Raw genomic sequence first — 54,336 nt, 5'->3', positions numbered from 1 at the left:
CTGTCCCATAGCGTCCGAAAGTCAACCGTCTACGATTATAAATCCCGCGTGTTTCAGGACGGCCGTATGTCCCTTATACACACGGTTAGAGTGCGTGTGAGGGCGGATACCACCCGTTTAGAGCAGTGTGGTGACGGCGAGAAGGGAGAGCGACCCGACGACGAGGAGCGTCGCGGCGACGACCACAATGGGACGCAGGCCGGCGTCGCGGAGCGCGGCGAGGCGGAGGTCGAACCCGAGACCGGCGAACGCGAGGAGGAAACAGCCCCCCGAAACTGCGTCGAGACCGGAGACGACGGGCGCAGGGAGGACACCGGTCGCGGCGAGCGCGGCGACAGCGAGGAACCCGAGGAGGAAGCCGGGAACGCCGCTTGCGAGCGCGCGGACCGGGCGGTCGGCGTCCGAGTGGACGACCGCGTACGCGACGGCGAGGACGCCGATGGCGGTGTTCCGGACGAGTTTCGTGACGGTCGCCCACTGGCCGGCGACAGAACCATAGGTAAACCCGGCGGCGGTGACGGGGCCGGTGGAGAACATCGCGAGGCCCGCCCAGACGCCGAACTCGCGGGGCGTGAGCGCGAGCAGGTGGCCGAGCGCGGGGAAGACGGCGAGCGTGACGGCGTCGAAGACGAGGACGGTTCCGGCGGCGTACGCGACGCGCTCCTCGGCGGCGTCGATGCTACCGGCGACCGCGGCGACGGCGGAGACGCCGCAGACGCTCGCGCCCGCGGCGAGCAGCGACCCGGACTCCGCGGAGAGCCCGGCGAGTCGCGCGCCGAGTTCGGTGACGAGAACGGAGAGCACGACGGCGGCGGCGACGAGCAGGAGGACGAGCGGGCCGACCGCCGCGAGCGCGCCGAGGCCGAGGGTCGCGCCGAGCGCGACGATACCGGCTTCGAGGAATCTGGCGTGGAGCGCGAGACCGGGCGCGAGGCGGTCGGGCGTGGGGAAGGCGTTCGCGGCGAGCGCGCCGAACGCCACCGCGAGGAGGAGCGGGCTGGCGACGCCGACCGCTCGCGACGCGGCGACGGCGAGCGCGGCGACGAACACGAGGACGAGGAGGCCGGGCGCGCGCCGGCGGACGCGTTCGCGCATCTACCGGGTCGACGGCGGGGTGACGTGAGTGCGTATCGATTCGACACGCCTAACCCACTCGTGGGGGAGTGAGAGGTATGTTCGAGAGTGGCGCGTACGTCGCGGCGGCGCTGGGCGAAGTGAGCGACGAGCAGGTGCAGCCGAACGGCGTCGACCTGACGCTCGCGGGCGTCTACGAGCAGACGACGCCCGGCCGAATCACGACGGACGGGAAGACCGTGGGCGAGCGCCGCGAACGCGACCCGGACGGCGACACCTACCGCCTCGGCCCGGGCGGGTACGTCGTGGAGTACGCGGAGACCGTCCGCATTCCCGAGGAGCACGTCGGGTTCGTCTACCCGCGGTCGAGCCTCCTCCGGAACTCCTGTATGCTCAACACTGCGGTCTGGGACGCCGGCTACGAGGGGAAGGGCGAGGGACTGCTGCAGGTCCACCACGAGGTCGAACTCGACGCGGGGGCGCGAATCGCCCAGCTCGTGCTCGCGGACGCGGAGCACGAGGAAACGTACGACGGGAGTTATCAGGGCGAGCGACTATGAGGCTTCATCCGGCACGGTGATGTCGGTGTCCGTGCCGTACTCGCTGAACGTGATGGTGAGCGTCTGTTCGAGCGTCTGCCCGTCGAGCGTGAGCGTCATGTCGAGCGTTGCCTTCTGGATGCGGTGGGTGTCCACGGCGACGTACTGGGTGACGGAGACGGATTCGACGGACACGTCGCCGCTGACCGAACTCTGGTTCTCCGCGTAGGAGGTGACGCTCTCGGGGTCGGGCTGAACCGAGAGCGCGTACGTCTCCACGCCGTCCACCGTGGACTTGTTCAGCACGGTGATGTCGGCGTCAGTGAGGAACTGGACTTGCCGGTCAGTCGGCGTGCTGGTCCACGTGCCTTCGGGGGCGGGCCGGGTCTGCCAGACGCCCTGCGAGTGGATGTGCGCGGTGTTGTTGACGATGTACGTCTCGGTGGTGGCGGAGTTCGACTGGTCGCCGCGGGTAGCGGTGGCGTCGGTCCGCTGGTACATCCGCTCCGCGGTCTTGTTGACGACGCCGGTGAGGGCGATGTCGGTCTGGATGCTTCCGAGGTCCTGGGTGAGGTCGGCGTCGAACTCGTAGCTCGTGACGGACGCCATCGCGTCGAGCGTGTCGGCCTGAACGGCGTCGGCGGACGCGTTCACGTCGGCGGTGGTGGTGGTCGGCGACGAGTCGGTGATACCGGCGCAGCCGCTGAGCGCGACCAGGCCGGCGAGGAGGACGAGGGCGACAGTGCGGCGGTGCATACACGTAGACGAGAAACGGTCAGCCGCTTGTAGCTTACGCTGGAGTTACTCCGAAACGGGGAGGCGGACGCGGAACACGGCGCCGCCGAGGTCGTCGGCGTCCTCATTGTGCTCGACGGCGTTCGCGAGGAGGTCCTAGAACACGTCCGGGAGGTGGGCGACGCCGAGCGCGCTGATGAGGGCGGCGGACGTGACTCGGCGGAACGGGACGGCCGTTGCGGGAAACAGGGGTATTTCTGTCAACGGGCTGTGGGCCGAACCCGCCTCGGCCCGACGACCTAATTGGCTCGGGGACGAACTCGTACGTGATGCCCGCTGACACCCCCGGAATTCATCACGTCACGTCGCTCGTCGCGGACGCCCAGGAGAGCGTCGACTTCTACACGGACGTGCTGGGGTTGCGCCTCGTGAAGCACACGGTGAACCAGAAGGACATGCTCACCCGGCACCTCTTCTACGGGAACGGAACGGGGGAGCCGGGCACCGTCTACACGTGCTTTCCCTACCCGAACGAGGTGCCCGCGCGTCCCGGGAAGCCGAGCGTTCCGGCGGCGACGTTCACCGTTCCCGCGGAGAGTCTCGACTTCTGGCGCGACCGCCTCGACGACCGCGACATCGAGCACGAAACCCGGGAGCGACTGGACGAGACGGCGCTCCGGTTCGCGGACCCGGCGGGGACGACGCTCGAACTGGTCGAAGCCGAGGCGCCGGTGGAGCCGTGGACCGCGAGCGTTCCCGACGAGCACGCGATTCGCGGATTCCACGGGGTGACCGTGCTTCCCGCGGACCCGTACGCGACCGCGAGCACGCTCGAAACGTTCGGCTTCTCGCTCGACGCCGAGGACGGGGAGCGCGTGCGGTATCGCGCGCCCGGCGACCGCGCGACCGTCGTGGACGTTCTGAACCGGGGCGCCGAGTACGGCCGTGAGGGCGTCGGGTCAATCCAGCACGTCGCGCTCCGCGTCCCCAGCCGGGACGACCTCATGGAGTACCACGACCTCCTGCGCGAGCGCGACCTCCGCGTCTCCCGGGTTCGGGACCGCCGGTACTTCGAGTCGCTGTACGTCCGCGACCCCGGCGGAATCCTCTGGGAGCTCGCGACCGAAACCCCGGGGTTCACGCGCGACGAACCCACGGAGGAACTCGGTGAGTCGTTCGTGCTCCCGGAGTTCTTCGCGGACGACCGCGACCTCATCGAATCCCAGCTCCCCGAGTTGGAGACGTGACCGAACCCCACGCGGACCAGCCGATAGTCGTGTCGGGCGCGCCCCGGGGCGCCGCGGACGCGGGCGTCGTGCTCCTGCACGGCCGCGGCGCCACTGCGCAGGGCGTAACGAACCTCGCGGACCCGCTCTACCGGCACGGCGTGACGTTTTTCGCGCCCGAGGCGGAGCGGAGCCGCTGGTATCCGTACGCGTTCGACCAGCCGCGAGAGCGGAACGAACCGCACGTCTCGGGCGCGCTCGACCGCGTGGACGCCACGCTGGACCGGGCGCGCGAGTCGGGGGTGTCGCCGGAGCGCGTACTGCTGTTCGGGTTCAGTCAGGGCGCCTGTCTCGCCTGCGAGTACGCGGTTCGAAACCCCCGACGGTTCGGCGGCGTCGTCGCGCTCGCCGGCGGCCTGCTCGGCCCACGCGTCAACCCCGACGACTATTCGGGCAGTCTGGACGACACCCCAGTTTTTCTCGGCGTCGGCGCGGACGACGACCGCGTCCCCGTTTCGCGCGTCCGCGACACCGCCGAGGTCTTCGAATCGCTCGACGCGGACGTGACGACGCGGGTCTACGACGGCGTCGGCCACGAGGTGACGGACGACGAGTTCGAGCGCGCGAACGCGCTGCTGGACGGGATTCTCGCCGAATAGAAACGAAGCGGGGTTCGTGTCACCTGACCCCCGGCTTCGACTGAAACCCACACCACGAGAAACCTTAATTGTACTTGTTACAGTGGAGTTTATTCCTCGGTGCGGTCGACAACCATCCGCTGTAACGCGATACGAACCCAATACCCCGCTTCCTCGTTCTCCACGTGGTCGAGCGCGTTCTCCAAACACTCCTCGACACTCTCACCCCCCGAACTAGCCATACGCCCAGTCCCCACGGACGAACGGAAAACAGTACTGGACACACCACACCAAAAAGCCACCCTGATACGCCCCGTATCCCTGAAAAGACGGACACGGCCAACCCTACCGAACAAACGAGTACGACGGGAGTCTCGTGAACGCCAGTGAACGAGACGTAGCAGGACGCGGAGCGTCCTGCAGGACTCCCGGGAGTGAGCGGAGCGAACGAGTGGGAGCCAGCGAGACGCCAGCGCCGTCTCGCGGAGTCGCCCTCGTTTTCGGACGAGCGAAGCGAGTCGTGAAAACGGGCTCAACGGGAACACATAATATCACGTGACAGAACCGGGAAAGGGACGCTTTTCTCTCGGAATTAGCAGTGCGTACGACCCCTCACTCCGGCCCATCGCCGTCGGCGAGCGAGGTGTAGTCGTGGAGGGCATCAAGCGCGTCGGCGACCAGCGACTGGTCGAGCTCCCCCTGCTGATTGTCCAGGTCGCTGTGTTTGATCGTCGCCACGTACCACGGCGAGACGTACGCGTCCTTCCGCGAACCGCCACGTATCCACGCGGCGTCCGGGACGCCGATGCCTTCGGGGTGGTCCTGGGTCGTCATCCCCACGACGATGCACTCGACATCCGCGAACGGACGGGACGCGTCACTGACCACGAGCCACGGCCGATACGCCGGACTGGACTTGTGCGGAGCTGGCCCCCACCAGACCTCGCCCTGACTCACCTCCATCTATGCGTCCTCACTGTCTTCGTCCACGCCGGGCCCCCACTCCTCCGGGTCTTCGGGCCCAAGGCGGTCGGTCACCGCCGTCGCCGTCGTCAGCGCACTGAGCGTTTTCTCGACGTCCGCTCCCTCGGCAATCGCCCAGTAGTCGCCGCGGTGCCGGACCAATCCGCGGTCTTCGAGCCGAGAGAGCACGACGCCGACGCTCCCCCGGGCGACATCGGTCGCCTCGTGGATCTCCTTCGGCGTGTACGCTCGGTCGGGCGACGACCCGAGGAACCCGAGGATCGTCTCGGCGTTCGTCCGGCCGCCCGCCCGGAGGTCCGCGGTCGAACCCTCCTCGAAGAGCTCAATGTCGATTGGCACACCCACCCCTATGTAATCGAATGTAATAGGAGTAACGGGAAGGTCGAATGCATGAGCGACTCCACGGATTCCCCGACTGGACCCCCTCCCGGAACTCTGCGGAGAGAACTATCGGCCATGGATCACCGTGAACCGCCGCATCCCCCCACAGTACCCGTAGCTCGTAGGCCGGTCCGGTGCTGGGGCTGCTTGCGGGAGTGCAAAAGCGGTGGTCGTCGATGCAGCGACAGCACTCGCGGAAGTCGTTCGCCCCGCACTGCTCCGCGATACCCCGGAGGGGGCGGGTGCGAACGCGGTCGTGGAACGAAACAGTGACCGTGCGTTTCCCACCCGTCTCCGGATGCGTGTACTTCAGAACCCCCGCTCGCTACGCTATTCGTTCTCGCGTCGCTCGAACAGAATAGCGGGCTCGACGGGAGTCTCGTGAACGCCAGCGAACGAGACGTAGCAGGACGCGGAGCGTTCTGCAAGTCGCTCCCATCTTGCGTTGAAGTCGTGAGAACGGGCTCGACGGGACTCCCGCGAGTGAGCGGAGCGAACGAGCGGGAGCCAGCGAGACGCCGGCGGCGTCTCGCGGAGTCGCCCCGTTTTTCGGCGAACTTCGTTCGCCGTAAAAACGGGCTCGACGGGCCTTCGGTTCTGACGTTGCTGCTGCCGTGGGGATTATCGTTCTCAGTCATGGAGAGGGAAACCGCGCATCGTCGGGACGTTCTTCTTCTCACTCCAGCAGTCGAAGCACAGCTCGAGGCGTTCGTACTCCAACTCCGCGCCGCACTCATCGCAGTCAGTCATCGAGCAATGCCTCCGTCATCGCGTCCCGGATGTGTTCGCCGTTCAGCTGCCAGACCAACGCGCCGGCCTCCGTGTCGGCCCACGACGGCGCGGGCGCGAGGTCGTACGCAGTGTCCTGTACAGCAGGCCAGTCGATAGCGTCAGCCGCAGCCATTAGGCACCGCCTCCAAGGAACTTCCAGCGACGATCTGCCTTCTCCCGCTTGGACGCGCGGTCGTAGTGCTTATCCAGCACGTCCTCGCTCGCGTCGAGGCGGTCGGAAACGACGCCGCGCGGCACGCCGTCGTTCCGATAGCGAGTAACGCGCGCCTTCCGCACGTCGTGCGGGGACCGCGCGCTCGGGCAGCTACTCGCGCCGTCCGCCGTCGCCCACTCACACGTGTCGGGTTCCTCGCCGTGCGGGCAGACGATGCCGACCTGACACGGCCGGGTCCAGCGATAGAACGTCTGCCGAATCGACGACGACGACACCCGCCCGTACCTGGTAGTCACGAGCGGCCGCCGGCCGTGATCGTCCTCGACGTCTTCCCGCGGACCGTCGATGTAGTCCTGGAGCGTCTTCGCCACCGACCGACTGATCCGATTGTTCCGCTCGCCGTCCTCGTCGTTCTTCAGCGGCGTATCAGTACCCGGGCGATGCACGTAGTCGAGACGGGGCGTCTCTCCGTCGAGTTCCACGTCACGGAGATCGAGCGCGCGCACGCCGCCGCTCCGCGCACCGGTATGCCAAATCAGCGTCCAAATCACGTGCTCCCTCGAGGCGTATTCGTACTGCCCGAGGTAGTCCAGAATCGGCGGCACGCGCTCGGGTTCTATCGTCGAATCACTCACCTCCTCGTGGTTCGACAACGACGGGAGCGCCACCCGTTCGAACAGGTCCTCCTCGACCGCCTCGATCTGTCCACAGAATCGGAGGAACGAGCGCAGCGTCGCGAGCGCGCCGTGAATCGTCTTCGGCGCAAGCTCCTCATCCTGCCCGCGACTGTAGCCGCCGTTTCGCCGCCAGATTCTGAACTGGTAGAGGTCACGACCATCGAGTTCGTTCATACTGTCGATGCCGCCGTGCTCCCGCGCCCACTCGACGAACGCACGCAGATGACTCTCGTGAGACACCTGCGTCCAGTCCGCCGAATCGAACTCCATCGACTCCAGATGAAGTTCAACAGCCTCCGACGGCGAAATCGGGTTCAGATCATCGCTCATACCCAGGCCAAACAGAGCCGTGTAGATAAATCTACGGTACGTAGCTTAGGCTACACGGTGGTTATTTTGCACCTGTTCGAGTATTCCTTGTGAAGGAGGTATGAAAGTAGGGATGATGCGGAAATCTGGGAGTTGGCAGAGTGTTTGGGATGACAGAATCCTAGAATACCTCCGAGAGAAGGGGCCAGCAGGAGCGACGACGATGAAGAAAAGTGACTACTTCGACATCTCCCGAGGGCAAATATCTGACCGATTGGGAAAACTCAGAGACCACCACTTGGTTCAGGAGATCGAGAACGGCGTATATCGGATTACTGACCGTGGAGAAGCATATCTTGACGAAGAATACGACGCAGCCAGCGGCGCATACATAGCTGAGTCTTCGGAAAACAGCGATGTCCGTGCCAGCGAGAAGGATTCGATATAGATGATACGAAGAACTGGACGATGGCAACGAGTCTGGGACGACCGAATTCTCGAATACCTCGACGAGCACGACATCGGGGCGGCATCAAGTATAGCAAAATCGCTACCGGAGGAGACTCCGAGGCACCTACTGGGAGAACGTCTAAGAACGCTGGCGCAGGCAGGATACGTAGAGCCAGGACCGGCACGGCACACCTACGAACTGACGACGTGGGGGAAACAATACCTGGAAGGCCGCGCCCGCGCAGACTGCATAGTTCCTGAACCGAACCCAGCCCGACCGGGCTATCTACTTCAATAACTTGTATCGATTCGAACCTGACGAAATCGACAGCGAACGAGCAGACCACCAAGCACTCCTTCAGGGGACGAAAGGCGACGACCGAGACGCGAAGCGAGTCGGGAACCTCGGAGAAATCGCGTTCGAGCGATTCTGTCGCGAGTATCTACCGGCGGAGATGTGGACGTGGATGAACGAGGAAGCGATTCGGCGGTGTAACCCGGAAAGCTTCTCGAAGTACGACTTCGAGGTGTTCGGCTTCGAGGTGGACGTGAAGACCTCCCGCGACATCTCCGCGTTCACACCCGAAGCACTCGCGGAGAACGACGACGAGGACGACATTATCGTGATGGTGTGGCATCGCGACAACGAGGACGCGCTAATCCTGCTCGGCTGGGAGTGGGTGGACACCATCACGACGAAGATCGAGATGGAGGAGAAGTACACGGGCGAGACGCCCGCGAAGCTCGAACCCATCGCCGCGAGTCCGATGAACGAACTCATCGACCTCGGCCCGAACACCGCGCACCTGAACCAGATGCCGGAAAATCCGTTCTCACCGGGCGACCGCGTGAAGAAGAAGGAGGGGCATCGAGGAGATCCCGCTGTGGTCATCGAGGTACTGCCACCGGAGACGGAGGCGAGCATCTACGGGAACACGATGGAGGAGGAAGCGGTGAACGTCGCGTTCCCCGACCACCTCGACGGCGGGCCGGGCGACTGGGAGACGATTCACGCGGCGAAACTGGCGTCGTACTGCGACGACCAAGACATCAAGCTGTACACGTACAAGCACTCGAATTTGAGATTCGCCGAGGAGTAGAGGAGCAGAGGCGGCCGTCACCCCCCATTGAGGGGGGATTCGGCCGCCCGTCCGACCGCCCGGAACGACGCCGGGACGGGACAGCATCAGTCACGAGACGGCCTAACGAACCTAATGTACTACATAGAGTTTAGCCGCCAAACAACTGGTGAGCGACAGCATCGGGTTCGTACTCCGTATCGGCTTCGGGGAGGTTCCCAAGGTCGCGAACCGTCTCCGCATCCTCACCGACACCAGACCGGAGTTCAGCAGCGTACTCCTCGACGTGCCCGTCCTCGTCCAACACGCGCTTACAGTGCAGTTGCACCGAGTCCGGCATCTCGCGGAGGTGTTTCGCGACACCCATGCCATCCTCGCGATGCGCGAGGAACAGCATCACCGCGTGGCGCTTCGCAGCAAGCCGGGTGATTTCTCCCATCCGCTCGCGTACCTGATGGGACTGCGACGTACCTTCCGCGTGGTCGAGCGACGCGTCGTCGACGAGCACGAGCTTCCGCCGCTCCGGCTGCTCCTCGAGGACGTCTTCGAGGTCGTCGATAGACTCGACTTCCCGGTAGTCGTCGAGCCACCGCGCCGAAATCTTCTCAGCAGGGACGTTCCCGACGACGAGGAGATCATCGACGAATCGCTCAGTCAGGTCAACACCGAGGAACCCGACGTTCGTCTTGCCGTTGTTCGTCCCGCCGGTCAGCACGATGATGCGACCGACGTACCGCAGCACCTTCCAGAACTCCGCGAGGCTCTTCACGTATCCCGTGTCGAGGTCGTTGTCCGTAATGCCCGTCTCGAACGCGACTTGCGACGCATTCCCGGCGGCAATCGCCTTCGTCGCACGTTTCGAGCCGGTAATCGCAATCGCGTCACGGGCGCGCGCCGTCGACGCGAACGCACCGTCTTTCCCGGACTTCTCCCACGCACGGGCACGCCACGAGAGGTTTCGAGCGAGTTCAGACGGGACACGACCCGTCCACTCAGGCAACTCTACTTCGTCCTCTGTACGCAGCGCCTCTCTCAGTTTGGCAGGGTCGAGGTCACTCATCAGTATCACCGTCGTCGTCGCGAGCGAGGTCGCTCGCGTTCTCGATTACGTCATCCTCGAGGGACTCACCGTCCCCGTCGTCGACGCCATCCTCTTCCTGGAAGGCATCAGCTTCGTCGGGGCGTTCAGCACCGAGCGAGTCGAGCATCTGACTGATACCCTGTCCGTTCGGCAGGGTCAGCTCGTCGTACGTCGCGTCCGACTCCGCGACCAGCGACTCCGCCATCCGGCGGACCTGCGCGCGGAACGTGCGCTCGAGTTCCCCGAGCTTCACGAGTTCCTCTTCCTGCTCCTCCCATATCTGGGAGACGTAGAACAGCATGTTATCCATCTCATGCGGACTCATCACCGAGCGCGTCGTCCCGATCGCCTCGAGGGCCTCACGGTCGAACATCAACACGAGGTGCAGCGGCGGGGACGTACCGAGACTCACAGAATCGCCCCACAACATTTCCAGTTCCTCGAACTCACCAGGGTCGAGCCACTTCAGCCCGAACTTCGGCGGGTGATGCCGCGGATCGAAGTACACGATACCGTGCTGCTCCGGGGCACGAGACCGCCAAATAGCGACGGGAACCGCGATAAGCGTCGCGACGCCCTGCGAGACGAAGAACGACAGCAGCATCACGGGCAACCACGCCGGAATCGACGGCAGGCCGACCGTCGCAGCGACGACTATCAGACCGCCGAGCGCGAGCACGCCGAGCATCGCGACGGCGAGCAGCCACCAGCGCCAGCGGTACAAGACACCGCCCTCAGAGTCGTGCACCGCAGGCAGGTTCTCTGGGTTCTCGTTGCTCATACGATATCCTCCCGCTGTTTCAAGCGACTACTGATGAAGCTGAACAGGAAGGTCGTTGAGGCGACACCACCCGTCGAACCGGCAAGCGCGACGAACCACATCGCACCCGAAGGGACGAGTCCGGGGCCGACACCGCCAGCACCGGGTTCAACCGCGTTCGACCACGCGAACTGATGTTCCACATCGAGCGAGATCGTAATCGTCTGGTCGCCATCACGCACCGACGCCGGCACCTTCACAAGCACCGCCTGCTGCGGTGGCACCGTCCAGGAGACACCAGACACACGACCGTGCCCGGACGTGACGATATCGTTCGAGTCCGTCGCACCGAGCGTCATCGGCACCTGCTTCGCGTTCTGCACCGTCACGAGCGCGTAGCCCTCGCTCTGCCACTCCACATTGTGCACGGTCACGCCCTCGATAATCGTCTCGTCAACGCTCCCGAGCGCGCTCCCGTCCTCGAGCGCAACGATGCCGTAGCCCGTGCTCCGGTAATCGTTCGCGCCCGACGCCGGCCCGCTCGTCGTCGTGTTCGTGTCGACGGGCAGCTCCTGTGCAGCCGCAGGCGCACCAAACGCGGGGAGCGCGACAGCAACAACTGCGAGTACGAGTATGAATTGACGCATAAAAAAGGGGTTTAGAGTCGACTCCAGAGCGCGATTATGATGGGCAGCAGGATCGGCCCGACAAGCAGGACAAGTCCGAATCCTGCGATGCCGATACCGATCAGACCGTACGGGAGATCGGGGACTACCGCCCCGAGGTCGGGCGTGAACGCGTTCGTCACGTCGTTCACGAACTGCTGGAACCACGACGCCGGATCAGGGCCGCCGCCACCGCCGCCGTTGGCGTCTTCTTCATTCCCGTCGTTGTCCTTGTCCATCTGCTCCATCAACTCCTTATACAACTCGTTATTCTTCTGCACCTGCTCGAGAATCGCCGAGACGTTCGTCTCACTCGGATCATTCTCATGCTGGTCGGCTTCCTCGACTTCCTCGCCGTCAGCGTTCGTGATGGACGTTATCGTAATGTCGCCAGACGACACGACGGCGCGCTTCGCGACCGTCGTCGACTGATACGTCCCGTTCACCCAGCTCCCAGAGGAGTCCTGGTACAGGATGTGGACCGGGTACTGCAGATCACTACTGCTCGACCCGACCGAGTACGTCTTACTGTTCTGCCAGGTGCCGTTCGGCGGCTGGCTCTCCGTGGAGATCCAGCCCGAGTATGTCGTCGTGCTGTTGAGCGTCTGCCCGTCAACGGTCGACCCGGCGAGCACATCAACCTGCACGGTCGACGACACGTTACTGAGACTGTACCCAAGCTGCTGCATGATCGCCGCCAACCACGCCTGACTCCCACGGTCAGAGGTCTCCATCGTGTGTTGGAGATACCACTGCGACGTGCGATACGTCGCCGCCGACTGATTCCCAGACTCCATCTGCGCGAACATCTTCGACAGCAATCCGCTCGAGGAGTCACCGAGCACATCCATCACCGAGTTATCAACCGCCTCAAGCTCCTGATGTCGGCTCGCGAACTCGTTGGTGTACTCGCCCATCACCTGCACTCTCTCCTCGAGTGTTGCTAACTGCGTGTTACCCGAGTTGATGGCGCTGGACGACTCGCTCCACGTGTCGATCTCGGTTTGCGAGGAGAGCGTGGTGAGGAGTTGCCCACCGCCGCGGATTTCGAGGCCGCCGTCGGTCTCGGTGACGCTGACGGAGTAGACGCTGCCACCACCCACGTCCTGCCCGTCAACCGTCACGTAGCCGTCACGGGTGTAGATTTCCACACCGTTCACGGTGATACCAACTCCGGTCGCACTCCCGAGGCCCCACGAGATGCGACCAACCGACTGGTTCACATCGTAGACGGTGCCCGCCGTGATGCTGGTACGGGTGGATACGGTGTTCCACTCGGTTTTCATTTCGGCGATGTTGATGACAGTGCTCCACCCACCGCTCTCCGGGTCGAACACCTGCACGAGCACGTCATCCTGCCGGGGGTCGAGGGTGTGGAAGGTGGTATTGTTCTCAAGCGCACCCGACACCTTGAACGGGGCCGGCACGGCAATCTTCTCGCCAGACGCGAGCGTGATGTTCGACGAGCCACCAGCACCAACCTGCGTGCGAGGCGACGTAATCGGCATCACGTTGTATCCCCACTCCGGCTGCCCACTCTCGTTGATGTGGCCAACGCGGATATTGTCACCAACACCGCCGTCAACGGCCTGCGTTTTGAGGTTCGCGAGCGCGTTCATCTGACTGGTGTAATACTGCCAGAGCGCGTACTGCTGGTCCGCAACACGGTCATGCGCGACCGCTTTCGCGTCGAAGATCGCAGCGATCTCATCGCTCCCGTTGTACACAGCATTCGTGAACTCCGTCCGCGCGTCACCGATCGCGGGATTCTGCAACCGCTGCGCGTAGTTATCCCACTGCCCGAAGTACTGCTGGGTGTACGCCTTGTCCTCGAGCGCGAGCGCCGCAATCCGGCGCGCCGTCTCAGATTCGGTATCACCGTCAACCGTATTGCCGTCCATATAGCACGGATTCACGCCAGGCTGAGTGACGCCATCACTGTACGCGGACGTGCCGCCATAGTTCGAGAACAGGCCGGCAATCGCACCAAACACGTTCTCCGAACTCCCGCACGTCGTCACCTCGTTACTCGACGCCGCAGCCGGTGCCGACGCGAAGCCGACACCGCCGAGCACGGTCGAGACGACGACGAGCGCAGCCAACAGCGATGCAAAACGTTTCTCCAACGTGATCACCGTGCGAGAATCGCACCAACGACCATCATCAGTCCAAAGAACGTGATGCGGCCGTAGATGCCGAACGCGTGAACAATCTCCTGCACAGGCGACAGGGCACTATACGCGACCATCGCAGCCGTGACGACCGCCACGTACCCCTTCTCGGCGTCGTGGTAGTAGCGGAAGTCACGCGTGTTGCTCGAGGCGAACGCAACCGCGAAGAACGCGAGCGTCGCACCGAGCGGATAGTACCGATGCTGCGTCAGGAACGACACCACCGGGTCCAGCAGACCCGCCATGATGAGCGACGACAGCCCGAACGCCAGCATCAGCGCCGCACTCCCGATGTTCACCACCGAGAACGACTTTTGCAACGACGAGAAATTATTTCGTGCCATTGGTCTACTCCGTGCGGACCTCGTAGCGGATGCCTTCGCCACGCTCAGTTTCGTACGTTTCTCCAGTGTTCTTGATGCCAACCACGTCGCCGCGGCCGACGTTCGCCTGGTCGATCTGGCGGTCGACCGAGGCGTTACCCCACATCAGCTTCTCCTCGCCGGGGCCGAGACTAAGCCGGTAGACGCGACTGTTGTACTCCCCGCAATCCTCCCGGATTTTGCGGAGTTCACCGACGACGGACTCGCCGTCTTCGAGGTCGAGCCAGTCGTCCGAGTCGTCGCCGAGATCGTCTTCATCGTAGTCTCCCTCCACGGGACTCAATGCAGCGAAACCGCCCGAATCGTCTTGGTCAGATGCCATGACATTCCACTATACTAGACCAATAGACTAGGTGGTTGAGATGGTTCGGTGAAAGTGAAACCGAGCACACTACGCACGGGCGTCCTCGATGAGTTCGAGGCCGGCCTCGAAGTGTTCGGGCGCAAGCCCAGCTTGTGCCAGCACACCAAGCGGGTCGAGCGTCGTGTTCACCGCGAGGGTTCGCACGCGCTCGAGCGCTTCATCGAGTTCCTTCTGCTCGGCAAACGACCGCTCCCGGACAACCGGGTCCGGGTGCAACAGCGCGACCCACTGCTCCACGGGCAGCGTCCCGAGCGTCCAGTCGTCAACAACGTTCGCGAGCCGCAACTCGCAGCCGCAACTGCACTCGTCCGGCGTCCCGTCACGCCACGGGTCGAGACCACGCGCGAGCACGTCACACTCACACAGCACGTATGTCGCCGGGTCGTTCAAGAACTGCGCGACCTCACCGCGTGTTTTCGGGAGGGTCGGAAGCATCAACGGGCGCATATCGACACCACCGCCGCTAGCGGGGCGTTCCTCACCGTCAGATTCGATAATCGCGTCCATCCGCCAAGACGGCGGCCGCTCTACCGATTCCATGACCGTTCGGACGCCCAAATGTGGGTCGACAGCCGTTTTCCGTTCCGCTGCTTCCGTCGCGGACGGCCACCGGTCACCGACCGACTTGTCGAGCCAGTCCTCGTCGTCCTCCTCGAGGCCGTCCACGTCCCCGGCTCCATCAGCAACGGGCACTTGCGTATCGTGGTCGCGGCGTGCAGCGGTCAGCGTCTCATAGTGTTGCGGTATCTGCCAGGGGCTTCCGCAGCAGCCACACTCGTAGTCGACGCCACGACGGGACGAGCGCACGATGCGCTCGCCATGGCCGAGCGCCTGCGTAGCGCGGTCGGACTCAGCGCGTTGCTTACACGCGTCCGCGGCAATCGCGCTGTTCGCGGTCATCGACCGGGTCGCCTTCTGACTCATCGTGCTCCATTGCGTCGCCGCCCACGCGATGTACGCGGGAGGCCGTTCGAGAAAGTCCTCCTCAGCGCTGCTGATGTACTCTGCCGCATAGGCACTCCACGACTGCACGTCGTCCTCACCGTCCCACTGGTCGTCACCGGCAACACGCCGTACAGAGATCGAATCGTCGCCGTGTCCGCCCTCGCCTGCGAGGTCGCAAACGTCGACGTGCTTCTCGACGACCGACCGGAGCTTGTCCTCGAGGACGGTCGTGCAGTCTCCAGCCCCGATCGGGGCAGCGTCGAGCAGCACCATCACGTGATGGTGACCGTATCCGTGGTTCAGACCACCGCCGGGGTGTGGTTCACCCTGCTTGTGGTACACCCAGTCCTCAACACCAAGCGCATCCAGCTTATCGTAGAGCCGTTGGTAAACGCCGGTACTCCACGAGTCAGCTATAGCACGGTCGTGGTCGGCAGGGCCGACGCGTTCATCATCGGGTTTCGACGAGGCGGAGAGTGTGAGAATCACGCTGTGCGGGTTCTCGTACTCACCGCTCGCCTCCACCCCAGTCGGACGTTCACCGCCGACAGTTTCGCGTTCGATGGCCTTGAGGCGAGCAATTTCGCGGGCGCAGTAACTCGGTTGCCACGAGTTTTCGAGTTCGATCTCGAACTCGGCATACTCAGCGTCGCCTTCGTAGCCGCGTGCGAGTCGCCCTCGACGTCCGCGAGCGCGTTCGTACCACGCGAGCATCGACGCAATACCATCGAGCCACGTCGCAGCGTACCGTTCTGATACCTCCGTCACAGTTACCGAGTTCTCCATCGGACGCAGGGGTTCCGTTTGGGACTCCGTAATAACCTCTTCCGTGACTTCTCCGCGGAGAGCCATCTCGTTCGACTCAGATAGCGGCACGAGAAGGCGCGAACCGAACTCGTCCCAGACCTCTGCGAGGCGGTGTGCCGGGTGCGGTAGCTCCCGGTCCGGGTCGATCTCGATATCATCGAGACTCGCATTCTTAATCGCGCGTTTCAGCGCCCGAGACGCATTTCTTGAGTTAGTCTGGTTGGCGGGCCGAGACCGCACCGCAGGGGGTTCGGACGTACTCACAGCACCACCTCAGCAACAGCTACACGCACAGCCGCTCCGTTCCGGAACGAGGACGGTCGCCTTCGGCTCCCTGTGTTCCGGGCGCGTCGGCGCCGGTCGCTACGCTCCCGGCGTCGCCGTGCCGGGCTTTCACCCATCCTCCACTCCGCTACCGAGCACTCAGACGGGAACCCGCATCCCCGCCGTTGGCGGTGGGCAGGTCCGGTCACGCTTCGACGAGAGCAACGCGCGTCGCCCAGCGGAGATCGGGCTCGATCTGGTCAACCGGCTCACCGCGCTCGAGCACGGGAACCGAGTGACAGCCACGGCACTCGCGGTACCGAGTGCAGCTGGCAGTGACCGGATTGAAACAGACCTCCTGACAGGAGTGGCAATGATACAGCAGCCACGAAGCAAAATCCGCCACTACGAACCACCCCGGTTTGCGAACGTCAGGGCACGACAGCGCGGGGGCGCGTTCCGTAGCCTGTTTGTGTCGTTATTTGACGGTAGATAGAGACCGCGGACGCGGCCGTTCTGGCCCGCTACGCTACGCTGAGGGGCGTTTTGGGTTTGTATCCAGACCGGGCCGCTCTCGTACGGGCTCGACGGGATTTGAACCCGCGGCATCTTGGTCCGGAACCAAGTGCTCTGTCCACTGAGCTACGAGCCCTCGTGTTCGCTAGCGGTGTTGCGGCTTTAACGCTTCTGGAATGGGTAGGTCGAAGGGGACGCGGGGAGGAAGGGAGATATGGAGGTCGTTCACGGCCGGGAGGTGTACGGGGTCGCGGTTGGGCCGGAGACGCGGTGTGTGCACTACGAGTCCGACGTGGACGTCATCGCGATCCGGTTCGCGTGCTGCGGGGAGTACTATCCGTGCTATGAGTGTCACGAGGCGGTGGCGGACCACGAGGCCGCGGTGTGGGAGGACGCGTCGGCGCGCGCGGTGCTCTGCGGCGTGTGTGGAGCGGAGTTGACGGTGGGGGAGTACCTCGAGTGCGAGAACACGTGTCCCGACTGTGGGGCGTCGTTCAATCCCGGGTGTCACCGGCACTACGACCGTTATTTTTCGCCGAGCGTGCGCTAGGCGTCGGAGGCGGAGTCGGGGCTGGGGCCGGACCCGGGACCGGACCCCGGACCGTCGTCGATGACGGTTTTCTTCCAGGTGCCGCGGAGGAACCACGCGACGCCGACGATTGCGCCGAGGACGTTCCCGCACATCATCCCGAGCCAGATACCGGTCGCGCCCATGTCGAGGACGAACACGAGGAGGTAGACGGTGACGACGCGGCCGAGCCAGAGCGTCACCATCGAGATGACCATCGCGGTCTTGGTGCTGCCGGCGCCGCGGAACGCGCCGAGGACGACCTGGAGCACGCCGATGAACACGAACTCGATTGCGCGGATGCGGACGTACTCGCTCCCGAACGCGATGGTGGCGGCGGCGTTCTCGACGCCGGGTTCGATGAAGACGGCGACGATGGGGCGAGGGAAGAGCGCGGCGACGACCGCGATGCAGAACAGGACGGCTGCAGCGACTTTCGCGGCGAGCCAGACGGCGCGTTCGGCGCGTTCGACCTGGTTCGCGCCGAGGTTCTGGCCGACCATCGTGTTCGTCGCGCGACCGAGCCCCATCGCGGGGAGGAAGACGAGGCTGACGAGGCGGTTCCCGAGGCCGAACGCGGCGACGACGGCGGGGCCGAAGGACGCGACCATCGCGGTCAGCGAAATCATCGCGAGCGCGCTCGTGGACTGCTCGGCCGCGCTCGGCGTGCCGACGCGCACGATTTTCGACACGAACCCAAGGTCGGGGTAGAAGTCAGCGAGTGCGACGTTCGGCCCGGCATCCGTGAAGAAGAGGACGTACGCGCCCATGATAGCGGCGACGAACCGCGCGAAAATCGTGGCGACGGCCGCGCCGACGATACCCATCTCGGGGAACACCCACCAGCCGAAGATGAGGAAGGGGTCGAGGACGACGTTGATGGCGACGCTGACGAACATCACGCGCATCGGCGTGCGAGTGTTCCCATAGCCCCGCATCAGGCTCGAGAACACGAAGAACCCGAAGAGCGCGGGCATCCCGAGGAAGAACACCTCCATGTAGTCCGCGGCGAGCGGGATGACGACCGCGGCGGTCTCGGCGTCCGCGGGAAGCAGGGAGAGCATGTCCCGCGTGATGAAGTGGCCGATAACGCCGAAGACGGCGGCGAGCGAGCAGACGAATCCCATCGTCTGCGCGGCGACCTTCCCCGCGGACCCCTCGCTCTTCGCGCCCGTGTACTGCGCGACGAGAATCGAGCCGGCGGTGGTGAACCCGCCGCCCACCGAGATGAGGAAGAAGATGAGGGGGAAGGCGAGGCTGAGGGCGGCGACGGCGTTCGACGACAACCGACCGAGCCAGAAGGTGTCGGCGAGGTTGTACGCCACCTGGAGGAGTTGAATGACGACCATCGGCCAGGCGAGCGCCAGCATCGGCCGAATCAGGTCGCCTTCCGTGATACTACTCTCAACGCGGGGCTCTGACACTACCCGAGACTAGCTACGAATCGAAATGAGCGCTTCGACTTCAGCGCCGCGACGTCATGTCCAGCCGAACCGCGTACACGAACAGCGCCGCGCCGAGAACGCCGAGCGAGAGCGACAGCAGGCCGAGTGGAGCGGTCGCGTCGAAGAACAGCTGGCGCGCGAACACGTACGTCGTGCCGTCCCGCACGACACCGATCTGTTCGCCGAGACCGACCGCGCCGTACCCCGGAACCGGTTCGACGCTCGCGTACACGAACCGCTCGCCCGCGATGGCGGCGTCCACGGCCGCGCGGTCGGCCGCGGGAAGCGCGCCGTAGTCGTACACCTCGACGACGCTCCGCATCGCGTCCACGCCCGTCCCCGCGAGGAAGAACTCGTAATGGAGCGCGCCGATACCCGCGACGAACGCCGCCAACAGCACGAACACGGAGACGAAGAAGACCGCGACCGGACGGCGCACGCGCGGGAGGAACCGAGCCATACCTCGCGAAGACCCAGCGGGACGATAAGCGTGCGGGTCGGCGAACGTTTTGGTGGCGGCGAACGAACCCAGGGTATGGACCGAGAACGCATCCAGACCGTGTCCGTCCTCGTCTACGACGGCTTCGACGAACTGGACGCCATCGCGCCCTACGAGGTGTTCGCGAACGCCGGCCTCGACGCCCGCGTCGTCAGCCCGCACGGTGAGCCGGTCGTGGAAGCCAGCCACGGCCTCCGCGTCGAAACCAACCCCGACCACGCCGACCCCGACCTCGTGCTCGCGCCCGGCGGCGGCTGGAACGACCGCGACAGCCCTGGCGCGTGGACCGAATACGAGGACGGCACCATCCCCCGGTACCTCGCCGACGCCCACGAGAACGACGCGACCGTCGCCGGCGTCTGCACCGGCGGCATGCTCCTCGCCAAAGCCGGCCTCCTCCACGACCGCCCCGCGACCACCCACCACACCGCCACCACTGACCTCGAAGACGCCGGCGCCCGCCTCGCCGACGCCCGCGTCGTCGACTGCGGCGACGTCCTCACCGCCGCCGGCGTCACCTCCGGCCTCGACCTCGCCTTCCAACTCATCGAAACCATCCGCGGCCAAGACGTCGCCGACGACGTGAAATCCGAGATGGAGTACGAACCCCGCGGGAAAACCCTCGTCGCACGCTAACACTCGCTCGCTAAGCCCGTGGCGCTCACTCCGTTCGCGCCACGACGGCTCGCGCCTCACTACCGTTCAGCGCTCGCTAGTCCGTCGCCCTCACTCGCTTCGCTCGTTGCGGGCGACTTCGTGCCGCCCGAACCCGTACCGCAACCGATTCGCGAGGCGTCGGGAGAACCGGCCGTCGCTCCGGGAGTCGAAGCGCTCGGCGAGCGCCTGATAAATGAGCGGAACGGGGACTTCCTGCTGGAGGGCTTCCTGCACCGTCCACGTGCCCGTACTTCCGCCCTCGACGCGGTCCGCCACGTCCCCGAGGTCGTTGCCTTCCTCGCGGAAGGCCTCCTCGCAGAGTTCGAGGAGCCAGCTTCGGATGACCGCGCCGTTGTTCCACGTTCGAGAGACCGTTTCGAGGTCGAGATCGTACCGGCCGTTCGCGAGGAGTTCGAAGCCCTCGCCGTAGGCCTGCATGAGCGCGTACTCGACGCCGTTGTGCACCATCTTCACGTAGTGGCCGCTGCCGGTTTCGCCCATGCGGTCGTGGCCGTCAGGGCCGGTGGCGACGGCGTCGAAGACGGGCGCGAGTTCGTCGTACGCCCACTCCGGGCCGCCGACCATCAGGCTGAACCCGAGTTCCGCGCCCGCGGGGCCGCCCGAGGTGCCGCAGTCGAGGTAGGCGGCGGGACAGAACTCCGCGCGCCGAATCGAGTCCTGGAAGTAGGAGTTCCCGCCGTCCACCACGATGTCCGCCGAGTCGAGGTGGGGTTCGAGGTCGTCGAGCGCGGCGTCCACGGGGTCGCCCGCGGGCACCATCAGCCAGATTCGTTTCTCCTCGCCGAGGGTTTCCGCGAGTTCGTCGATGGAGTGCGCGGGCGTCGCACCGGCGTCCGCCGCCGAGTCGACCGCGTCCTCGTCGATGTCGAACGCGACCACGTCGATGCCCGCGTCGAGACACCGGTCCACCACAATTCGTCCCATCCGTCCGAGACCGAGCACGCCGAGTTCCATACCGGATACCGGGCCTCCGCCCTCTTAGCGGTGGGTGATTAGGTCTCGATGTCGAGTTCCTGCTTCAGGCGGTCGCGGTCGCCCGTCTGCGCGTTCCAGAGCGCCGCGTACACGCCCTCGGCGTCGAGGAGGTCGTCGTGTGTCCCGCGCTCCGCGATTTCGCCGGCCTCCACGACGAGAATCTGGTCGGCGTTCTTCACGGTGGAGAGACGGTGCGCGATGCTGAACGTCGTGCGGTCCTCGCTGAGTTTGTCGAGGCTGCGCTGGATGAGGAACTCCGTCTCCGTGTCCACCGCGGACGTGGCTTCGTCCAGAATCAGTATCTGGGGGTCCTGGAGGACGGTGCGGGCGATGCTGACGCGCTGGCGCTGGCCGCCCGACAGTTTCACGCCGCGTTCCCCGACTCGGGTGTCGTAGCCGTCCGGCATCTCCGTGATGAACTGGTGGGCTTCCGCGGCCTTCGCCGCCTCCACCACGTCCTCGCGGTCGGCGTCGAACTCGCCGTACTTGATGTTCTCCGCGATGGTGCCGTCGAAGAGGAAGGTGTCCTGGCCGACGTAGCCGATGGCGCCCCGTAGGCTTTCGAGCGTCACGTCCCGGATGTCGTGGCCGTCGACGCGAATTTCGCCGTCGTCAACGTCGTACAGCCGCATCAGGAGTTTCAGAATCGTGGACTTCCCCGCGCCCGTCGGCCCGACCAGTGCGGTGGTCTCGCCGGGGTCCGCTTCGAAGCTCACGCCGTCGAGAATCACGTCCTCGTCGGCGAGCGTCTCCGACTCGTCGTCGGGCGCGCCGTACGGGTCGCCCTCGTACCCGAAGGACACGTCGTCGTACTCGACGCGGCCCTCGACGGGCGAAATGTCGACCGCGTCCTCGTCGTCCTGAATGCGGACGGGGATGTCGCGCAGGCCGAACACGCGCTCCGAGGACGCCTTCGCGTTCTCGTACTGGTCGACGATGTTCGAGACTTCGGCGAGCGGCGTGACGAACCGCTGCGTGAGCAGGATGAACGTCACGAACTCGCCCGTGGAGAGCGTGCCGGAGAAGAACAGCGGGGGCCCCTGGAACAGCCAGATGCCGCCGACGACGAACGTCACCGCGAAGGAGAGGCCGGCGAGCAGTTCCATGCCCGGCCGGTAGAGGTAGTTGAGTTTCAGGACGCTCATCGTGTCCTGGAAGAAGCTGTAGGAGGCGTCGCGGACGCGCCCGGTCTCGTAGGATTCGGTGTTCGAGGTCTTCACGAGTTCGACGCCGGAGAGCGCGTTCTCCAGACGAGTGTTGAGGTCGCCGATGCTCTTTCGCTGTGCGACGTACCGCGGTTCGACCTTCCGCATGAACCAGAGCGTGAGAACGACGATGAGCGGAATCGCGGCGAGCGTCACGGTTGCGAGCTGCCAGTTCATCCAGAACATGATGCCGGCGATACCGACGACCATCACCGCGAGCCGCGCGGTGTTCTGGAGGGCGTTGTCGAGGAAGACTTCGAGGTTGCTCGCGTCGTTGTTCAGCACGGACATGACTTCGCCCGTCTGCTTGTCGTCGAAGAACGTCATGTCGAGGCGCTGCATCTTCTCGAAGGAATCGGTGCGGACGGCGTGCATCACGCGGTGCGCGAACAGGTTCGCCGCCACGCCGTACAGCCACGTGAACACCGCCGTCACGAAGAACGCGACGACGATGGCTATCACGGCGAACTGGAACTGTTCGCTGTCTGAGGCGGTCGCGGGCAGCCACGACGTGGGGACGATGGGGAGCGAGAACGCGGAATCGCCCGTGAACACGCTGTCGATAGCCGCACCCAGTAGAAGCGGCGGGAGCAGGCTCGCGGCGCGCGCGACGACGTTCGCCGCCATCCCGCTCGCGAAATACTTCCACTCCGGCACACCGTACTCCGAGAACAACCGATAGAGCGGTCGTTCGACGCGGTCGCGGTACGTGTCGAACACGCTCTCCTCCTCCGGCGTAGACATCTATCCGAACGTCGAGAACCAGGGGGATGAGAGCTGTGGTTGCGGCCAGCCTATCGGTCGAGCGCCCGCCGCGGGAGGATGCGGGGGTCGCCGCCGTCGAAGTCCACCGCGGCGTCCACGCCGAACACGTCCGCGAGCAGTTCCTCCGTCACCACGTCCTCGGGCGGCCCCCAGTCGTACACCTGGCCGTCCCGCAAGGCGACGAGGTAGTCCGCGAACCGCGCGGCCTGCTGGAGGTCGTGCAGGACGACGCAGACGGTCGCGCCGCGCTCCTCGTTGAGTTCGTGAATGACGTCCATCACGCGCAGCTGGTGGTGGAGGTCGAGGTACGTCGTCGGTTCGTCCAGCAGGATGGTGTCGGTCTGCTGGGCGAGCGTCATCGCGATCCACACGAGCTGCTTCTGGCCGCCGCTGAGGTTTCCGAGGTCCTCGTCGCGGAGGTGCGTGATGCCCGTGAGTTCGATGGCGCGCTCGACGGCGTCCTCGTCCTCGCCCGTGCGGCCGTCGAAGAACCCCTTGTGGGGGTAGCGGCCGTGGTGAACAAGGTCCTCGACGGTGATGCCGCCGGGCGCGTTGTTCTCCTGGGAGAGCAGGCCGAGTTCGCGCGCGAACTCCTTGTCGCCGAGTTCCGCGATGTCCTGGCCGTCGAGCGCGATGTCGCCGTCCGCGGGCGCGAGGTGGCGGGCGAGTCCGCGGAGGAGCGTGCTCTTCCCGCTGCCGTTCGGCCCGACGAGAGCAGTTATCTCGCCCTCGGGGACGACGAGCGTGTCGCAGTCGACGACGGGTTCGCCGACGTTCGCGTACCGGAGTTCCAGGTCGCTCGCGCGGAGCTTCGCGTCCGGTGTTTCGCTCGCGGTGCCGTCGGTGGATTCAGTGGATTGGGTGCGTGACATGGTTAGAACTCGCTGACGTTGCCGTTCCGGCGCATCAGGTAGAGGAAGTACGGGCCGCCGATGAGGCCGGTGACGATACCGACCGGGACCTGCACGGGCATCAGCGCGAGGCGCGCGACCACGTCCGCGACGACGACCAGGGCTGGCCCGAGGAATATCGACCCGAGGACGAGCCGTCGGTAGTCGCTGCCGACGACGGTGCGGACGGCGTGCGGGACGACGAGCCCGACGAACCCGACGAGGCCCGCGACGGAGACAGCGGTCGCGGCGGCGAGGATGGCGAGCGTGGACACGCCGAACCGGACGCGTTCGACCGACATCCCGAGCGAGCGCGCGGTGTCCTCGCCCAGGAGGAGGACGTTCAGGTGGCGGGACGCGAGGAAGATAGCGGGAACGACGAACAGCGTGGGGAGCCCGGCGAGCCGGAACTGCTCCCAGTCCACGCCGGTGAGGGAGCCGGTCGTCCACGCGATCGCGGTCTTCACGGCCGCCGTGCTGTCGAGGAAGTAGAACAGGCCGGTCTGGAGGGACTGGAAGATTGTAGCGACGATGACGCCCGCGAGAACGAGGCGGACGGGACTCGTTCCGCCCTGCCAGGCGATGGCGTACACGAGGAAGAACGCGAGAGAGCCGCCGACCGCCGCGGCGAACGGGAGCGCGGAGAACTGAATTCCGACGATGGGGAGGACGACGTACGCGCTGGAGAAGAACACGAGCGTGAGGAGGACGGCGAGTCCCGCGCCACCGCTCACGCCGAGGATGTACGGGCTCGCGAGTTCGTTCCGCGTGACGGCCTGAAACACCGCGCCGGAGACCGCGAGGTTCATGCCGACGAGGATGCCGATGAACACGCGCGGCATCCGGATGTTCCAGACGATTATCTGGGGCGTCGTCATCCACTCGGGGAACTCGTTCCCGAGCAGGGCGGCCGCCCACACGTCGGGATTGAACACGATGCGCGGGTTCGTGACGACCGAGAACGTCTTCGCGACGGTCATGTCGTACGACCCGAACCAGACCTGGACGAAGCCAGCGGCGAGCACGGCGAGGACGCTGCCGGCGACGAGCGTCAGGAGGCGTTTATCGCGCGGCGCGACCAGCGAGTGGTCGGCGGACCCGCGCGTGTTCGTCTCGTTACTCATCGAGCGACCCCCGTCGGTGGGATATCACTCGTCGCCTGGTTCGCGTCATCTACCACAGAAAAGCTTAGGGACGCCTAAATCCGTTGCGGTTAGGCGTTCCCGTTCACGATGTCGGAGACGCGCTGTGGGTCGTAGAGCTGTTCTTCGACATCGTAGAGCTGTTCCGCGGCGCGCTGCGTCACGACGAGGTTCGAAATCGGACCCTGGTAGAGCGGGCCGCCCCGGTACACGTCGCCGTTCTGGACGGCCGTGAGCTGGCTCGCCGTGTTGTCGGACTCCATCGGCGCGACGACGGAGTCCTGGAACTCCGAGGCGGTCATGCTCTCGCGGCCGCGAATCATGAGCGCGTCCGGGTCGACTTCGAGCAGGGTCTCGTAGTCGATGGTGCCGCGACTGGAGAGGAAGTCCTGGACGTTCGCCTCCGCGAGCGCGTCCCGGACGTTCAGGTCGCGCCACTGCTTGTGGCTCGTGCCGCCGCCGACGAGGTACGGGTAGAACGAGGACTCGGAGGCGGGCCAGAGGATAGCGATGCGAGGGCGCTCGGAGTCCGCCGTGGGGACGAAGTCGAGGTTCGACTGGAAGTCGTCGTGCAGGCTCGCGAAGTCCTCGTAACGCTTCTGCTCCTGGAATATCTCCGCGACCTTCTCGAACGCCTCGTACAGCGTGTAGTACCGGTAGTCCTCGTGCCAGGGGTAGGTCTGAGAGAAGATGGAGTTCCCGATGATGGGCGCGACGGCGTTCCGGACCTCGTCGATGTCGGCCTGCTCCCAGCCCTTGTACCGGTTCAGGAGGAAGTGCGGGTCGAACACCTGCACGTCGATGCCGTGTTCCTGTTCGAGCGAGTAGAACAGTTCCTTCGACACGCCGTCCTGGTAGAGCGACGTGGTGTCGCTCTTGTCCGCGGACACGCCGGGAATCTCGTCGTAGTAGTTCGTGTGCCAGCGGTTCTTGAGCCAGAGCGCCTTCGGCTCCTCGACGCCGAGCGCGAGCCCCATGTCGGCGTAACTGCCGTTGTTCGCTATCCACGTTTCGGGGACCTCCTCGAACGTCACGTCCCCCGTGGGCACCATCGACACCGAGTACGGCGTGTCGGACGCGGTCGTCGTCTCCGTCGTGCCTTGCGTCGTCGATTCCGTGGTCGTGGCGTCGGTGGTCGTGGCGGTAGTCGAATCACCACTGCTCTGACAGCCGGCGAGGGCGGCGCCGAGCGCAGCACCGGTCGTGCCGAGGAACTTTCGTCGGTCCATATCCGTTTAGGCCAGCCTAAATGATAAGAAACCACCGGTTTTTCGGCGCCCCTAAACGGCGGGGACGGGAACTTTTAAGCACGCACGACCGCACGATTCGGGTATGCGCGTCGCTCTCTCGGTAGTACGTGGATAACCGCATCGCCGTTTCTGACGCGCGGACCGCCCACGACCGACCAGCGACGACTCTCCAGTCATGACAGACGTTCCAGCGGACTACGACCCCGACGAACTCGAACCGCGCCTCCAAGAGCGATGGCTCGACGAGGAAACCTACGCGTACGACGGCGACGCCGACACCGCGTACGTCATCGACACGCCGCCGCCGTACCCCACGGGCAACCTCCACATCGGCCACGCGCTCGGCTGGAGTTACATGGACTTCGCCGCGCGCTACCACCGCCTCCAGGGCCGCGACGTGCTGTTCCCGCAGGGCTGGGACTGCCACGGCCTCCCGACCGAAGTGAAGGTCGAGGAGAACGAGGACATCCACCGCACGGACGTGTCCCGCCAGGAGTTCCGCGACCTCTGCATCGAGCACACGAACGCGCAAATCGCGTCGATGAAGTCGACGATGCAAGAACTCGGGTTCAGTCAGGACTGGACCCACGAGTTCCGGACGATGGACCCCGAGTACTGGGGGAAGACCCAGCACTCCTTCAGCGAGATGGCGGACCAGGGACTGGTGTACCGGGACGAACACCCCGTGAACTGGTGTCCGCGCTGCGAGACCGCCATCGCCGACGCGGAAGTCGAACCAATCGAACGCGACGGCACCCTCCACTACGTCACCTTCCCCGGGACCGGGAACGACGACGTGGAAATCGCGACCACCCGCCCCGAACTGATGGCGGCGTGCGTCGCGATAGCCGTCCACCCCGACGACGACCGATACGACGGCCGCGAGGACGACACGTTCGAAGTCCCCCTCTTCGGCCACGAGGTCGGACTCATCGAGGACGACGAGGTCGACCCCGACTTCGGGTCCGGCGCCGTCATGATCTGTACGTTCGGGGACAAACAGGACGTGGACTGGTGGGCCGAGTACGACCTCGACCTCCGCGCCGTCTTCACCGAGGACGGCCACCTGAACGAGGACGCCGGGGACTACGCCGGCCTCAGCATCGACGAGGCGAAAGAAGCCATCGCCGACGACCTCGACGCCGAGGGCTACCTGAACGACACCGAACCCACCGAGCAGTCGGTGGGCGCGTGCTGGCGGTGCGACACGCCCATCGAGATTCTCTCGAAGGAACAGTGGTTCGTCGAGGTGGACGAGGACCTCGTGCTCGAGCTCGCGGAGGATGTCGAGTGGATTCCCGAGCACATGCACGACCGCCTCGTGGACTGGGCGGAAGGCATGGAGTGGGACTGGGTCATCAGCCGCCAGCGCGTGTTCGCGACACCGATTCCCGCCTGGGAGTGCGAGGACTGCGGACACTGGCACATCGCGGACGCCGCCGAAACCCCCGTCGACCCCACCGAGGAAGACCCCGCCGTCGGGAGCTGCCCCGAGTGCGGCGCGACGGAGTGGACGGGCGAGACCGACGTGATGGACACGTGGATGGACTCCTCCATCACTCCCCTCCACATCTCGGGGTGGCCCGAGGACATCGACCTCGACGAGTTCGACCCCGTGAGCCTGCGGCCGCAGGGCCACGACATCATCCGGACGTGGGCGTTCTACACGCTCCTCCGAACGGGCGCGCTCACCGACCAGAAGCCGTGGGACGACATCCTCGTGAACGGCATGGTGTTCGGGCCGGACGGGAACAAGATGAGCAAGAGCCGCGGGAACGTCGTCGCGCCCGACGACGCCGTCGACGAGTACTCCGCGGACGCGCTCCGGCAGGCGCTCGCGCTCGGCGGCCAACCCGGGAGCGACGTGCAGTTCCAGTGGAAGGAAGCGAAGTCCGCGAGCCGCTTCCTCACGAAACTCTGGAACATCTTCCAGTTCGCGAGCGGTCACTTCGACGAGGACACGCCGGAGGTCGACGCGCCCGCGTACCGGGACGCCGACGACTGGATACTCTCCAAACTCACCCGGGTCGCGGACGACGTGGAGGCCGAGATGGAGGCGTACCGGTTCGACGCCGCGCTCCGCGAACTCCGCGAGTTCGCGTGGAACGACCTCGCCGACGACTACGTCGAACTCGCGAAGGGCCGCCTCTACAACGGCCGGCCCGGCGAACGCGACGCCGCCCGTCACGCGCTCTACACCACAGTCTCCGCCGTCACGCGGATGCTCGCGCCGTTCAGCCCGCACCTCGCGGAAGAAATCTGGACGTACCTCCCCGGCACCGAGGGCAGCGTCCACAACGCCGAGTGGCCCGACCTCGACCACTACGACGAGAACGCGGAAGCGAAAGGCAACGTCATCGCCGAAACCGCGAGCGACGTGCGCGCGTGGAAGTCCGAGACCGGCCGCCCGCTGAACGCCGAACTCGACCGCATCGACATCTACCTCGAAACCGACGTCGAGGGAGCCATCGACACCTACGACCTCTCCGAAACCGTCAACGCGCCCGTGAAAATCGAGACCGGGCGTCCGAACGTCGAACTCGTCCCCGTCGACGTCGACCCGGACGACTCCCTCATCGGTCCCGAATTCCGAAGCCAGGCCGGCGCCGTCATCCAGGCGCTCCAGGAGGCCGACCCCGCCGTCATCAAAGCCCGGAAGACCGAGGGCGCGATACCGCTCGAACTCGACGACGAAACCGTCGAACTCGACCCCGAGATGGTCGACATCCAGGAGGACTACCGCGCCGAATCCGGCGAAGAAGTCGCCGTCCTCGAAACCGAGTTCGGAACGGTGCTCGTCTACCCCTGAACCTTTTTCCGGGTCGGGGTCGCTGACGCGACCCACTCCCCGCAAAAATCTTCACCAAAAAGGCGGCGCGGCTTCGCCGCGCCGTGCGGAAGCGGAGACGCATCCCGCACCGCATCCGCACCCGTTCCGCGCCACGGTCTCCCGCGCCGCGACCGCCAGGCAGCCGCACTCAACAGCGTACTGTATCGCAATCCACCCCGCATCGACGCCGGCCCGCTGCGCCGCATCGGCGAAAGGTTGGAGGAACTGGACGGTGACGCGATGGACGTGACGCTCGTCGGGTGGCTGATTGCCGTGGGCCTCGTCGCGCTCCCCGTTCTGTTCGGGTACGCGTACTGGCGGTACCGGCGGGGCGACCGGAACCGTAAGGCCCTGCTCGTCGGGGTCGCTGCCGGCGGTGTTGGCTGGGCTGGCCTGCTCCTGCGGGCCGAGGAGCGGTGGCTCGTGACCCCATGGGACGACGTGGTCGCCGTTCTCGCCATCGCCTCGGTCACTATCGGGTTCTACGCGCTCTACCTCGCCTACTGGCGGGGGCTTGGCGCGGACGGATCTGGATAGCCCTCGTCGAACCCGACTGTTTTTCGTGGGACGGTCTCGAGGTGGACGTATGGACGACCGAGTGCGGGAGCACGCGGAGACGCTGGTGGACTGGAGCGCGCGAATCAGCGAGAGTGACGACGTAGTCCTCTCGGTGTCGGAGGACGCGCACGAACTGGGCGTGGCGGTCGCGGAAGCGCTCGGGGAACGTGGTGCGAACGTGCACACGACGTACGGGTCGGCGGAGGTATCGCGGGCGTACTTGCGCGCGCACGACGGCGACTTCGACGAGAACCCGGAGTTCGAGCGCGCGCTCTACGCGCACGCGGACGCCGTGCTCCGACTCGGCGGCGGGCGAAACACCGCGGCGAACGCTGACGTGGACAGCGACACCCGGCAGGCGTACAGCAAGGCCCGCGACGGGATTCGGGAGGCCCGCATGGACACCGACTGGGTGAGCACGGTGCACCCGACGCGGTCGCTCGCCCAGCAGGCGGGGATGAGCTACGAGGCATACCAGGACTTCGTCTACGCCGCGGTGAACCGAGACTGGCAGGAACTCGCGGACGAACAGGCGAAGCTGAAAGACCTGCTCGACGCCGGCGAGGAGGTTCGCATCGTCTCCGAGGAGACGGATTTGACGATGCGGATCGACGACCGGGTGGCGGTGAACTCCTGTGCGAGCGTGGCCTACGATTCGCACAACCTCCCGTCGGGAGAAGTGTTCACGGCGCCGTACGCGACCGAGGGCGAGGTCCTGTTCGACGTGCCGATGACCATCAACGGCAAGCGCGTGCGCGACGTGCACCTCTCGTTCGAGGACGGCGACGTCGTCGAGTATTCGGCGGCGCAGAACGAGGACGTCATTCGGGAGGTCGTGGAGACGGACGAGGGCGCGCGGCGGCTCGGCGAGCTCGGCATCGGGATGAACCGCGGCATCGACCGCGTGACTGATAGCATCCTGTTCGACGAGAAGATGGGGGGAACGGTCCACCTCGCGCTCGGCCGCGCGTACACGTCGAACTTCCCGGAGGACCGGGAGGACGACGCGAACGACTCCGCGGTGCACGTCGACCTCATCACGGACCTCCGAACGGGCGGCCGGCTCGACATCGACGGGGAGACCGTGCAGAAGGACGGCGTGTTCCGCTGGGAGGACGGCTTCGGCGGCTGAGGAGTTGGAACGCCGTGCGGTCCGGTTTTTGGTCCAGATTTTTCTGCCGAGCGGGTCGTGAGCGCAGCGAGCGACCCGAGTCAGAAAAAGGTGGGACGTCGCGTGTTCCGCTGGGAGGACGGCTTCGACGGATAGCGCGTGCTGGTCGGGGCTGGCAGGCGGCGCTACGGTTTCGGGCGCGGCGCGCCGCGCAACCGCAGAGCGCGCCCGGACGACGGTTACGTCACGCCCGGTCTGGCCGCGGCTTCGTATTTGAAGGTTCGGCGAGTGTGGCAGAACCGAGAGACTCGGCATCCAACCGACGCCGACCGCGAACGAAGGGAGCGGGCCGAGCACCGACTAACGCGGCTCGGAGAGCCGCGGCTGGAGGTGTGAGGCTTTTGCCTGCAAGACGCTTCGCGTCTCGCGACTGGTGCAGATTTTCCCAGCGCGAGCCCGCGGCTCGCGCGCAGGAAAAGGTGCGTGAGCTGCGGGGAGTAAGCCCCCTTCTGTTCTTCTCCGGCATTCGGCTGAGCGTCCGCGCGGGTGCCCGAGCTACCGTCGTCGCGCGGACTTGCACCGGCGGGGGTGGCCGTTCCATCGGTCCTCCCGGGTCTGCCCTCTGTGGGTTCACTTCCCCTTCTCGCGTCGGGGGTCGCGCACGTCCTCGGTCGCCGGGAGACGTGTCGTGTCTGTTCCAGTGCCAGCGGTCTCCCGCTCCGGACGTGTGTCCGGCCGCCTGCTCGGGCGGTGGGGGGACTTTCCTCATGCGTGTGCACGGGAGCCGGACTCCCGCTGCCCGTTCGTGTGTGTGGGCGAGCGAGAGTTAAGGCGTTCGGTGCCCGCGCCGGTTTTTTGTGACTGAACACCCCTCACCCCACTTCCCTGACATCGCTAGAAGACGGGTTTTCGTGGGGGACGAGGGGCGAGCGGGGTCTATCACGATTGTGAAGGTGAAGGGAAGGGTTGAAGTTAGAATCACACATATATGTGTTCGTAATGTCCGAGGCCCAGTCAGTCCACCTCTCCTTCGAAGACGGCGCTCGGGCGGTCGAACTCGCACGAGATTCCGTCGAGGCGTTCGTCCGCAACGGGCAGCGAGAGCAGCCGGGCAGTATGCGGGACGCGTTCTACAACCGTACGGGCGCGTTCGTCCGGCTCGAATCGACACGCGGCCGCGGCCGACTCCGGGGGTGTGCGGGGGCACACGATACGGCCCGGGAGCTCGGGAACGGCACGAAGCAGCTCGGTCACGCCATCGTCGACGCCGCCATCAAGGCCGCGAGCGACGACTCCTGTGGGTCCGAGGTCGAGCCCGCGGAGCTCGGAACGACCCGGGTGTCGGTCTGCACAGTCTCCAACCTCCTCCTCACGGACAATCCGGACGAGGACCTCGAACTCGGCACGCACGGCGTCGCCGTGGACGGGGACGGCCAGCACGGCTGGATGTATCCGACGGTGCCCGTGGAGAACAACTGGAGCGTCTACGAATATCTCGACCGCACGTGCCGGAAGGCTGGTCTCGCGCCGGGGGCGTGGGAGGACGACGACGTGATGGTGACGCTGTTCGAGGGGCAGGTGTTCCAGGAGCGCGAACCCGAGGGAAGCGTCGAGCAGTTAACCGACTAGAAGACTCGTTCTACGTCCTCGCGGACGTGTTCTCGTGACTCGTCGAGGTCGAACTGGCGGACGAGGTCGCCGTCCCGAACCAGCGGCTGGAGGAGTGACTGCGCGTCGTCGGGGCCGCGGCCGGCGAGCGCGACCTCGTGCCCGCCGTCGCCGGTTCGGTAGACGTCCTTCTTCCCGGAGAGTTTCCCGCGTTTCGCGCAGGGGTCGCCGTCGCGTTCGACGATGTCGAGCGCGAAGTCGACGGGGTCTGCGTTCGAGACGTAGCCGCCGACGCCAAACCCCTGCACGTGTTCGCGGAGTTCTTCGAGGTCGCTGGGGCCGAGGCCGCCGCTGACGAAGATTCCCACGTCGTCGTGTCCGCGGGCGTCGAGTTCCCAGCGGACTTCTCGAATGATGTGTTCGAAGTTCCCGCGCCGGCTGCCGGTGGTGTCGAGGCGGATGCTGTCGAGGGCGTCCCCGAGCGTGTCGGCGGCGCGGAGGGCTTCGTCCTTCTCGTCGGAGTACGTGTCGACGAGCGCGACCCGCGGCACCTCGGGCGGGACGGCGTCGTCGAACGCCCGCCACGCGTCTTCCTGATGACCTGCGCCGAACGCGATGAGGAGCGCGTGCGGCATCGTTCCGGATGCCTCCCGGCCCAGCACGTCGCCCGCGGCGACGTGACTGAAGCCGTCGAGGCCCGCGAGGAGGGCGGAGCGTTCGACCATCGCGGCGATGCTCGGGTGGACGTGGCGCGCGCCGAAGCTCAGCACCTGAGAGTCCGGAGCGGCACGGCGGACGTCGAGCGCGGCGGTCGCGCAGCCGGAGGCGTGCGAGAGGAAGCCGAGGAGGCTGGTTTCGTATCGCGCGAACTCCCGGTATCGTCCCTCGATGCGCATGACGGGACCGCCGTCGAACAGCGTTCCCTCGGGGAGCGCGTCGACATCGACGGGGAGGCCGGCGAGGAGGTGGGCGGCGTCCTTCACGCCCGCGAGGAGTTCGAACTCGCCGGTGGGGAACTGGTCCGCGGTGACCTCGGCGACGACGGTCGGGTTCTTTCCCGCGTGGTCGAGGGTTTCGAGCGTTCGGTCGAAGTACGCGTCGGTCGCACGGCCGTCGGCGATGGCGTCCGTGGGCACGATGTCGAAGCCGTGGGACTCACTCATACGCGGTTCTCTCGCGCCGCGTCGAAAAAGACTACGACGTGGGGGTGCCGGCGTGCACGTCGTCCAGTTCGCTCGGGCGCGGCGCGTTCACGATGGTGACCGTGTCGCCGGAGACGGAGAGGTGGAAGGCGTCCGCGAACTCGCTCGCGCCGTCCGAGATGGTGTAGACGCCGTTCCCCTGGGATTGTGCGCCCCAGTACGCGAGGAGGTCGCGGTACGTCGCGGCGAACTCGCGAGCGTCCGCGTTCGAGTCCCAGACGGACTTCCAGACGTAGGCGGCTTCGCCGCTATTTTTGTACGCGTAGAGTTTGTCGCCGTCCCAGCCGTCGACGGGCGTCGTCGTGTAGTTGATGGGGTCGGACGAATCGACGTTCCCGGCGTCGTTCCGGTTCAGGAACTCGTTCGGGCTGAGGACGTACGGCCGGGCGGCGGTGTCGTCCATCGAGGACTCGTAGGCGGGGTAGGCGAACATCCCGGTGAGGCCGGCGACGCCGAACTCGGCGTACGGCGCGCCGCTCGGCGGCGTGAGCCGCGTCCAGTCGCCGTCGGAGCGGTCTTCGAGGCTGACCGCGGTGGGTTCGTCCACGCCGTACGTCGCGGGCTGGGCGACCTGCTCCGAGCTCGCGGGCGGGTCGGCGTAGAGGTCGCTCACGGCGTCCCAGCCGCCGGATTCCTCGACGGACGCGACGAACGCGGGGCCGTCGCTGTACGGGAAGTACTGCGTGAAGTAGATGCCGTAGTGCAGGCCGCTCCCGCTCGACCCGTCGTCGCTCCCGCCGCTGTCGCCGGTGGATGCGGGCTGGCTGACGCACTCCCAGTCGTCGCCGCAGTGCCGTTCGTAGCGCTGTGCGACGAGTTCGGCGTCACCCTCGATGAGGCCGAGCGCGGCGCTCCGGGCTTCCAGAGTGGACCCGGAGAAGCCGAGGTCGAAGTTCCGGTACTGGAGCGCGTGCACGAGTTCGTGGCCGAGCGTCGTCTCGGAGAGCACGGGCCTGTCGGTGTCGCTGATGATGACGATGCGGTCCGCGCTCGGACTGTAGTAGCCGGCGACGCTCGACGACGTGGTCTCCGAGGACTGCTCGCTCCCGCTCTGCGTCTCGCCGACGAGGAACAGCGCCTCGTAGCGCACGTCGTCGAACGTCACGCCACTGTTCGACCCGGACCCGCCGCTCCCGCCGCCGGTCTGCTCGCGGTACGTCTCCCGACTGATGACGGAGACGGGCACGTCCTCGTCGAACTCGATACCCCGGATGTGTTCGACGCGCGCCATCGCGCGGTGGACGACCGCGTCCTGCTCGGTCTCGTTCAGGCCGTCGGACGTGGTGACGGGGAGCGATTCGTTGTACCAGTAGCCCTGTTCCCAGCCCAGTCGGTCGGACGCGGGGTCGGCGGGCGCGTCCGCCGACCCGGCGAGCGTCGGGTTGTCGGTCGGCGCGTTCGCACAGCCCGCGAGCGCGAGCAGGCACGCGAGTCCGAGGACGACGGCGAGCCGAGTGTTCACACGACTACTGCGGTCACGAGAAAGAAAAGACTACCGTCGGCGGCGAGTCAGGCGGTCGCGTGCACGTCGTCGAGTTCGTCGACGGTCGGCGCGTTCACGATGGTCACCGTGTTTCCGGACACCTCGATGGAGAACGCGTCCGCGTACTTCCCGTCCGGAATCCGATAGGTGTTCGCGGAGACTTCGGTGGCGCCGAGGTGGTCGAGGACGGCGCGGTACCCCTCGACGAACTCCTGGGCGTCCGCGTTCGAGTCCCAAGCGGACTTCCAGACGTACCCGGTCTCGTTCGTCGTCGCGGAGTCGTCGCGGACGTACGGCACGAGTTTGTCGCCGTCCCAGCCCGCCGTTATCTCGTGGTCGTAGTTGTACGCGTCGAGTTCACCCGAGGCGGAGAAGAAGTCCTGGTAGGGGATGGCGACGTTCCGCACGGCGCCGGCCTCGTTGGACGCGACGTAGCTCTGGTACCAGAGCGCGACGTACATCCCGCCCTCACCAAACTCGGCGTAGTCGACGCTGTTCGGGCCGAGGTCGGGCACGGACCACTCCGCGGTGCTCGTGTCCTCGACCGACACCTCGGTCGGCGCGTCCTCGCCGTACTTCGCGGGATGGATGGTCTGTTCCGTGCTCGCCGGCGGGTTCTCGTACACGGCGTTCACGGCCTCCCAGCCGCCGTCCTCCCGAATCTGCTGGACGAACGGCGGGCCGTCGCTGTACGGCTGGTACGTGACGGCGTACATGCCGACGTGGAGGTCGGACGCGGACCCACCGCCGCCCGAGGACTGCGGCATCAGGCAGTCCCAGTCGTCCTCACAGCGCTGCTCGTAGAGGTAGTCGACGTAGTTCCCGTCGCCCTCGATGATGCCGTCGATGGCGTTGTGGGACTCGGTCGTGGACTGGTCGTAGCGCGTGATGTTGAACCGCTGGTCCTGGAGCGCGTGGAAGAGCTCCTGGGAGAGCGTTACCTCGTTCATCTCGGGGTTCTCGCTGTCCGAGACGATGACGATGCGGTCCTCGCTCGGGCTGTAGTAGCCGCCGACGCTCCCGGCGGTGTTCGAGCGCTGTGCGGCGATGGCGCTCTCGTTCTCGCCCGTCATGAACGCGGCCTCCCACTTCACGTTCTGGTGGAGGCTCGCGTTCCGCGACGGTTCGCCGCCCGACTGCGTCTGGTTCCGGAACTCGGCGCGCGTGATGATGGAGACCGGAACCGTGCTCTCGAACTCCAGCTGACGGACCTGTTCGACGCGCGCCATCGACCGGTTCACGACCGCGTCGAGTTCGCTGTCGTTCAGGCCGTCCGAGCGGTCGACCTGAATCGGTTCGTCGTACCAGAGGCCGCCCTCCCAGCCGAGGCGGTCGGTCTCGGGGTCGGCGTAGTCGTCGTGTCCGCTCGTCGTGTCCGTGCTCGTCGGTGTGGGGGTGGCCGTCCCGGAGGAGAAGGGGCTCTGACAGCCCGCGAGGGCGACCATCGCGACCAGGGCGACGGCGAGTATTCGACGGTCCATACCGACGGAGGGCGCTCGAACAACTAAAACCCCATACACGTCCGGCGCGTAACCGTTTTGTCGGCCGCGGGAGACGCCTCCCGCATGGAGTTCGACCCCGACCGAACCGCGCTGGTCGTCGTGGACATGCAGAACGGGTTCTGCCACCCCGAGGGAAGTCTGTACGCGCCGCCGAGCGGCGACGCCGTCGACCCCGTCGCGAGTCTCGTGGACCGCGCGCACGACGCCGGTGTGCAGGTCGTGTACACGCGGGACGTGCATCCGCCCGGCCAGTTCGACGACACCCACTACTACGACGAGTTCGAGCGCTGGGGCGAACACGTCGTCGAGGACTCCTGGGACGCCGAACTCGTCGCCGAACTCGACGTTCGCCGAGACGACCACGTCGTCGAGAAACACACCTACGATGCCTTCCACGAGACCGAACTCGACGGCTGGCTGAGCGCCCGCGGCGTCGACGACCTCCTCGTCTGCGGCACGCTCGCGAACGTCTGCGTCCTCCACACCGCGTCCTCGGCCGGTCTCCGCGACTACCGGCCCGTCGTCGTCACCGACGCCCTCGGCTACATCGAGGACGACCACAGGGAGTACGCGGTCGAACACGCCGACTGGCTGTTCGGCGAACTCGCGGAGCGCGACGACATCGCGTTTGCGTAACGGAGTTGTTCGCCGATCGCACGCCTAGTCGAGGCGGACTGGGTCGTCGGTCGCGCGGAGCGTCACGGTCACGGTGTCGCCGACCGCGAAGCCGTGGCCGTCGGCGAAAACGAGCTTCGCCCGGAGGCTGTCGCGGCCGCAGAAGAGCGAGAGTCCTGTCGCGGGCCGGTCGTTCGCGCGGACATCGACGCCCGCCCACGTCACGTCACGGCCGTCCGGCGTTCCAAGCGAGGTGTCGAAAAGCGTGAGTGGGGCGGTCCCGGGGGCGAGCGTGCCGCCGTGGCGGTAGTGAGGGATACCGCCGTCGAGCGGTCGGCCGTCGTCGCTCGCGACGGCGGCGAACGCGCCCGGCGATGGGTGAGACGGACTGTCGACCGTGGCGTACGTTCCGCCGGTCTCGACGATTCGGCCGGTGCCGTCCCACGGGACGCCGCGCACGTCGAGGTCGAGTTCGAGTGGGAGGCTGCCGGACGCGCGCACGGGGTCGGCGTCTCGCTCGCGGAACCCGAGGTGGAGGTGGTTGTCGACCCACGGCGCGAAGAAGCCCGAGCGCACCATCTCCCCGAGGGAGTCCCCGACGGCGACTTCGTCGCCGACCGTGACGGCGGGTTCGACGTGGAGGACGCGCGCGAGGAAGTCGCCGGTGTCGAGGACGACGAGGTGGTCGCGGTCGCTCGCGTACGGTTTCGAGGGACAGCGGACGGTGCGGACGTGCGTGACGGTGCCGGCGACGGGGCTCGGGGCGTCGTTCGAGTCGGGGTAGAGGTCGATTGCGCGGCCGGCGTCGTGGGCGGGATAGGGCGAGTTGTAGAGGGAGAATCGGGGGTAGCGTTCGAGGACGGCGGCCGGCAGGCGAACCATACGGGTGAGTTACACCGAGCGCATTTACCCGTGTCGCGCGAAGGACGGGGTATGCGCGTGGTTCGTGGCGCGGCGGACACTCGGGCGGGGGACGGCGAGGTGACGCGGCGGCTCGTGGAACAGGTGGGCGAATCCGGGGAGCCTGCGGTGCGCGTGTGGCGGCCGGACCGGCAGGTGGCGTTCGGGCGGCGGGACGCCCGCACCGACGGCTACGAGGCGGCGCGGGAGGCGGCGCGCGAGCACGGGTTCGCGTCCGTGGAGCGGAGCGTCGGCGGGCGCGCGGTGGCGTACACCGGAACCACCGTCGCGTTCGCGCGCATCGAACCCATCGAGGACATCCGAACCGGTCTCGAAGCGCGCTACGAGTCGATGGTGTCGGACGTGCAGCGGGCGTGCTGGCGGCTCGGCGCGCCCGCGCAGCGCGGCGAACCCCCGGAGTCGTTCTGTCCGGGCGCGTACAGCCTCCAGTACCGGGGGAAACTGGCGGGAGTCGCGCAGCGCGTCACGTTGAACGCCGCGCTCGTCTCGGGCGTGCTGGTGGTCGAGGACCACCGCGAAATCGGGCGCGTACTGGGCGACGTGTACGGCGCGCTCGGCCTGCCGCTCGACCCGCGGTCCGTCGGGAGTCTGGAGCGCGCGGGCGCGACGACCGACCCCGTCGAGGTGCTCTCGGAGCTCGAAACTGCGCTCGCGGGCGAGAACCCTCGAGTGGAGAGCGTCCGTCAGACTTAGGCCGGTACTCGGCGCAGTCGGGGTATGCGCGTGATTCGGGACGCGGCGCTCGCGGACGGCCGCCGGGTGGACGTTCGGCTCGACGGCGGCCGCATCGACGCCGTGGGCGACGACCTGGACGGCGAACTGCTCGCGGACGCGGACGGACGCCTTCTCCTGCCGGGGATGATAGACGTGCACGTTCACTTCCGCCAGCCGGGCGCGAGCCACAAGGAGACGTGGAGTACGGGGAGTCGCTCGGCGGCCGCGGGCGGCGTCACCACCGTGGTGGACCAGCCGAACACGAACCCGCCGACGGTGACGGGCGCGGCGTTCGACGAGAAGGACGAACTCGCGAGCGCGTCCCTCGTGGACTACGGCGTCAACGGCGGCGTCACCGAGAGCTGGGACCCGGACTCGCTGTTCGAGAGGCCGTTGTTCGCGCTGGGCGAGGTGTTCCTCGCGGACTCCACCGGAAACATGGGTATCGACGCGGCGTTGTTCGCGGCGGCGGTGGAGCGCGCGGCCGACGAGGACGTGCCCGTCACCGTGCACGCGGAGGACGCCGACCTATTCTCCGGGGCCGCCCGGGAGCGCTCGGACGCGGACGCGTGGAGCGCGTACCGCACACCGGAGGCGGAGGAAGCGGCGGTGGAGCGCGCGGTCGCGGTCGCGGAGGGGTCGGGCGCGCAGGTGCACATCGCGCACACGAGCACGCCGGAGGGCGTGGACGCGGCGCGCGCGGGCGGCGCGACCTGCGAGGTGACGCCCCACCACCTCTTCCTCTCCCGCGAGGACTTGGACGACCTCGGGACGTTCGGGCGGATGAACCCCCCGCTTCGCTCCGAAGAACGACGAGGAGCGGTGTTCGAGCGGCTCCAGTCGGGTGCGGTGGACGTGGTGGCGACCGACCACGCGCCGCACACCCGCGAGGAGAAGGACGCGGGCATCTGGGACGCGCCCTCGGGCGTTCCGGGCGTCGAGACGGCACTCCCGCTTCTCCTGAACGCCGCGCGGGAGGGCGAGCTGTCCTACGAGCGCGTGCGGGACGTGACGGCCGCGAATCCAGCGAAAATCTTCGACCTCCCCCGGAAGGGACGAATCGAGGCGGGCCGGGACGCGGATCTGGTGCTCGTCGACCCCGCGAACGTGCGGGAGATTCGGGGAGACGACCTGCACTCGAAGTGCGGGTGGACGCCGTTCGAAGGCTTCGCGGGCGTGTTCCCCGAGTGGACGATGGTTCGCGGCGAGTTCGCCTACCGGGATGGGGAGTTCGGGAGCGCGCGCGGCGAGAACGTGCGGCGTCAGACCTCGTAGCCGCCGTCCGAGCGCGTCGACACGTCGTACCACGAGAACGCGCCCGTGTCCTCGACGACCAGCGACACCCAGGAGTCGTCCTTGCCGTAGGGTTCGAACTCCATCGTCCGCGCGTCCTCGCGTTCCGGCGGGTCGCCGTCGACGGTGAAGGAGAGCGTGTACGTCGTCTCCTCGGAGAAGACGCTCGGAACGAACATCTCTTCGCCGGGCCGGAGGGACACCGTCGACTCGACGGTCTGCCGTCCTTGGTCGGAGCCTGCGGTGTCCGTGAGTTCGACGCCGAGCGTGTGCGGGAGCCGGTGGCGGTTCTCGAATCCGAGACTACCAGCCGGAACCGACTCATCTCTCTCCGGGGTTGCGCATCCAGTGAGTAACGCGGTCGCTGTCGCACCGAGTCCGAACAACACGGTCCGACGGTAATGGGAACTCATCGGCGAGAGCGTACGACCACACACCGACCGTACTGTAATAAATTTTCAGTCTATTCGTGAGTGGTACGAGTGGGGTTCGTTTCGTTCCACCGATAGTCGGAACAGCGCGCGACGGAGCGCCCTAGCATGATGTGACGGTAACGCTTTTCGGCGCGGCACGCGCCCGTTCTAGCATGAGCGAGGACGTGACGGACCCGCGGGCGGGTGCGTGGGCGGCGACGGTCGAGGACATGGCGGCGACCGCTGACGCCTACGACGACGCCGGCTGGGACACGTACGAGGTAGAGCCGGGCGACACGACCCTGCTGGCGACCGAGGACGCGGAGCGCGCGGACCTCGACGTGGTCGTCACCGGGTCGGACTACGAGACGATTACGGACCTCATCGAGGACGGCGTCTCCTTCACGGAGTACGAGGTGCTCACCGCGACCGAAGCGGGGACGGTGTACGTCGTGGTCGTGATGGAGGACCCCGACCGCGAGGTCGCGCTGCTGTTCGCGGGGATGTACGGCGAGGACGACGCCGCAGAGGCCGCGGACGCGGCCGCGGAGCGCGGCGAGTTCGTCGTCCACCTCCGCGGACTGGAGGAGGAGCCAGTGGAGTTCGTGTACGAGGACCCCGGATTGTTCGCGGGCGAGGACTAGTACGGACTCCGTTTCGCGTCCCGGTAGTAGTGGATGTACACGACGTGCATGAACGCGGACGCGAGCACCGTGAGCGCGGCGGCGACGAGCGCGCCCGGCGTCAGGGTGAGGGCGGCGTCCCGCGGGTACGCGTCGGCGAGGAAGAGAAAGGCGAGCGCGGGCGGAAGCGTGACGGCGAGGCGGGCGACCGCGAACGCGACCGCGCCGTCGGTGTTCTCGGAGACGAACTCCTTGCTCTCCCGGAGCGCGTTCGCGCCACCCACGTTGTCGACGACGACCGCGGCGGAGACGAACTGCAGGACGAACAGGGCGACCAACACGCCGAAGACGAACGTGATGAGCGCCACCACGTTGAGCACGGGGATGAACGCGAGCACGACGAGCGCGAACGTGGCGGCGACGACGAGCCCGAGGATGGCGAGGTTCGCGCCGAGGAGGTGGAGGACGCGCTCGCCGTACGTCTCGAACGCGGCGGAGAGCGGGACGCGGTCGTCGCGCTCGGCGTCCGCGTACACCAGCGACAGCACGGGTATCGTAAGGAAGGGCGCGACGAACATCGAGAGCAGGGACCCGACGAGGTTCGCGGCCTGCCCGCGAAGGACGAACCGCGGGGCGTTGAGCGCCTGTACGGCGGCGAGGAGGGCGACAACGAGCGCGAACGCGTCGGGGCGGCGCTTCACGAACGATGCGGCGCGACCGAACGCCGTTCCGAGCGACATACAGGCCTGATTTCCGCGAACCCGAAAAAACGGTTGTGGGAGATTAGTCTGCGGTGGTGAGGTCGCCGCCGCAGTGCGGGCACTCCTCGCCGTGGCGGAGTTCGTCGCTCGCCTCCCGGACCTCCCGCATGACGCTGGAGATGCGTTCCTCGGCGTCGAGTTCGTCCTCGACGGAGAGGTCGACACCCTCGACTTCCAGCAGGAAGGTCGCGCCCGCGGTCCGAACCTTGTCCTCGAACGCCGCACGCGCCTGATTCACCGCCTGCGGCGTGTACGTGTCCGTCATGAACGGCACGAGCTCCGGGAGGTTCTCTCCGATCTTCGTCATCTCCACCCCCGTCTCCGTCCGGAAGTCCGCGCAGAGCCGCGCAATGGCTACCATAGAGACCAAATGATAATGTGAAAATACTCCAACTTGTGAAAAATATTTAATGGGGTGGTGCTCTGAGTATAACCTATGGAGTCGAAAATCGAGTTCATACTCGTGACGTTCCTTGGCTTAGTGTTGATAAACTTCGTCGTGTTTGAACACTTCGTCCCGCAGTTCTATGGACTATTTGTTGAGACCCTCGCATCGCTCGTTATCGCAGTTCTTCTTGCTTCTGTTGTTGTCGGATACCGGAGAAACCGAGAACCCAACTCGCAGTAAGGTCGGTTACTGCGGTTGAGTATAGACAGCTCTTACTGCCATTCGAGGTCAATATACGAAAAGTCGAAGAAACCGGGGAATTGGAACCGAGCGTTTTCATTCGTGTGAAGGTCAACGACTGCCGCTGCCGTCGTCGCTGCTGCTGCATTAATCGCAAGCCGAATACCAATCTCGTACGTACCTGAACTCACATCCTTGTACACTGATTCTTCGTAGTTCGCGTGGTCACCCCATCCGTCGACTATACCAAGTCCGACGTGTAGCGCGTGCTCACTCTCCTCACTACCGTTTTTCTCCCTAATGAACACATCTCCATTAATCGACCCACCTCCTAGCGCTGAGGATGCGCTTCCGCGATAGGTTCCGAAACCGGTCGTTTTGAGTAGCCCCGAACCCCCACTGAATTCAACATCACGCCAGATTTCGGCATGAATGTAGGAATCAGCAAGGTACGCAACTTGTAGTGCTGCGTTCGTCTCTTTGTAATCGCAACGGATTGCTGACTTTGCAGCACCTTCCCAAATGGAGGTTCCGTTCTTGTCGGAACCGTCAGTTCCGCCTATCGTGACGTCTTCTCCGATGTCGACGTACTTTTTCCCAGTACCCCCAATCTGGCGCTGGCTAGTGGTATACGTCGAAGGTGCATGTTCGCTGCTTATTAGTCGACGCTGCAGTCGCTGCTCAATCTTGTCCAACTGCCGAATCGTGTATTGATTACCATCGAACCGCGCAAAGAGCATGTCGTGATCGTCGGTGTAGTAGACTAACGGCTTTGTTGTCCCGTCAGCGAATTCGACATCGTCGTAGAAGACCGTCTTATAATCGTCCGCAAATGTTATAGCTTCTGTAGTAACACCGTCTGTCGATTTTTGAACCTCCTCGTTCTCGACCTGTGCATAACGGGCCCCGAGTTCAGGTTGTGCGTGTCGTCCAATAGCACGCTCGAAATCTTGAACCAAGTCTTGGTACGTACCACCGGACCTAGTAGAGTGTTTTGCTGAAGCCACATTAGCTACCGTACCAAACGTAGTCAGTCCTGCTGCCCTCTTGAGTAGGCTACGTCTTTTCATTCCTAAGACACCTCAATCAAGCAACTATACCAGAGCATTATAAAAATTTTTGTTATAGAAGCATTGGACAATAGGCTAAACCATCCAATATCCGAGTGCACTCGCAAGAGTTTTTCCTTATATATGGTATATCTTAAAAATATATTAATATTTTTCGTTTCGCCATAGGTATTAGATGGCGCTCATAACAGGATAGACACAAACAGGATTAATTCAGTATCTCATTCTTCCTCGCGCAGTTCCGAACTCGCCTCCCGGACCTCCCGCATGACGCTGGAGATGCGTTCCTCGGCGTCGAGTTCGTCCTCGACGGAGAGGTCGACACCCTCGACTTCGAGGAGGAATTTGGCGACCTCCGTCGCCTCGTACATCACGTCGTCCAGTTCGTCCGCGGTGAAGAAGTCGCTCATCGCGCCGTAGAGGAACGTCGCGCCCGCGGTCCGAACCTTGTCCTCGAACGCCGCACGCGCCTGGTTCACCGCCTGCGGCGTGTACGTGTCCGTCATGAACGGCACGAGCTCCGGGAGGTTCTCCCCGATCTTCGTCATCTCCACCCCCGTCTCCGTCCGGAAGTCCGCGCAGAGCCGCGCGATCGCCCACTCGCGGGCCGTGATGTACGTTCGGTCGCGGAGGAACTCGTTCACGCGCTCGTACTGCGCGCCGTCCATCTTCGTGAAGCGGTCGTACGTGACCACGTCCTCGGGAACGTCGTCCGCGTCCTCGCCTCCCGTGTCCTCGGGAACGCCGGGCGTGGCGTCCGACTCCGGTTCGTCGTCTCGCGCGTCCCCCCGAGCGGCGCGCTCCCCGGCGGGTTCGGCGTCCTCAGTCATACTCCCGGATAGCGAGTACGGCCGCAAAAGGGTGTCGGGGAGGACGCAACGCTTTACTCCCGAGAGGGAGACGACTCGGACATGAAAGTCCTGCTCGGAATCGGCGGCAGCGAGGACTCCCTGGACGCGCTCTCCAAGACGGCTGAGCGCGCGCGGGAGGCCGGTGACGACCTCACGGTCGCCATCGTGGAGAACCCGGAGAGCGACCGCACGCCGGACGAAATCGAGGACGCGGTCGAACTCGTGCTCGACGAGTACGACATCGACGCGACCGTCCGCCACGTCTCCGGCGACCCCGGGAGTCAGCTCGGGACGATGGCGGAGGCCGAGGACTTCGACCAGCTAGCGCTCGGCGGCGGCGAGCGCAGCCCGATGGGGAAGCTCCGACTCGGCCACATCGCCGAGTTCGTACTCCTGAACGCGCACGTCTCCGTCACCCTCGTCCGATGACCGTCGACAAGTACCCCGACACGGCGTCCGGGCCGTTCCCGTCCCCGCCGTCGTCGTTCGTGGACGGCGACGACCGCGACATCGAGGTGCGGGCGTTCGACGAGGACACGGACTCGCTCACCGAGATGTACGTGGACTTCTCGCAGGAGGACCGCGCGCAGGGCGTGCCACCCGTCGGCGAGGACCGCGTCCGGGACTGGCTGGACACGCTCACCGGGGACGGCCACAACGTCGTCGCGTGGCACGACGACCGCGCGGTCGGGCACGCCACGCTCGTCCCGGACGGTACCGGCGGGTACGAGCTCGCCATCTTCGTCCACCAGGACTACCAGGGCGCGGGCATCGGCACTCGCCTCCTCCGGAACCTCCTCGGGCACGGCGCGGACCAGGGCGTCGAGCGCGTGTGGCTCACCGTCGAACGGTGGAACCGCGCGGCGGTCGCGCTCTACGAGAAGGTCGGGTTCGAGACCGTGGACACGGAGAGCTTCGAGCTCGAAATGGCGATTCGCATCTAGACGGAGAGGACGGGCTGGCTCGCGTACAACAGGACGTACTCGGCCGCTTTTTCGAGGACTGCACCGCCGTTCTCGCCGGTCTCGCGGGGGACGACGAGGAAGTCCGCGTCGAGGTCGTCCGCGGCGTCGAGGATGACGCTCCCCGGGTGCGTCATCTTCCGCGTGGTCGAGAACCCGAGGGCGACGGAGACGTCGAGGGGGACGCGGTCGTCGGCGACCGCGCGGAGGTCCTCGGCGAACGCCTCCGAGTGGTCGGCGACCGCGTCCTCCGACACCTCGCCGGATTCCACGCGGCGCGACACCTGTTCGCCGGCGACGAAGAGCGCGTGGAGCGCGGCGTCGTACTTCTCGGCGACGGCGACCGCGTACTCGGCGGCGTTGACGGACTCCGTCCCGCCGTCCACGGGAACGAGCACGGTGTCCACGTCGAGGGGCATACGCGGACGTGTGTCCCGGGACGGTAAAAAGACTCCGCGCGGGAGCGCGACGCCGACCGCGTGAGGTGGACGCGCCATCATTTATGTCCCGGGGTGCAGAAGACGAGGTATGATAGGGACGGTGGTCATCGCGACGGACGGCTCGGAGAGCGTGGAGCGCGCCGTCGCGGTCGCCTTGGACCTCGCGGAGCGCTTCGACGCGGACGTGCACGCGCTCTACGTCGTGGACGCGGGCGAGGTGGAGAACGCGCCCGTGGACCTCCGGGCGGAACTCCGCGCGGCCCTGACCGAGCGCGGGGAGACGGCGACCGGGCACGTGGTCGAGCGCGCGAACACCGGGGTGACCACGGCGGTCCGGGAGGGCCGGCCGGCGAACGAGATTCGGGCGTACGCCCGCGAGGTGGACGCGGACGTGGTGGCGACCGGGACGCGCGGACGACACGGAGAGAACCGCTTCCTCGTCGGGTCGGTCGCCGAACGCGTCGTTCGGACGTGTCCCGTGCCCGTGCTGACGGTGCGGCAGATGGCGAGCGACGAGTCAGCATAGCGGCGTCCTTTTCACCCGAGGCGTTCTGTCCCGTGTATGAACGACTGGATCATCGACGACGACAACCTCTCCCTGGAGCGGAAATCCCTCCTCCCGGGAACGGGGTTCTTCGTCCCGGACAGCATCGAGGACGAACGCGAGGACCGAGAGATCGAGGCGCGCGCGGAGGACGCGAACGTCATCGTGGTCACCGACCCGGACGCGGACGGGCTCGCGTGCGCCGCCATCATCCGTGAGGTGTACGGCGAGGGCGCGCTCATCCCGACCGGGCCGCACGAGCTCGCGGACGGCATTCGGCGCGCCGCCGAGTACGGCGAAGCGGGCGCGAAGGTCTTCATCTGCGACCTCTGCCCGGACGACTACGCGGACGTGGAGGTCGAACTCGGCCTCCTCACGGAGCACGCGGCGTCCGTGCGGTGGTTCGACCACCACCAGTGGACGGACAGCGCGAAGCAGGGCGTCCGCGACGCCGGTGTCGACCTCGTCGTCGGCGAGTCCGACGAGGAGTGCACGGCGGACGTGGCCGTCCGCAGCATCGAGGAGGACGTGCCGCGCCACCTCATCGAGCTCGCGGCGGTGACGCGAGACCACGACCTCTGGCTGAAAGAAGACCCGCGGAGCGACGACCTCGCGGACTACTCGCACTGGGTGGACAACGAGGAGTACGCGGACACCGTGCAGGAACACGGCCCCGACCTCCCCGAGTCGGCGCAGGAGTACCTTGCGGAGCGCCGCGTCGAGAAGGACGACCTCATCGAACGCGCGGTCAACCGCGCCGAAATGCAGACCGTCAACGGCGTGCAGGTCGGCGTGACGTACGGCCGGTGTTCGCAGAACGAGGTCGCGGACGAACTCCGTGAACAGGGCGCGGACGCCGCCGTCGTCGTGAAGCCGTCGGGGAGTGCGAGCATCCGCGGGAGCGAGGACTTCGAGCGGTGCCACGAGGTCGCGCGCCAGGTGCAGGGCGGCGGTCATCCCCGCGCTGCGGGCTGTAAACCCCACATCTACGACGACATGATGGACTACGCCCACCACTGGACGACGCGGGGCGCGGTCGCGAAACAGAAAATCCTCGACGCGTTCGCCAGCCTCCCCGACGACGAGGAAGGCGTGGACACAGAGCGCTAGACGACCCAGCGGTCCGAGTACGCGGTGCCGCACTCGCAGTACGCGTACGCGTGCATCACGTCACCCTCCGCGTAGAGACCGCCGACCTCCTCGTTCTGCTCCTCGAAGAACGCGAACACGAACTCCGTCTCGTGGTCGCTCTCGGGTTCGTCGGGGTGTTTCGTCGGGCATTCACCGCCCGCGAGGTCGTCCTCGATGTCGCCGTTCGTCCCCATCGCCTGCTGGCTGAACTGCATCGCCTCCATGCCCGTCACTTGCTTGAACACGCTGCGGCCCTTGTCGCCGGGGACGACGAGAACGAGTCCGTCGTCCCTGCGTTCGCCGTACTGTTCCAGCGGCCCGAGGTCGTCCACCATCCCGTCCGAGAGGTAGACGGCGACGTACTCGGGGTGCTCGCCGTCGAGGAACTCCGCGTAGGTACTCATGACTGCTCGTTCGTGGCGGGCGCGAAAAAGCGCGACGACTCGGGTCTACTCGCTCTCCTCGTCCTCGGCCTCGCCGAGGAGCGAGGCCACGGACTCCTCGCCGTACTCCGTGATTTTGACGTTGAGCTGCGCGGTCTCCTCTGAGACCTCGCGGCCGCGAACGCTCACGCGCTTGCGCTCGCCGTCGCGGCTGGGGTTGAAACCGGGGCCGCCCTTGAGCAGGAGGTCGGCGAGCCCGTTCCCGAGAACGTCGGGGCGCATCGGACGGCCGGCGGCGTCGCTGCCGCCAGTCAGTTCGACCGTGTAGCCGGTCAGTCCCACGGCGTCGCCGTCCACTTCGTCGCCGAGTTCCCGACCGAGGAATCGATTTGCGTCCTGTCCGTCAACTTCGAACTGGTGGCTCTCACCCGCCTCGGGGTCGGCCACCACGACATCGAACGTAGCCATACCCGATAGGAGAGGGAGAGGACCCTAAAACCCGTCGAATACGCGTCCCGAGCGTTGAAGGACGCACGGGACGAATCCTATCATGTGAATCGTGACCGCGTGCGGGGTGCGCTCTCCGAGTTCGGGGGAGGTGACGCCGAACGCCGCGCGGTCGCGCGCGCCGCCGGCGACCTCGCGGACAGCGGTCGGTACGAGGCCGCGACGGGCCGCGAACTCACCGCGGCGGAACTGCTCGAGCACCTCCGGGACGCCCCCGAGGAGTCCGTGGCGAGCCGGTGGAACTGGTGGATGGGCAGCCTCGACCTCGCCTACGGTGGGTTCGGGGAGTTTCAGGTTCGGCGGTGGCGGGCGTAGCGACGAACCCAAACAGTCCCGGACGGTACGCGTACCTAATGGACGTACGGTTCCTCGGGGGTGCACGCGAGGTCGGGCGGAGCGCGATACTCGTCAACGACAGCCTCCTCCTCGACTACGGGATGCTCACCGGGAACCCGCCGCAGTTCCCGCTGGACGCGAGCCCGGACGCCGTCGTCGTCTCGCACGGCCACCTCGACCACGTCGGCGCGCTCCCGAGCCTGCTCTCCGGGGACGACCGCCCGCCGATTCACTGGACGCCGCCGACGCGAGACCTCGCGAATACGCTCGCACGGGACACGCTGAAACTCCACGGCGGGACGCTCGCGTGTCCGTTCACGGAGACGGACGTGCACCGGATGAGCGAGGTGTCGGTGACACACGGCTACAGGGAGCCGTTCGAGGCGGCGGGCCACGAGGTGACGTTCTACAACGCCGGCCACATCCCCGGAAGCGCGCACGTCCTCGTGGACGAAGCGGGACGAAGTCGCGCCGGCAGCCGGACGCAGTCCGGTGACGACGGGGAGACGCGACTGCTCTACACGGGCGACTTCCACACCGACGACACCGACGCGGGCGGCGTGGGCGGACAGCGGCTCGTGGCGGGGTCGACCGCGCGTCCGGACGCGGACGCCGTCATCGTCGAGAGCACGTACAGCGACATCCACCACGACCCGCGCGGCGCGGTCGAAGAGCGGTTCGCGGAGCGCGTCGCGCGCACCGTCTGGGAGGGCGGCACTGTCGTCGTGCCCGCGTTCGCCATCGGCCGCACACAGGAGGTGCTCATGGTGTGCGACGCGTACGACATCGACTGCTACGTCGACGGTATGGGGAAAGACGTGACGCGGAGCGTCCTCCAGTACCCCGAGTTCCTCCGGAACGCGGACGCGCTCCGGCGAGCGAAAGGCCACGCGCGATTCGTCACCGGACGACGGGGCCAGAAGAAACGCATCGCCGAACAGAACACGGTCGTCGTCACCACGTCGGGGATGCTCTCCGGCGGCCCCGCGATGACGTACGTCCCCGAAATCGCCGGTCATCCGCGGAACCTCCTCGCGTTCACCGGCCACCAGGTGGAGGGAACGCCGGGGAGAGAACTGCTCGACACGGGGCAAGCGGAACTCGACGGCCGCCGGATGCGGGTGAGCGCGCGCGTCGAACAGTACGACTTCTCGGCGCACGCCGACCGCGACGGACTGCTTGAGTTCCTCGACGACTACCGGGACGCCGCGGTGCTCGTGAACCACGGCGATAGATGCCGGGCGTTCGCGGACGAACTCCGCGAGGACGGCTGGGACGCCCGGGCGCCCGGGCGCGGCGAGACCGTCAGGGTCTGACGCGACGAACAGACGTTTGTACGGACGACGGCTATACCGGGTATGACCGAGACGCCGGACGACCTCCCGCCGACGGACCGCGAATCACCCGTCGGCGAACCCGTCATCCGGGGGGACGAACGCGTCGTCGGCGACCACGCCGCGAACGCGGTCTCCTTCGACCCAGACGACCCCGAACGCGTCGCCGCCGCCGTCGACGCAGTCCGCGGGTTCGCGAACGGCGACCTGGGCGACGACCACCTCGCGATGCTCCGCGGCGCCGCCGCGTGCGCCGCGCTTGTCCGATCCGAGCAGTCCTACAAGGCCGCCGCCGAACGCGCCGGCGATGACGTGACCGTGCCGTTCGTCCGGAAGTGGGCGCGCGTTCACGACCTCCCGCAGCCCGTGCGCCGGCACGTGGCGCTCGGCCACATCCCGCCAACCGCCGCGAAACACATCGCGCGCGTGGGCGGCGACGCACGCTACCGGCTCGCGTGGGCCGTTCTCGACAACGACCTCACCGTCCGCCAGGTCCGCCAGGTCGCGAGCGACGTGAACGACGGCCGCAGCCTCGACGACGCGCTCCGCGACCACGGCGTCACCCCCGGTGAACTCACCCTCACCCTCCCACCGGACGCCTACCGCGACCTCCGCCGTCGCGCCGCCATGACCGACACCGACACCGGAACTATCGTCGCCAACGCCCTCGACGCATACCTCGACGACTAGCCGGATGGTAAACGTTTAACCACGCCAGCACCCAGATGGGGATGAGGGCCGGTAGCTCAGTTCGGCAGAGCGTCTGGCTTTTAACCAGACGGTCGCGTGTTCAAATCGCGCCCGGCCCGCTTCTGCGACGAACAACGGTGAGGAGTGAAGCGGTCAGCGATTTGGACGCGGCGGGTCGCAGCCGAACGAGTCGAGAGCGAAGCGCTCGCTGACAGCCGAAACGCGCTACGGTTCGGCGACGAAGTGAGGTCGTCTCGCCCAGTTCACATCGCTGGCCGGCCCGCGTCTAGGATAGCCGTTGGTGGGACGGACGTGGTGTCGGTGTTCCGGTAGGGCTTTTGTCGTCGAGTTCGAGGTAGCGGGTATGAACCTCGATATCGGTGTTTTCGAGGACGAGCTCGACGTCCTCGGTGTGGTTGTGGGTGTGCTCGTCGCCTTGATGGGTGTCGGGACGCTCGTCGGGATGCCGTGGCAGTACGCGAACAGCGTGGTCGTTACGGCCGGCCAGATACTCGGTGCGCTATCGGCTATCGTCATCGGGCTGGGGTTGGCGTACTTCGTGCACACGACCGCGTAAGTCTCTGTTTTAGCAAGCGCTAACGGGCGGCGGCGCGTACGCCGGTGTATGTCGGTTCGGGTGACCGTGTACTCGCGGGAGGACTGCCACCTCTGCGAGGACGTCGTCGACACTATCGAGTCGGTTCGTGAACGCGTGCGCGTCGACGTGGATGTGGTGGAGGTGGACGTGGACGATGACCCTGAGCTACGAGAGTCGTACGGCGAGCGCGTTCCGTACGTGTTCGTCGACGGCAAGCCCGCGTTCAAGTACCGCGTGGACGCGGACGAACTCGAATCACGACTCCTCGACGTCGACGAAGACGGTGAGAAGACCGATAACAAGTCCGAGTAGTGCGACGGGAATCGCGTACGCGCCGGCGGCACCGCCAAGTGCGGCGGTGAGGAGGAGGAGTCCGAGAAGTTTTGACCCCGCGTCGAGCGCGCGATACGCCCGAGGGGTCAGCGAGACCATCAGTCGTCCTGGCTCGCCGCGTGTTCGGCAGCCGCCTCGCTCGAGTCCTCGACGCTCTTCCGGCGTTTGCGTCGGGAGAGCAGCACGTACACGATAGCTCCCTCGACGAGCGGCACGCCGATTGTCGCGACCTGGAGCGGGAACGTGATTTCGGCCGTCGTAACCGGTGGCGTCGTGAACACGAACGTGAACAAGCCGCCGAGTACCGGAATCGGAGCCGCCCAGTGGACGAGCCCGTTGACGACCGTCGCGACGGTCGCGTTCATCCCGGCCATCGACAGCATCAGTATGAGCGCGATACTGCCGACGCCGACTGCAGTCGGGAACGGCCGGTCGAGCGGGTCGGCCGTGAAGTGGACCTCGTGCTTCGAGTAGTCGATGAACGGCCAGAGCGCGAGCACGGTCGCGATAACACCGGGAACGATAACGCCCGCGACGAACTCACCGACGGCGATGCCGCCGAGCGCGCTCGAAATCGCGTCGTGGAACGGAATGGCGGGAATGATTTTCAGCACGCCGAACACCCACATGAAGTACCAGTCCGGTCCGACGTTCCCCGGTGTCGTCGTCGGGTCGTTCGGCCCCCAGATTGGGAGGCGCTGAACGGGGAAGAACGCTGCGAGCAGGAACAACACCCCGAACGTCATCAGGAACACCACGATGGTCACCATCGCCTGATTCGGGAACAACGGTGTGCCGACGACGTAACCCTGGTCGTCGTCGTCCGGCCCGCTCGCTGTCTCGTGACGCTCGCCCTTCTGTTCCGTGTGCTTCTGTCGGATCAGCAGGAACATGTGCACGGCGATGAGACCGCCGATGACGAGCGGCACGAGGAAGACGTGCATGAAGAACAATCGCGGGATAACCGTCTCCGCGCCCGCGGGCCACGCACTACCGAACACGAGATACTGGAGTTGCTTGCCGATGAACGGGATCGTTCCAGCGATCTCGTACCCGATACCGGTCGCCGTCGCGCTGTACTCGTCGAACGGCAACGCGTACCCCAGGAATCCCTCGAGGATGCCGAGGAAGATGAGCGCGGTGCCGACGAGCCAGTTCAGCTCGCGGGGATTCCGATAGGAGCCCGCGAAGAACACGCGGAGCATGTGGAGCCCCATCGCGGCGACGAAGAGGAACGCCGCCCAGTGATGAACCATCCGTACCGTCATCCCGAACCGCGTGCCGTACGTTATCTGAAGGACGGACGCGAACGCCGCCGGCACCTCCGTGCCCGCGTACGCCGCGACCCGGCCCGTATACTCGACGGGAACGGTGCTCGGCGTGTAAATCAAGCCGAGGAACGTCCCGGTCAACACGAGAATGACGAACGTGAACAGGCTCACCTCACCGAGGAGGAAGGAACCGTACGCGTCCTCCGGGAACGCCTTCCCGAGGAACGTATCCCCGAGGTCCAGGCGGTCGTCGAGCCAGCGGTAGACGCGGCTCGGGTTCTCGTCCTCCGACGCCGTCCCCTCCGCGGGTTGCTGGTCTGTCTCCGTGCTCATATCACTCTCCGCCTCCCGCCCCAATGGGCGCCTCGAAGTGACCGGTCGCCATCAGGAGGTCTCCTTCCTCCGTCACGCCGATCGGGAGCTGGGGGAGCGGCCGCGGTGCCGGACCACCCACGACCTCACACCCGTTCAGGGGGTCGAACACACTCTGATGGCACGGACAGAGGAACTGCTGCCCGTCACGCTGACTCACCTGGCAGCCCGCATGCGTGCACACCTTCGAGTACGCCGCGTACCCCTCGACCGTCCCGTCGACGTTCGTCGGTTCGCTGTACTGGCCGTCCTCGAACCGAACGAGGAGCGTCGCCGTCTGGCCCGCCCCAGTGAGAGCCCCGCCGCCCTCCGCTTCGGGGAACACAGTCATCGAGTCCCCGCTCCCCGCCTGAATCGCGTCTATACCGAGGGGGTTGCCTTCCTGGTCGACGAGACGCGTTCCACTCACGTACATCGTCTCATACGTGAGCGAAGAACCGGCGTCCGTAACAGCCGCGGAATCGAGACCGGTGAGCGCGTTCACCGTGAACGCCCCGATAGCCGCCGACCCGGCGATACCCGCGAAGAGCTTCGCCGCGTTCCGTCGCGTCTCGACGAGCGCATCGCGTTCGCCGACCTGCTCGGGTTCCGGCTCCGGCTCCGACTCCGGTTCCTGTTCCGCATCCGCCGTCGTGGTGTCGTCGTTGGTGGACATTAGTGGTCGCGTTCCTCCGCAACATCGATGCTTGGGATGAAGTACGTGTAGTAGAGCAACACCGTCTCCGCGAGACACACGCACAACAATGCCCCGTAGAATCCGAGGAACTGGTGGCGGGCCGCGCCGAACACTTCGCTCGCGAACAACGCCGCGAAGATAACGGTCGCGAACGTGAACCCGCCG

General features: G+C 66.1%; 61 protein-coding genes, 2 tRNA genes, 1 other RNA gene and 1 pseudogene (2 of these 65 cut by a window edge). 26 read left to right on the top strand and 39 right to left on the bottom strand.

Going from position 1 to position 54,336, the window contains the following annotated elements; all coding sequences use genetic code 11:
- A protein-coding gene (locus tag U3A55_RS12440) for an aconitate hydratase (protein WP_330991823.1) crosses the window boundary here: on the bottom strand, positions 1-9 show its start. Its footprint begins 1,980 nt before the window's first position; 9 of the gene's 1,989 nt are visible here — the first part of the coding sequence; its start codon is at positions 7-9; its stop codon lies beyond the left edge, outside the window.
- Between the two features lie 108 nt (positions 10-117).
- A complete protein-coding gene (locus U3A55_RS12435; RefSeq protein ID WP_330991822.1) occupies positions 118-1,095 on the bottom strand; it encodes a YeiH family protein in 978 nt (325 codons plus the stop codon).
- Positions 1,096-1,172: 77 nt separating this feature from the next.
- Here U3A55_RS12435 and U3A55_RS12430 point away from each other — a divergent pair, with 77 nt between their 5' ends.
- Complete coding sequence (locus tag U3A55_RS12430) at positions 1,173-1,634, top strand: deoxyuridine 5'-triphosphate nucleotidohydrolase (RefSeq protein ID WP_330991821.1); 462 nt, start codon at positions 1,173-1,175, stop codon at positions 1,632-1,634.
- Here U3A55_RS12430 and U3A55_RS12425 read toward each other — a convergent pair.
- Entirely contained in the window at positions 1,629-2,369 is a 741-nt protein-coding gene (locus U3A55_RS12425; RefSeq protein ID WP_330991820.1) for a DUF6612 family protein, read from the bottom strand. The genes U3A55_RS12430 and U3A55_RS12425 overlap by 6 nt on opposite strands.
- Before the next feature lie 308 nt (positions 2,370-2,677).
- Between U3A55_RS12425 and U3A55_RS12420 the strand changes: the two genes are divergently transcribed.
- Complete coding sequence (locus tag U3A55_RS12420) at positions 2,678-3,595, top strand: VOC family protein (protein ID WP_330991819.1); 918 nt, start codon at positions 2,678-2,680, stop codon at positions 3,593-3,595.
- The gene (locus U3A55_RS12415; protein WP_330991818.1) at positions 3,592-4,233 is read left to right on the top strand and encodes an alpha/beta hydrolase; all 642 of its coding nucleotides are present in this window, start codon (positions 3,592-3,594) and stop codon (positions 4,231-4,233) included. Before U3A55_RS12420 ends, U3A55_RS12415 begins: the two co-directional genes overlap by 4 nt.
- 89 nt (positions 4,234-4,322) lie before the next feature.
- Here U3A55_RS12415 and U3A55_RS12410 read toward each other — a convergent pair whose 3' ends face one another.
- From U3A55_RS12410 to U3A55_RS12390, 5 genes are all read right to left on the bottom strand, one after another.
- Complete coding sequence (locus U3A55_RS12410) at positions 4,323-4,454, bottom strand: hypothetical protein (RefSeq protein WP_330991817.1); 132 nt, start codon at positions 4,452-4,454, stop codon at positions 4,323-4,325.
- A gap of 370 nt (positions 4,455-4,824) precedes the next feature.
- Complete coding sequence (locus tag U3A55_RS12405; protein WP_330991816.1) at positions 4,825-5,175, bottom strand: type II toxin-antitoxin system PemK/MazF family toxin; 351 nt, start codon at positions 5,173-5,175, stop codon at positions 4,825-4,827.
- A complete protein-coding gene (locus tag U3A55_RS12400; protein WP_330991815.1) occupies positions 5,176-5,535 on the bottom strand; it encodes a MarR family transcriptional regulator in 360 nt (119 codons plus the stop codon).
- 784 nt (positions 5,536-6,319) lie between these two features.
- Complete coding sequence (locus U3A55_RS12395) at positions 6,320-6,481, bottom strand: hypothetical protein (RefSeq protein ID WP_330991814.1); 162 nt, start codon at positions 6,479-6,481, stop codon at positions 6,320-6,322.
- A complete protein-coding gene (locus tag U3A55_RS12390) occupies positions 6,481-7,530 on the bottom strand; it encodes a tyrosine-type recombinase/integrase (protein ID WP_330991813.1) in 1,050 nt (349 codons plus the stop codon). Before U3A55_RS12390 ends, U3A55_RS12395 begins: the two co-directional genes overlap by 1 nt.
- A 100-nt stretch (positions 7,531-7,630) precedes the next feature.
- On the opposite strand from U3A55_RS12390, the gene U3A55_RS12385 reads away from it, so the two are divergent.
- Together U3A55_RS12385 and U3A55_RS12380 are read left to right on the top strand one after the other, a co-directional pair.
- Positions 7,631-7,957 (top strand): hypothetical protein, encoded by a 327-nt coding sequence (locus tag U3A55_RS12385; protein ID WP_330991812.1) that lies wholly within the window; start codon positions 7,631-7,633, stop codon positions 7,955-7,957.
- A 301-nt stretch (positions 7,958-8,258) separates the two neighbouring features.
- The gene (locus tag U3A55_RS12380; protein ID WP_330991811.1) at positions 8,259-9,059 is read left to right on the top strand and encodes a hypothetical protein; all 801 of its coding nucleotides are present in this window, start codon (positions 8,259-8,261) and stop codon (positions 9,057-9,059) included.
- A 130-nt stretch (positions 9,060-9,189) separates the two neighbouring features.
- Here the strand turns inward: U3A55_RS12380 and U3A55_RS12375 are convergent, their stop codons facing one another.
- The 8 genes from U3A55_RS12375 to U3A55_RS12340 all read right to left on the bottom strand — a co-directional run bounded on the left by U3A55_RS12375 (position 9,190) and on the right by U3A55_RS12340 (position 17,130).
- Positions 9,190-10,098, bottom strand: coding sequence for a hypothetical protein (locus U3A55_RS12375; protein WP_330991810.1), 909 nt, complete (start codon positions 10,096-10,098; stop codon positions 9,190-9,192).
- A complete protein-coding gene (locus tag U3A55_RS12370) occupies positions 10,091-10,900 on the bottom strand; it encodes a hypothetical protein (protein WP_330991809.1) in 810 nt (269 codons plus the stop codon). The genes U3A55_RS12375 and U3A55_RS12370 overlap by 8 nt, the downstream gene beginning before the upstream one ends.
- Positions 10,897-11,526: a hypothetical protein gene (locus U3A55_RS12365; protein ID WP_330991808.1), complete on the bottom strand. Its 630-nt coding sequence runs from the start codon at positions 11,524-11,526 to the stop codon at positions 10,897-10,899. Before U3A55_RS12365 ends, U3A55_RS12370 begins: the two co-directional genes overlap by 4 nt.
- An 11-nt stretch (positions 11,527-11,537) precedes the next feature.
- Positions 11,538-13,646 (bottom strand): hypothetical protein, encoded by a 2,109-nt coding sequence (locus tag U3A55_RS12360; RefSeq protein WP_330991807.1) that lies wholly within the window; start codon positions 13,644-13,646, stop codon positions 11,538-11,540.
- A 29-nt stretch (positions 13,647-13,675) separates the two neighbouring features.
- A complete protein-coding gene (locus tag U3A55_RS12355; RefSeq protein WP_330991806.1) occupies positions 13,676-14,059 on the bottom strand; it encodes a hypothetical protein in 384 nt (127 codons plus the stop codon).
- A 4-nt stretch (positions 14,060-14,063) separates the two neighbouring features.
- Complete coding sequence (locus tag U3A55_RS12350; protein ID WP_330991805.1) at positions 14,064-14,420, bottom strand: hypothetical protein; 357 nt, start codon at positions 14,418-14,420, stop codon at positions 14,064-14,066.
- A 69-nt stretch (positions 14,421-14,489) separates the two neighbouring features.
- On the bottom strand, positions 14,490-16,478 hold the full coding sequence (locus tag U3A55_RS12345; protein ID WP_330991804.1) for a hypothetical protein: 1,989 nt from the start codon (positions 16,476-16,478) through the stop codon (positions 14,490-14,492).
- A gap of 579 nt (positions 16,479-17,057) precedes the next feature.
- Positions 17,058-17,130: transfer RNA gene (locus U3A55_RS12340), tRNA-Arg, on the bottom strand.
- A 78-nt stretch (positions 17,131-17,208) separates the two neighbouring features.
- Here U3A55_RS12340 and U3A55_RS12335 point away from each other — a divergent pair.
- Positions 17,209-17,544 (top strand): CHY zinc finger protein, encoded by a 336-nt coding sequence (locus tag U3A55_RS12335; RefSeq protein ID WP_330991803.1) that lies wholly within the window; start codon positions 17,209-17,211, stop codon positions 17,542-17,544.
- On the opposite strand, the gene U3A55_RS12330 is transcribed toward U3A55_RS12335, so the two are convergent.
- A complete protein-coding gene (locus U3A55_RS12330) occupies positions 17,541-18,932 on the bottom strand; it encodes an MATE family efflux transporter (RefSeq protein WP_442978312.1) in 1,392 nt (463 codons plus the stop codon). The two genes, U3A55_RS12335 and U3A55_RS12330, sit on opposite strands and share 4 nt — an antisense overlap.
- Positions 18,933-19,026: 94 nt before the next feature.
- Entirely contained in the window at positions 19,027-19,467 is a 441-nt protein-coding gene (locus tag U3A55_RS12325) for a hypothetical protein (RefSeq protein ID WP_330991801.1), read from the bottom strand.
- A 75-nt stretch (positions 19,468-19,542) separates the two neighbouring features.
- Between U3A55_RS12325 and U3A55_RS12320 the strand changes: the two genes are divergently transcribed.
- Positions 19,543-20,142, top strand: coding sequence for a DJ-1/PfpI family protein (locus tag U3A55_RS12320; RefSeq protein WP_330991800.1), 600 nt, complete (start codon positions 19,543-19,545; stop codon positions 20,140-20,142).
- Positions 20,143-20,232: 90 nt separating this feature from the next.
- Here the strand turns inward: U3A55_RS12320 and gnd are convergent, their stop codons facing one another.
- The 5 genes from gnd to U3A55_RS12295 all read right to left on the bottom strand — a co-directional run bounded on the left by gnd (position 20,233) and on the right by U3A55_RS12295 (position 26,390).
- Positions 20,233-21,138, bottom strand: a complete 906-nt coding sequence (gene gnd / locus U3A55_RS12315; protein ID WP_330991799.1) for a phosphogluconate dehydrogenase (NAD(+)-dependent, decarboxylating) — start codon at positions 21,136-21,138, stop codon at positions 20,233-20,235.
- A gap of 38 nt (positions 21,139-21,176) precedes the next feature.
- Positions 21,177-23,108, bottom strand: a complete 1,932-nt coding sequence (locus U3A55_RS12310) for an ABC transporter ATP-binding protein (protein ID WP_330991798.1) — start codon at positions 23,106-23,108, stop codon at positions 21,177-21,179.
- Between the two features lie 50 nt (positions 23,109-23,158).
- Entirely contained in the window at positions 23,159-24,001 is an 843-nt protein-coding gene (locus tag U3A55_RS12305; protein ID WP_330991797.1) for an ABC transporter ATP-binding protein, read from the bottom strand.
- A 2-nt stretch (positions 24,002-24,003) separates the two neighbouring features.
- Positions 24,004-25,143, bottom strand: a complete 1,140-nt coding sequence (locus U3A55_RS12300; RefSeq protein WP_330991796.1) for a FecCD family ABC transporter permease — start codon at positions 25,141-25,143, stop codon at positions 24,004-24,006.
- 89 nt (positions 25,144-25,232) lie between these two features.
- A complete protein-coding gene (locus U3A55_RS12295; RefSeq protein ID WP_330991795.1) occupies positions 25,233-26,390 on the bottom strand; it encodes an ABC transporter substrate-binding protein in 1,158 nt (385 codons plus the stop codon).
- 196 nt (positions 26,391-26,586) lie between these two features.
- Between U3A55_RS12295 and U3A55_RS12290 the strand changes: the two genes are divergently transcribed.
- The 3 genes from U3A55_RS12290 to U3A55_RS12280 all read left to right on the top strand — a co-directional run bounded on the left by U3A55_RS12290 (position 26,587) and on the right by U3A55_RS12280 (position 30,931).
- A complete protein-coding gene (locus tag U3A55_RS12290; RefSeq protein ID WP_330991794.1) occupies positions 26,587-29,220 on the top strand; it encodes a valine--tRNA ligase in 2,634 nt (877 codons plus the stop codon).
- 237 nt (positions 29,221-29,457) lie between these two features.
- The gene (locus U3A55_RS12285; protein WP_330991793.1) at positions 29,458-29,778 is read left to right on the top strand and encodes a hypothetical protein; all 321 of its coding nucleotides are present in this window, start codon (positions 29,458-29,460) and stop codon (positions 29,776-29,778) included.
- Between the two features lie 49 nt (positions 29,779-29,827).
- Positions 29,828-30,931, top strand: a complete 1,104-nt coding sequence (locus tag U3A55_RS12280) for an aminopeptidase (protein WP_330991792.1) — start codon at positions 29,828-29,830, stop codon at positions 30,929-30,931.
- Between the two features lie 465 nt (positions 30,932-31,396).
- Here the strand turns inward: U3A55_RS12280 and rnpB are convergent.
- Positions 31,397-31,710, bottom strand: an RNA gene (gene rnpB, locus U3A55_RS12275) — RNase P RNA component.
- Positions 31,711-31,909: 199 nt separating this feature from the next.
- Between rnpB and U3A55_RS12270 the strand changes: the two genes are divergently transcribed.
- A complete protein-coding gene (locus tag U3A55_RS12270; RefSeq protein WP_330991791.1) occupies positions 31,910-32,539 on the top strand; it encodes a TIGR00296 family protein in 630 nt (209 codons plus the stop codon).
- On the opposite strand, the gene U3A55_RS12265 is transcribed toward U3A55_RS12270, so the two are convergent.
- Genes U3A55_RS12265 through U3A55_RS12255 form a run of 3 tightly spaced genes read right to left on the bottom strand, consistent with a single transcriptional unit; the run spans position 32,536 to position 36,684 of the window.
- Positions 32,536-33,681 (bottom strand): nicotinate phosphoribosyltransferase, encoded by a 1,146-nt coding sequence (locus tag U3A55_RS12265; protein WP_330991790.1) that lies wholly within the window; start codon positions 33,679-33,681, stop codon positions 32,536-32,538. The two genes, U3A55_RS12270 and U3A55_RS12265, sit on opposite strands and share 4 nt — an antisense overlap.
- Positions 33,682-33,712: 31 nt before the next feature.
- Positions 33,713-35,182: an Hvo_1808 family surface protein gene (locus U3A55_RS12260; RefSeq protein WP_330991789.1), complete on the bottom strand. Its 1,470-nt coding sequence runs from the start codon at positions 35,180-35,182 to the stop codon at positions 33,713-33,715.
- Positions 35,183-35,229: 47 nt separating this feature from the next.
- The gene (locus tag U3A55_RS12255) at positions 35,230-36,684 is read right to left on the bottom strand and encodes an Hvo_1808 family surface protein (RefSeq protein WP_330991788.1); all 1,455 of its coding nucleotides are present in this window, start codon (positions 36,682-36,684) and stop codon (positions 35,230-35,232) included.
- 84 nt (positions 36,685-36,768) lie between these two features.
- Between U3A55_RS12255 and U3A55_RS12250 the strand changes: the two genes are divergently transcribed.
- The gene (locus U3A55_RS12250) at positions 36,769-37,341 is read left to right on the top strand and encodes a cysteine hydrolase family protein (RefSeq protein WP_330991787.1); all 573 of its coding nucleotides are present in this window, start codon (positions 36,769-36,771) and stop codon (positions 37,339-37,341) included.
- A gap of 24 nt (positions 37,342-37,365) precedes the next feature.
- On the opposite strand, the gene U3A55_RS12245 is transcribed toward U3A55_RS12250, so the two are convergent.
- Positions 37,366-38,202 carry a hypothetical protein gene (locus U3A55_RS12245; protein WP_330991786.1) on the bottom strand — a complete coding sequence of 279 codons (837 nt, stop codon included), beginning with the start codon at positions 38,200-38,202 and terminating at the stop codon, positions 37,366-37,368.
- A 51-nt stretch (positions 38,203-38,253) separates the two neighbouring features.
- Between U3A55_RS12245 and U3A55_RS12240 the strand changes: the two genes are divergently transcribed.
- Positions 38,254-38,934 (top strand): lipoyl protein ligase domain-containing protein, encoded by a 681-nt coding sequence (locus U3A55_RS12240; protein WP_330991785.1) that lies wholly within the window; start codon positions 38,254-38,256, stop codon positions 38,932-38,934.
- A 24-nt stretch (positions 38,935-38,958) separates the two neighbouring features.
- On the top strand, positions 38,959-40,230 hold the full coding sequence (locus U3A55_RS12235; RefSeq protein ID WP_330991784.1) for a dihydroorotase: 1,272 nt from the start codon (positions 38,959-38,961) through the stop codon (positions 40,228-40,230).
- Here U3A55_RS12235 and U3A55_RS12230 read toward each other — a convergent pair.
- Positions 40,218-40,661, bottom strand: a complete 444-nt coding sequence (locus U3A55_RS12230; RefSeq protein ID WP_330991783.1) for a hypothetical protein — start codon at positions 40,659-40,661, stop codon at positions 40,218-40,220. The two genes, U3A55_RS12235 and U3A55_RS12230, sit on opposite strands and share 13 nt — an antisense overlap.
- Before the next feature lie 173 nt (positions 40,662-40,834).
- On the opposite strand from U3A55_RS12230, the gene U3A55_RS12225 reads away from it, so the two are divergent.
- Positions 40,835-41,305 (top strand): DUF7529 family protein, encoded by a 471-nt coding sequence (locus U3A55_RS12225; protein WP_330991782.1) that lies wholly within the window; start codon positions 40,835-40,837, stop codon positions 41,303-41,305.
- On the opposite strand, the gene U3A55_RS12220 is transcribed toward U3A55_RS12225, so the two are convergent.
- On the bottom strand, positions 41,302-42,024 hold the full coding sequence (locus U3A55_RS12220; RefSeq protein ID WP_330991781.1) for a DUF7847 domain-containing protein: 723 nt from the start codon (positions 42,022-42,024) through the stop codon (positions 41,302-41,304). The genes U3A55_RS12225 and U3A55_RS12220 overlap by 4 nt on opposite strands.
- A 43-nt stretch (positions 42,025-42,067) precedes the next feature.
- Positions 42,068-42,400: pseudogene (locus tag U3A55_RS12215) on the bottom strand (DUF5806 family protein); the annotation flags it as partial.
- Positions 42,401-42,481: 81 nt separating this feature from the next.
- Here U3A55_RS12215 and U3A55_RS12210 point away from each other — a divergent pair.
- Positions 42,482-42,673 (top strand): hypothetical protein, encoded by a 192-nt coding sequence (locus U3A55_RS12210; RefSeq protein WP_330991780.1) that lies wholly within the window; start codon positions 42,482-42,484, stop codon positions 42,671-42,673.
- A gap of 32 nt (positions 42,674-42,705) precedes the next feature.
- Here the strand turns inward: U3A55_RS12210 and U3A55_RS12205 are convergent, their stop codons facing one another.
- Together U3A55_RS12205 and U3A55_RS12200 are read right to left on the bottom strand one after the other, a co-directional pair.
- A complete protein-coding gene (locus U3A55_RS12205; protein WP_330991779.1) occupies positions 42,706-43,632 on the bottom strand; it encodes a hypothetical protein in 927 nt (308 codons plus the stop codon).
- A 332-nt stretch (positions 43,633-43,964) separates the two neighbouring features.
- Positions 43,965-44,573 (bottom strand): DUF5806 family protein, encoded by a 609-nt coding sequence (locus U3A55_RS12200; protein ID WP_330991778.1) that lies wholly within the window; start codon positions 44,571-44,573, stop codon positions 43,965-43,967.
- Positions 44,574-44,654: 81 nt separating this feature from the next.
- On the opposite strand from U3A55_RS12200, the gene U3A55_RS12195 reads away from it, so the two are divergent.
- Positions 44,655-45,023: a universal stress protein gene (locus U3A55_RS12195; RefSeq protein ID WP_330991777.1), complete on the top strand. Its 369-nt coding sequence runs from the start codon at positions 44,655-44,657 to the stop codon at positions 45,021-45,023.
- Entirely contained in the window at positions 45,020-45,538 is a 519-nt protein-coding gene (locus U3A55_RS12190) for a GNAT family N-acetyltransferase (RefSeq protein ID WP_330991776.1), read from the top strand. The genes U3A55_RS12195 and U3A55_RS12190 overlap by 4 nt, the downstream gene beginning before the upstream one ends.
- Here the strand turns inward: U3A55_RS12190 and U3A55_RS12185 are convergent.
- The gene (locus tag U3A55_RS12185; protein ID WP_330991775.1) at positions 45,535-45,975 is read right to left on the bottom strand and encodes a universal stress protein; all 441 of its coding nucleotides are present in this window, start codon (positions 45,973-45,975) and stop codon (positions 45,535-45,537) included. The genes U3A55_RS12190 and U3A55_RS12185 overlap by 4 nt on opposite strands.
- A 109-nt stretch (positions 45,976-46,084) precedes the next feature.
- Between U3A55_RS12185 and U3A55_RS12180 the strand changes: the two genes are divergently transcribed.
- Complete coding sequence (locus tag U3A55_RS12180) at positions 46,085-46,522, top strand: universal stress protein (RefSeq protein ID WP_330991774.1); 438 nt, start codon at positions 46,085-46,087, stop codon at positions 46,520-46,522.
- Positions 46,523-46,558: 36 nt separating this feature from the next.
- Positions 46,559-47,650: a DHH family phosphoesterase gene (locus U3A55_RS12175; protein WP_330991773.1), complete on the top strand. Its 1,092-nt coding sequence runs from the start codon at positions 46,559-46,561 to the stop codon at positions 47,648-47,650.
- On the opposite strand, the gene U3A55_RS12170 is transcribed toward U3A55_RS12175, so the two are convergent.
- Both U3A55_RS12170 and U3A55_RS12165 read right to left on the bottom strand, forming a co-directional pair.
- Positions 47,647-48,075: a DUF5807 family protein gene (locus U3A55_RS12170; protein ID WP_330991772.1), complete on the bottom strand. Its 429-nt coding sequence runs from the start codon at positions 48,073-48,075 to the stop codon at positions 47,647-47,649. The two genes, U3A55_RS12175 and U3A55_RS12170, sit on opposite strands and share 4 nt — an antisense overlap.
- A 45-nt stretch (positions 48,076-48,120) precedes the next feature.
- Positions 48,121-48,522, bottom strand: coding sequence for a 30S ribosomal protein S6e (locus U3A55_RS12165; protein ID WP_330991771.1), 402 nt, complete (start codon positions 48,520-48,522; stop codon positions 48,121-48,123).
- A gap of 84 nt (positions 48,523-48,606) precedes the next feature.
- Here U3A55_RS12165 and U3A55_RS12160 point away from each other — a divergent pair, with 84 nt between their 5' ends.
- The 6 genes from U3A55_RS12160 (at position 48,607) to U3A55_RS12135 (ending at position 51,831) form a co-directional block, all read left to right on the top strand.
- Positions 48,607-48,876 (top strand): hypothetical protein, encoded by a 270-nt coding sequence (locus U3A55_RS12160; RefSeq protein ID WP_330991770.1) that lies wholly within the window; start codon positions 48,607-48,609, stop codon positions 48,874-48,876.
- 38 nt (positions 48,877-48,914) lie between these two features.
- Complete coding sequence (locus U3A55_RS12155; protein ID WP_330991769.1) at positions 48,915-50,213, top strand: MBL fold metallo-hydrolase; 1,299 nt, start codon at positions 48,915-48,917, stop codon at positions 50,211-50,213.
- 42 nt (positions 50,214-50,255) lie between these two features.
- Positions 50,256-50,921: a DUF7119 family protein gene (locus tag U3A55_RS12150; RefSeq protein WP_330991768.1), complete on the top strand. Its 666-nt coding sequence runs from the start codon at positions 50,256-50,258 to the stop codon at positions 50,919-50,921.
- Positions 50,922-50,966: 45 nt separating this feature from the next.
- Positions 50,967-51,040 (top strand) — tRNA-Lys (locus tag U3A55_RS12145).
- 245 nt (positions 51,041-51,285) lie between these two features.
- Positions 51,286-51,498 carry a hypothetical protein gene (locus U3A55_RS12140; protein ID WP_330991767.1) on the top strand — a complete coding sequence of 71 codons (213 nt, stop codon included), beginning with the start codon at positions 51,286-51,288 and terminating at the stop codon, positions 51,496-51,498.
- Between the two features lie 48 nt (positions 51,499-51,546).
- The gene (locus U3A55_RS12135) at positions 51,547-51,831 is read left to right on the top strand and encodes a glutaredoxin family protein (RefSeq protein ID WP_330991766.1); all 285 of its coding nucleotides are present in this window, start codon (positions 51,547-51,549) and stop codon (positions 51,829-51,831) included.
- A gap of 119 nt (positions 51,832-51,950) precedes the next feature.
- Here the strand turns inward: U3A55_RS12135 and U3A55_RS12130 are convergent, their stop codons facing one another.
- The 3 genes in view from U3A55_RS12130 to U3A55_RS12120 are tightly spaced (at most 1 nt apart) and all read right to left on the bottom strand, a layout consistent with a single transcriptional unit that may run on beyond the window.
- Positions 51,951-53,456, bottom strand: a complete 1,506-nt coding sequence (locus tag U3A55_RS12130; protein WP_330991765.1) for a cytochrome b — start codon at positions 53,454-53,456, stop codon at positions 51,951-51,953.
- Position 53,457: 1 nt separating this feature from the next.
- Positions 53,458-54,150, bottom strand: coding sequence for a QcrA and Rieske domain-containing protein (locus U3A55_RS12125; RefSeq protein ID WP_330991764.1), 693 nt, complete (start codon positions 54,148-54,150; stop codon positions 53,458-53,460).
- On the bottom strand, positions 54,150-54,336 hold the end of the coding sequence (locus U3A55_RS12120) for a hypothetical protein (RefSeq protein ID WP_330991763.1). The gene runs 395 nt beyond the window's last position; the window shows 187 of its 582 coding nt (coding positions 396-582); its start codon lies off the right edge, out of view — the gene reads right to left on this strand; it ends in the stop codon at positions 54,150-54,152. The genes U3A55_RS12125 and U3A55_RS12120 overlap by 1 nt, the downstream gene beginning before the upstream one ends.

The sequence above is a fragment of the Salarchaeum sp. III genome (genome assembly GCF_036418315.1).
Lineage (GTDB): Archaea > Halobacteriota > Halobacteria > Halobacteriales > Halobacteriaceae > Salarchaeum.
Note: the sequence above shows the minus strand (reverse complement) of the source record. Positions and strands in the feature narration are given on the sequence as shown.

Bases quoted from the DNA above. Each gene is read 5' to 3' on its own strand.
- U3A55_RS12435 (WP_330991822.1), bottom strand. From the start codon at position 1,095: ATGCGCGAACGCGTCCGCCGGCGCGCGCCCGGCCTCCTCGTCCTCGTG.
- U3A55_RS12430 (WP_330991821.1), top strand. From the start codon at position 1,173: ATGTTCGAGAGTGGCGCGTACGTCGCGGCGGCGCTGGGCGAAGTGAGC.
- U3A55_RS12425 (WP_330991820.1), bottom strand. From the start codon at position 2,369: ATGCACCGCCGCACTGTCGCCCTCGTCCTCCTCGCCGGCCTGGTCGCG.
- U3A55_RS12420 (WP_330991819.1), top strand. From the start codon at position 2,678: ATGCCCGCTGACACCCCCGGAATTCATCACGTCACGTCGCTCGTCGCG.
- U3A55_RS12410 (WP_330991817.1), bottom strand. From the start codon at position 4,454: ATGGCTAGTTCGGGGGGTGAGAGTGTCGAGGAGTGTTTGGAGAACGCG.
- U3A55_RS12405 (WP_330991816.1), bottom strand. From the start codon at position 5,175: ATGGAGGTGAGTCAGGGCGAGGTCTGGTGGGGGCCAGCTCCGCACAAG.
- U3A55_RS12395 (WP_330991814.1), bottom strand. From the start codon at position 6,481: ATGGCTGCGGCTGACGCTATCGACTGGCCTGCTGTACAGGACACTGCG.
- U3A55_RS12390 (WP_330991813.1), bottom strand. From the start codon at position 7,530: ATGAGCGATGATCTGAACCCGATTTCGCCGTCGGAGGCTGTTGAACTT.
- U3A55_RS12385 (WP_330991812.1), top strand. From the start codon at position 7,631: ATGAAAGTAGGGATGATGCGGAAATCTGGGAGTTGGCAGAGTGTTTGG.
- U3A55_RS12375 (WP_330991810.1), bottom strand. From the start codon at position 10,098: ATGAGTGACCTCGACCCTGCCAAACTGAGAGAGGCGCTGCGTACAGAG.
- U3A55_RS12370 (WP_330991809.1), bottom strand. From the start codon at position 10,900: ATGAGCAACGAGAACCCAGAGAACCTGCCTGCGGTGCACGACTCTGAG.
- U3A55_RS12365 (WP_330991808.1), bottom strand. From the start codon at position 11,526: ATGCGTCAATTCATACTCGTACTCGCAGTTGTTGCTGTCGCGCTCCCC.
- U3A55_RS12355 (WP_330991806.1), bottom strand. From the start codon at position 14,059: ATGGCACGAAATAATTTCTCGTCGTTGCAAAAGTCGTTCTCGGTGGTG.
- U3A55_RS12350 (WP_330991805.1), bottom strand. From the start codon at position 14,420: ATGGCATCTGACCAAGACGATTCGGGCGGTTTCGCTGCATTGAGTCCC.
- U3A55_RS12335 (WP_330991803.1), top strand. From the start codon at position 17,209: ATGGAGGTCGTTCACGGCCGGGAGGTGTACGGGGTCGCGGTTGGGCCG.
- U3A55_RS12330 (WP_442978312.1), bottom strand. From the start codon at position 18,932: ATGCTGGCGCTCGCCTGGCCGATGGTCGTCATTCAACTCCTCCAGGTG.
- U3A55_RS12325 (WP_330991801.1), bottom strand. From the start codon at position 19,467: ATGGCTCGGTTCCTCCCGCGCGTGCGCCGTCCGGTCGCGGTCTTCTTC.
- U3A55_RS12320 (WP_330991800.1), top strand. From the start codon at position 19,543: ATGGACCGAGAACGCATCCAGACCGTGTCCGTCCTCGTCTACGACGGC.
- gnd (WP_330991799.1), bottom strand. From the start codon at position 21,138: ATGGAACTCGGCGTGCTCGGTCTCGGACGGATGGGACGAATTGTGGTG.
- U3A55_RS12310 (WP_330991798.1), bottom strand. From the start codon at position 23,108: ATGTCTACGCCGGAGGAGGAGAGCGTGTTCGACACGTACCGCGACCGC.
- U3A55_RS12305 (WP_330991797.1), bottom strand. From the start codon at position 24,001: ATGTCACGCACCCAATCCACTGAATCCACCGACGGCACCGCGAGCGAA.
- U3A55_RS12300 (WP_330991796.1), bottom strand. From the start codon at position 25,143: ATGAGTAACGAGACGAACACGCGCGGGTCCGCCGACCACTCGCTGGTC.
- U3A55_RS12295 (WP_330991795.1), bottom strand. From the start codon at position 26,390: ATGGACCGACGAAAGTTCCTCGGCACGACCGGTGCTGCGCTCGGCGCC.
- U3A55_RS12290 (WP_330991794.1), top strand. From the start codon at position 26,587: ATGACAGACGTTCCAGCGGACTACGACCCCGACGAACTCGAACCGCGC.
- U3A55_RS12280 (WP_330991792.1), top strand. From the start codon at position 29,828: ATGGACGACCGAGTGCGGGAGCACGCGGAGACGCTGGTGGACTGGAGC.
- U3A55_RS12270 (WP_330991791.1), top strand. From the start codon at position 31,910: ATGTCCGAGGCCCAGTCAGTCCACCTCTCCTTCGAAGACGGCGCTCGG.
- U3A55_RS12265 (WP_330991790.1), bottom strand. From the start codon at position 33,681: ATGAGTGAGTCCCACGGCTTCGACATCGTGCCCACGGACGCCATCGCC.
- U3A55_RS12255 (WP_330991788.1), bottom strand. From the start codon at position 36,684: ATGGACCGTCGAATACTCGCCGTCGCCCTGGTCGCGATGGTCGCCCTC.
- U3A55_RS12250 (WP_330991787.1), top strand. From the start codon at position 36,769: ATGGAGTTCGACCCCGACCGAACCGCGCTGGTCGTCGTGGACATGCAG.
- U3A55_RS12245 (WP_330991786.1), bottom strand. From the start codon at position 38,202: ATGGTTCGCCTGCCGGCCGCCGTCCTCGAACGCTACCCCCGATTCTCC.
- U3A55_RS12240 (WP_330991785.1), top strand. From the start codon at position 38,254: ATGCGCGTGGTTCGTGGCGCGGCGGACACTCGGGCGGGGGACGGCGAG.
- U3A55_RS12235 (WP_330991784.1), top strand. From the start codon at position 38,959: ATGCGCGTGATTCGGGACGCGGCGCTCGCGGACGGCCGCCGGGTGGAC.
- U3A55_RS12230 (WP_330991783.1), bottom strand. From the start codon at position 40,661: ATGAGTTCCCATTACCGTCGGACCGTGTTGTTCGGACTCGGTGCGACA.
- U3A55_RS12225 (WP_330991782.1), top strand. From the start codon at position 40,835: ATGAGCGAGGACGTGACGGACCCGCGGGCGGGTGCGTGGGCGGCGACG.
- U3A55_RS12220 (WP_330991781.1), bottom strand. From the start codon at position 42,024: ATGTCGCTCGGAACGGCGTTCGGTCGCGCCGCATCGTTCGTGAAGCGC.
- U3A55_RS12210 (WP_330991780.1), top strand. From the start codon at position 42,482: ATGGAGTCGAAAATCGAGTTCATACTCGTGACGTTCCTTGGCTTAGTG.
- U3A55_RS12200 (WP_330991778.1), bottom strand. From the start codon at position 44,573: ATGACTGAGGACGCCGAACCCGCCGGGGAGCGCGCCGCTCGGGGGGAC.
- U3A55_RS12195 (WP_330991777.1), top strand. From the start codon at position 44,655: ATGAAAGTCCTGCTCGGAATCGGCGGCAGCGAGGACTCCCTGGACGCG.
- U3A55_RS12190 (WP_330991776.1), top strand. From the start codon at position 45,020: ATGACCGTCGACAAGTACCCCGACACGGCGTCCGGGCCGTTCCCGTCC.
- U3A55_RS12185 (WP_330991775.1), bottom strand. From the start codon at position 45,975: ATGCCCCTCGACGTGGACACCGTGCTCGTTCCCGTGGACGGCGGGACG.
- U3A55_RS12180 (WP_330991774.1), top strand. From the start codon at position 46,085: ATGATAGGGACGGTGGTCATCGCGACGGACGGCTCGGAGAGCGTGGAG.
- U3A55_RS12175 (WP_330991773.1), top strand. From the start codon at position 46,559: ATGAACGACTGGATCATCGACGACGACAACCTCTCCCTGGAGCGGAAA.
- U3A55_RS12170 (WP_330991772.1), bottom strand. From the start codon at position 48,075: ATGAGTACCTACGCGGAGTTCCTCGACGGCGAGCACCCCGAGTACGTC.
- U3A55_RS12165 (WP_330991771.1), bottom strand. From the start codon at position 48,522: ATGGCTACGTTCGATGTCGTGGTGGCCGACCCCGAGGCGGGTGAGAGC.
- U3A55_RS12155 (WP_330991769.1), top strand. From the start codon at position 48,915: ATGGACGTACGGTTCCTCGGGGGTGCACGCGAGGTCGGGCGGAGCGCG.
- U3A55_RS12150 (WP_330991768.1), top strand. From the start codon at position 50,256: ATGACCGAGACGCCGGACGACCTCCCGCCGACGGACCGCGAATCACCC.
- U3A55_RS12140 (WP_330991767.1), top strand. From the start codon at position 51,286: ATGAACCTCGATATCGGTGTTTTCGAGGACGAGCTCGACGTCCTCGGT.
- U3A55_RS12135 (WP_330991766.1), top strand. From the start codon at position 51,547: ATGTCGGTTCGGGTGACCGTGTACTCGCGGGAGGACTGCCACCTCTGC.
- U3A55_RS12130 (WP_330991765.1), bottom strand. From the start codon at position 53,456: ATGAGCACGGAGACAGACCAGCAACCCGCGGAGGGGACGGCGTCGGAG.
- U3A55_RS12125 (WP_330991764.1), bottom strand. From the start codon at position 54,150: ATGTCCACCAACGACGACACCACGACGGCGGATGCGGAACAGGAACCG.